Annotated in this window: 44 protein-coding genes; 24 read left to right on the plus strand and 20 right to left on the minus strand. The window is 59.5% G+C overall.

Translation table 11 applies throughout. The features are described from left to right. Positions 1-207: 207 nt before the first annotated feature. The 3 genes from E0486_RS13200 to E0486_RS13210 all read left to right on the plus strand — a co-directional run bounded on the left by E0486_RS13200 (position 208) and on the right by E0486_RS13210 (position 6,868). On the plus strand, positions 208-3,051 hold the full coding sequence (locus E0486_RS13200) for a M16 family metallopeptidase (protein WP_131852690.1): 2,844 nt from the start codon (positions 208-210) through the stop codon (positions 3,049-3,051). A gap of 551 nt (positions 3,052-3,602) precedes the next feature. Further along, entirely contained in the window at positions 3,603-6,461 is a 2,859-nt protein-coding gene (locus E0486_RS13205; protein ID WP_131852650.1) for a M16 family metallopeptidase, read from the plus strand. Positions 6,462-6,607: 146 nt separating this feature from the next. Then, positions 6,608-6,868 carry a hypothetical protein gene (locus E0486_RS13210; RefSeq protein WP_131852651.1) on the plus strand — a complete coding sequence of 87 codons (261 nt, stop codon included), beginning with the start codon at positions 6,608-6,610 and terminating at the stop codon, positions 6,866-6,868. A 376-nt stretch (positions 6,869-7,244) separates the two neighbouring features. Here E0486_RS13210 and E0486_RS13215 read toward each other — a convergent pair whose 3' ends face one another. From E0486_RS13215 to E0486_RS13240, 6 genes are all read right to left on the minus strand, one after another. Further along, entirely contained in the window at positions 7,245-8,108 is an 864-nt protein-coding gene (locus E0486_RS13215) for a ferritin-like domain-containing protein (RefSeq protein WP_131852652.1), read from the minus strand. Between the two features lie 11 nt (positions 8,109-8,119). Next, on the minus strand, positions 8,120-8,818 hold the full coding sequence (locus E0486_RS13220; RefSeq protein ID WP_131852653.1) for a ferritin-like domain-containing protein: 699 nt from the start codon (positions 8,816-8,818) through the stop codon (positions 8,120-8,122). 258 nt (positions 8,819-9,076) lie between these two features. Further along, positions 9,077-12,658, minus strand: coding sequence for an efflux RND transporter permease subunit (locus tag E0486_RS13225; RefSeq protein ID WP_131852654.1), 3,582 nt, complete (start codon positions 12,656-12,658; stop codon positions 9,077-9,079). A gap of 85 nt (positions 12,659-12,743) precedes the next feature. Then, positions 12,744-13,895, minus strand: coding sequence for an efflux RND transporter periplasmic adaptor subunit (locus tag E0486_RS13230; protein WP_131852655.1), 1,152 nt, complete (start codon positions 13,893-13,895; stop codon positions 12,744-12,746). Between the two features lie 24 nt (positions 13,896-13,919). Next, complete coding sequence (locus E0486_RS13235) at positions 13,920-15,311, minus strand: TolC family protein (protein WP_131852656.1); 1,392 nt, start codon at positions 15,309-15,311, stop codon at positions 13,920-13,922. Between the two features lie 5 nt (positions 15,312-15,316). Further along, positions 15,317-15,931, minus strand: coding sequence for a TetR/AcrR family transcriptional regulator (locus E0486_RS13240; RefSeq protein ID WP_165917328.1), 615 nt, complete (start codon positions 15,929-15,931; stop codon positions 15,317-15,319). A 107-nt stretch (positions 15,932-16,038) separates the two neighbouring features. Between E0486_RS13240 and E0486_RS13245 the strand changes: the two genes are divergently transcribed. The 7 genes from E0486_RS13245 (at position 16,039) to E0486_RS13275 (ending at position 23,982) form a co-directional block, all read left to right on the plus strand. Beyond that, positions 16,039-16,719 (plus strand): DUF502 domain-containing protein, encoded by a 681-nt coding sequence (locus E0486_RS13245; RefSeq protein WP_131852658.1) that lies wholly within the window; start codon positions 16,039-16,041, stop codon positions 16,717-16,719. Next, complete coding sequence (locus E0486_RS13250) at positions 16,682-17,653, plus strand: zinc dependent phospholipase C family protein (protein ID WP_131852659.1); 972 nt, start codon at positions 16,682-16,684, stop codon at positions 17,651-17,653. Before E0486_RS13245 ends, E0486_RS13250 begins: the two co-directional genes overlap by 38 nt. 318 nt (positions 17,654-17,971) lie before the next feature. Further along, entirely contained in the window at positions 17,972-18,316 is a 345-nt protein-coding gene (locus E0486_RS13255) for a hypothetical protein (RefSeq protein WP_131852660.1), read from the plus strand. Positions 18,317-18,423: 107 nt separating this feature from the next. Beyond that, positions 18,424-19,515 (plus strand): 3-phosphoserine/phosphohydroxythreonine transaminase, encoded by a 1,092-nt coding sequence (serC, locus tag E0486_RS13260; RefSeq protein ID WP_243697440.1) that lies wholly within the window; start codon positions 18,424-18,426, stop codon positions 19,513-19,515. Between the two features lie 87 nt (positions 19,516-19,602). Beyond that, positions 19,603-20,820, plus strand: coding sequence for a DUF1015 domain-containing protein (locus tag E0486_RS13265; protein WP_131852661.1), 1,218 nt, complete (start codon positions 19,603-19,605; stop codon positions 20,818-20,820). 141 nt (positions 20,821-20,961) lie between these two features. Further along, positions 20,962-21,957, plus strand: a complete 996-nt coding sequence (locus E0486_RS13270; protein ID WP_131852662.1) for a tetratricopeptide repeat protein — start codon at positions 20,962-20,964, stop codon at positions 21,955-21,957. 243 nt (positions 21,958-22,200) lie between these two features. Beyond that, entirely contained in the window at positions 22,201-23,982 is a 1,782-nt protein-coding gene (locus E0486_RS13275; protein ID WP_131852663.1) for an AMP-dependent synthetase/ligase, read from the plus strand. Here the strand turns inward: E0486_RS13275 and E0486_RS13280 are convergent. The 5 genes from E0486_RS13280 to E0486_RS13300 form a co-directional block, all read right to left on the minus strand. Further along, the gene (locus E0486_RS13280) at positions 23,973-24,893 is read right to left on the minus strand and encodes an NmrA family NAD(P)-binding protein (protein WP_131852664.1); all 921 of its coding nucleotides are present in this window, start codon (positions 24,891-24,893) and stop codon (positions 23,973-23,975) included. The genes E0486_RS13275 and E0486_RS13280 overlap by 10 nt on opposite strands. Further along, positions 24,890-25,090, minus strand: a complete 201-nt coding sequence (locus tag E0486_RS13285) for a hypothetical protein (protein WP_131852665.1) — start codon at positions 25,088-25,090, stop codon at positions 24,890-24,892. Before E0486_RS13285 ends, E0486_RS13280 begins: the two co-directional genes overlap by 4 nt. 84 nt (positions 25,091-25,174) lie before the next feature. Next, positions 25,175-25,585 (minus strand): hypothetical protein, encoded by a 411-nt coding sequence (locus tag E0486_RS13290; RefSeq protein WP_131852666.1) that lies wholly within the window; start codon positions 25,583-25,585, stop codon positions 25,175-25,177. A gap of 162 nt (positions 25,586-25,747) precedes the next feature. Then, positions 25,748-25,996, minus strand: coding sequence for a hypothetical protein (locus tag E0486_RS13295; protein WP_131852667.1), 249 nt, complete (start codon positions 25,994-25,996; stop codon positions 25,748-25,750). A gap of 173 nt (positions 25,997-26,169) precedes the next feature. Further along, a complete protein-coding gene (locus tag E0486_RS13300) occupies positions 26,170-26,385 on the minus strand; it encodes a hypothetical protein (RefSeq protein ID WP_131852668.1) in 216 nt (71 codons plus the stop codon). 194 nt (positions 26,386-26,579) lie between these two features. On the opposite strand from E0486_RS13300, the gene E0486_RS13305 reads away from it, so the two are divergent. Beyond that, positions 26,580-27,749, plus strand: a complete 1,170-nt coding sequence (locus E0486_RS13305) for a hypothetical protein (RefSeq protein WP_131852669.1) — start codon at positions 26,580-26,582, stop codon at positions 27,747-27,749. A gap of 163 nt (positions 27,750-27,912) precedes the next feature. On the opposite strand, the gene E0486_RS13310 is transcribed toward E0486_RS13305, so the two are convergent. Further along, positions 27,913-28,329 carry an OsmC family protein gene (locus E0486_RS13310; RefSeq protein ID WP_131852670.1) on the minus strand — a complete coding sequence of 139 codons (417 nt, stop codon included), beginning with the start codon at positions 28,327-28,329 and terminating at the stop codon, positions 27,913-27,915. A 143-nt stretch (positions 28,330-28,472) separates the two neighbouring features. On the opposite strand from E0486_RS13310, the gene E0486_RS13315 reads away from it, so the two are divergent. The 7 genes from E0486_RS13315 (at position 28,473) to E0486_RS13345 (ending at position 34,487) form a co-directional block, all read left to right on the plus strand. Beyond that, positions 28,473-28,916: a response regulator gene (locus E0486_RS13315; protein WP_131852671.1), complete on the plus strand. Its 444-nt coding sequence runs from the start codon at positions 28,473-28,475 to the stop codon at positions 28,914-28,916. Positions 28,917-29,386: 470 nt separating this feature from the next. After that, positions 29,387-31,231 (plus strand): 2-oxoacid:acceptor oxidoreductase subunit alpha, encoded by a 1,845-nt coding sequence (locus E0486_RS13320; protein ID WP_131852672.1) that lies wholly within the window; start codon positions 29,387-29,389, stop codon positions 31,229-31,231. 211 nt (positions 31,232-31,442) lie between these two features. After that, positions 31,443-31,826, plus strand: a complete 384-nt coding sequence (locus E0486_RS13325) for a hypothetical protein (protein WP_131852673.1) — start codon at positions 31,443-31,445, stop codon at positions 31,824-31,826. A 160-nt stretch (positions 31,827-31,986) separates the two neighbouring features. After that, positions 31,987-32,355 (plus strand): hypothetical protein, encoded by a 369-nt coding sequence (locus E0486_RS13330; protein WP_131852674.1) that lies wholly within the window; start codon positions 31,987-31,989, stop codon positions 32,353-32,355. A 13-nt stretch (positions 32,356-32,368) separates the two neighbouring features. Further along, positions 32,369-33,169 carry a class I SAM-dependent methyltransferase gene (locus E0486_RS13335; protein WP_131852675.1) on the plus strand — a complete coding sequence of 267 codons (801 nt, stop codon included), beginning with the start codon at positions 32,369-32,371 and terminating at the stop codon, positions 33,167-33,169. Positions 33,170-33,253: 84 nt separating this feature from the next. Continuing rightward, entirely contained in the window at positions 33,254-33,826 is a 573-nt protein-coding gene (locus E0486_RS13340) for an SRPBCC family protein (protein WP_131852676.1), read from the plus strand. A 19-nt stretch (positions 33,827-33,845) separates the two neighbouring features. Then, entirely contained in the window at positions 33,846-34,487 is a 642-nt protein-coding gene (locus tag E0486_RS13345; protein WP_131852677.1) for a hypothetical protein, read from the plus strand. Between the two features lie 70 nt (positions 34,488-34,557). Here the strand turns inward: E0486_RS13345 and E0486_RS18915 are convergent, their stop codons facing one another. After that, entirely contained in the window at positions 34,558-34,791 is a 234-nt protein-coding gene (locus tag E0486_RS18915) for a hypothetical protein (RefSeq protein WP_165917329.1), read from the minus strand. A gap of 277 nt (positions 34,792-35,068) precedes the next feature. On the opposite strand from E0486_RS18915, the gene E0486_RS13350 reads away from it, so the two are divergent. The 3 genes from E0486_RS13350 (at position 35,069) to E0486_RS13360 (ending at position 37,707) form a co-directional block, all read left to right on the plus strand. After that, positions 35,069-35,752, plus strand: coding sequence for a hypothetical protein (locus E0486_RS13350; protein ID WP_131852678.1), 684 nt, complete (start codon positions 35,069-35,071; stop codon positions 35,750-35,752). A gap of 169 nt (positions 35,753-35,921) precedes the next feature. Then, on the plus strand, positions 35,922-36,380 hold the full coding sequence (locus E0486_RS13355; RefSeq protein WP_131852679.1) for a WapI family immunity protein: 459 nt from the start codon (positions 35,922-35,924) through the stop codon (positions 36,378-36,380). 865 nt (positions 36,381-37,245) lie between these two features. After that, the gene (locus E0486_RS13360) at positions 37,246-37,707 is read left to right on the plus strand and encodes a transposase (RefSeq protein ID WP_131852680.1); all 462 of its coding nucleotides are present in this window, start codon (positions 37,246-37,248) and stop codon (positions 37,705-37,707) included. 277 nt (positions 37,708-37,984) lie between these two features. Here E0486_RS13360 and E0486_RS18920 read toward each other — a convergent pair whose 3' ends face one another. After that, the gene (locus E0486_RS18920) at positions 37,985-38,152 is read right to left on the minus strand and encodes a hypothetical protein (RefSeq protein WP_165917330.1); all 168 of its coding nucleotides are present in this window, start codon (positions 38,150-38,152) and stop codon (positions 37,985-37,987) included. A gap of 177 nt (positions 38,153-38,329) precedes the next feature. Between E0486_RS18920 and E0486_RS13365 the strand changes: the two genes are divergently transcribed. Then, positions 38,330-38,767 (plus strand): nucleotidyltransferase, encoded by a 438-nt coding sequence (locus E0486_RS13365; RefSeq protein WP_131852681.1) that lies wholly within the window; start codon positions 38,330-38,332, stop codon positions 38,765-38,767. Positions 38,768-38,780: 13 nt separating this feature from the next. Here E0486_RS13365 and E0486_RS13370 read toward each other — a convergent pair whose 3' ends face one another. Further along, positions 38,781-40,019, minus strand: coding sequence for a Pycsar system effector family protein (locus E0486_RS13370; protein WP_131852682.1), 1,239 nt, complete (start codon positions 40,017-40,019; stop codon positions 38,781-38,783). A gap of 222 nt (positions 40,020-40,241) precedes the next feature. Between E0486_RS13370 and E0486_RS13375 the strand changes: the two genes are divergently transcribed. Further along, positions 40,242-41,108 (plus strand): hypothetical protein, encoded by an 867-nt coding sequence (locus E0486_RS13375; RefSeq protein ID WP_131852683.1) that lies wholly within the window; start codon positions 40,242-40,244, stop codon positions 41,106-41,108. Between the two features lie 27 nt (positions 41,109-41,135). Continuing rightward, a complete protein-coding gene (locus E0486_RS13380) occupies positions 41,136-44,783 on the plus strand; it encodes a BamA/TamA family outer membrane protein (protein WP_131852684.1) in 3,648 nt (1,215 codons plus the stop codon). 122 nt (positions 44,784-44,905) lie between these two features. Here the strand turns inward: E0486_RS13380 and nth are convergent, their stop codons facing one another. The 5 genes from nth to eno form a co-directional block, all read right to left on the minus strand. Beyond that, positions 44,906-45,568, minus strand: a complete 663-nt coding sequence (nth, locus tag E0486_RS13385) for an endonuclease III (protein ID WP_131852685.1) — start codon at positions 45,566-45,568, stop codon at positions 44,906-44,908. 33 nt (positions 45,569-45,601) lie between these two features. Continuing rightward, on the minus strand, positions 45,602-45,841 hold the full coding sequence (locus tag E0486_RS13390) for a hypothetical protein (RefSeq protein ID WP_243697441.1): 240 nt from the start codon (positions 45,839-45,841) through the stop codon (positions 45,602-45,604). A 70-nt stretch (positions 45,842-45,911) separates the two neighbouring features. Continuing rightward, a complete protein-coding gene (locus E0486_RS13395; protein ID WP_131852687.1) occupies positions 45,912-46,232 on the minus strand; it encodes an FtsB family cell division protein in 321 nt (106 codons plus the stop codon). Positions 46,233-46,307: 75 nt separating this feature from the next. Then, a complete protein-coding gene (locus tag E0486_RS13400; protein WP_131852688.1) occupies positions 46,308-46,898 on the minus strand; it encodes a GNAT family N-acetyltransferase in 591 nt (196 codons plus the stop codon). A 185-nt stretch (positions 46,899-47,083) separates the two neighbouring features. After that, the gene (eno, locus tag E0486_RS13405; RefSeq protein ID WP_131852689.1) at positions 47,084-48,367 is read right to left on the minus strand and encodes a phosphopyruvate hydratase; all 1,284 of its coding nucleotides are present in this window, start codon (positions 48,365-48,367) and stop codon (positions 47,084-47,086) included. Between the last annotated feature and the right edge of the window lie 147 nt (positions 48,368-48,514).

The raw sequence follows: 48,514 nt of genomic DNA on the forward strand, positions 1-48,514 counted from the left end.
TCACGCCTCACGCCTCACGCTTCACGCTTCACGCCTCACGCCTCACGCCTCACGCCTCACGCCTCACGCCTCACGCCTCACGCCTCACGCCTCACGCCAAGGGTGAAATTACAGGAAGATTCCCAGCAGCGGCCCTTTCTGGATGAGCGGCGTGCGGGAGCCGCCCGAAAAACCTACATTAGTGGCCAACCCGCTAAATCGTTCTGCATGAAATACAACCATTGGCTGCTGGCCGGCACCCTGCTGCTCGCCGGCGGCGGCGCCTGGAGCCAGGCCCGCCTCGTTGAAAAAGTAACCCGTAAAGGATCGGAGCTCGTCATCCCCTACGAAAAGTACGTGCTGCCCAACGGCCTCACCGTCATCGTGCACGAAGACCACAGCGATCCCGTGGTGCACGTAGACATGACCTACCACGTGGGCTCCTCGCGCGAGGAGATCGGCAAGAGCGGCTTCGCCCACTTCTTCGAGCACATGATGTTCGAAGGCTCCGAGCACGCGCCCAAGGGCACCTTCGACAAGCTGCTGCCCGACAACAACGGCTCCACCAACACCGACCGCACCAACTACTACGAAACGGTGCCGCCCAATAAGCTGGAGCAGGCGATGTGGCTGGAGGCCGACCGCATGGGCTTCCTGCTCGATGCCGTGACGCAGAAGCGCTTCGAGGTGCAGCGCGCCACGGTGAAGAACGAGCGCGGCCAGCGCTACGACAACGCGCCCTACGGCCTCGCCAACGAGGTAGTGTCCAAGAACCTCTATCCCTACGGCCACCCCTACAGCTGGATGACCATCGGCTACCTCGAAGACCTCGACCGCTCCAACGCCGAAGACCTCAAGAACTTCTTCCTGCGCTGGTACGGTCCCAACAACGCCACGCTCACCATCGGCGGCGACGTGAATCCGGCCGAGGTGCTGAAGCTCGTAGACAAATACTTCGGCAACATCCCCCGCGGCCCCGAGGTGAGCCCGGTAAAGGTGCCGGCCGTGTCCGTGCCCACCGACCGCTACGCCACCCACGTGGACAACTACGCCCGCCTACCGCGCCTCTATATGACGCAGCCCACCGTGCCGCTGTACCACCCCGACATGGTGGCGCTCGACTGCCTGGCCGAGATCCTCGGCCAGGGCAAGAACTCGGTGCTCTATCAAACGATGGTGAAGAAGCAGCTGGCGCTCCAGGCGGCCGCCTTCCACAGCAACTCCGAGCTCGCGGGCTTCTTCCGCTTCGACGTGGTGCCCGCCGCCGGCAAGACCCTCGCCGACATGGAAGCCCTCGTGCGCGCCGCCCTCGATTCCTTCGAGCTGCGCGGCGTGACCGACGCCGACATCGCCAAGTTCAAGGGCGCGCAGGAATCGCAGATGATCAACGGCCTGCAGAGCGTGCAGGGCAAGGTGACGCAGCTCGCGTCGTACCAGACCTTCACGGGCAATCCCAACAAGATCGCCGAGGAACTCGCCGAGATCCGCAAGCTGACAAAGGAAGACGTGCTGCGCGTGTACCGCCAGTACATCAAGGGCAAAGGCGCCGTGATCCTGAGCGTCGTTCCGAAAGGACAGGAAAGTATGCTGGCGCACGAGCCCAATTTCACCATCGATTCGAGCCGCTACGACAAGCCCGACTACGGCTATGCGGGTCTCAAATATGTAAAGGCGAAAGACGCGTTTAACCGCGCCACGATGCCCGCCGCCGGCACTGTGCCGCCGGTGAAGGCGCCGCCGTTCTGGAAAAAGGATTGGGCCGGCGGTCTCCGCACGATCGGCACCTTCAACGACGAGACGCCCACGGTGGCCATCTCGCTCTACCTCCCCGGCGGGCACCTTGCGTCGGCCGCCGATAAGTCGAAAGCCGGCCTCGCCTCGCTGTTTGCGGCGATGATGAACGAAGACACGAAAGACCACAGTGCCGAGCAGATCAGCCAGGAGCTGGCCAGGCTGGGCGCCTCGCTGTTCGTGTCGAGCGGTACCGATGGCGTGACCATCACGGTGCAAAGCCTGAAGAAGAACCTCGACCCCGTGCTGGCGATCCTGCAGGAGCGCTTGTTCCGTCCCAACTTTACCGAAGCCGCTTTCAACCGCATCAAGAACCAGCGGATCCAGGGCTTCAAGCAGATGAAGTCGCAGCCCGCGGCCATCGCCGACGTGGTGTTTGCCAAAGTGAACTACGGCCCCGACCACATCTTCGGCATCAGCCAGCAGGGCACCGAAGAGACCGTGAAGAATATCGAGCTGAAAGACATCGAGGCGTATTACAACAACTACATCACTTCGCAGGGCGCGCGCCTCGTGGTGGTGGGCGACATCAAGCAGCCGGAAGTGGAGGCGAAGCTGGCCTTCCTCAAGCAATTGCCCAACAGGAAAGTGACCCTACCGGTGCCGCCGCCCGCGCAGCCGGTAGCCAAAACGCAGGTGTACCTCGTGGACGTGCCAAAGGGTGCGCAGACCGAGTTCCGCGTGGGCTACGCCACCGGCCGCCCCTGGGACGCTACGGGCGACTACTACCGCTCGGTGCTGGCCAACTACACGCTCGGTGGCAACTTCAGCAGCCGCCTCAACCAGAACCTGCGGGAAGACAAGGGCTGGACCTACGGCGCCTCCTCGCGCTTCAGCGGCAACCGCTACGGCGGCGACTTCCGCTTCGCCTCGGGCATCCGCGCCGACGTGACCGACAGCGCGCTGCTGGAGCTGATGAAAGACGTGAACGGCTACGTGACCAACGGTCCTACCGACGCCGACGTGGCCTTCCTCCGCGATGCCCTCGGCCAGGCCGAAGCGCAGCGCTACGAAACGCCGGGGCAGAAGCTCGAGTTCATCAGCCGCATCCTCGAATACAACCTGCCGGCCAACTACACCGAGCAACAAAGCCGGATCCTCAATACCATCAGCAAAGACGAACTGAAGCGCGTGGCGCAGCAGCGCATCCAGCCGAACCAGTTCAACATCCTCCTCGTGGGCGACAAAGCCCGCGTGCTGGAGAACGTGAAGAAGCTGGGGTACGAGGTGGTGGAGCTGGATGTGGATGGGAAGAAGGTGGGGGAGAAGAAGGAGTTCTAGCCTCCCCAAACCCCTCAGAGGGAGGAGGTTACAAATTCTTCGCAAAAGGCCGCGCCATGAATGGCGCGGCCTTTTTTAGGGGAGCGAGGTGTGCCTTACGTCCGTCCTTGCGGGGAGCTGGGCGCAGGCTCGGTCCGTTTGCGGGACGAGGTTCCGTTCGCAGGACGGGGTCCCGTTCGCAGGCAGGGGTCGTTTGCGGGACGAGGTCCCGTTCGCAGGCGAACGGGATGACGGTGCGCGCACCGTCATCCCGTAAACCCCATAGGAGCATTTCCCACGGGGAGCGGCGGCAGGCGGATGGGGCCCCGCCAACCTTTCCCGCCCCGAAGCAACGTCATCCCGGCGCTTGCCGCCGGGATCTCATCTCGAACTATCCGTCGCTGCCGCCAGCCAACCTCCTAAACCTTCCTAAACCTTCCGGAACCTTCATGAACCCCCCTAAACCCTCCCCCTTTCCAACAAATGCCGTTTTTTCTTGATAAGTGGTAGGCTCAGCCGGGGGGAATGCTGTATTTTACGCCCCTTATATCAAAACTAAAATCCCTTTGATAATGATCAAACGTAATGTACTGGTGCTTGCCGGTTCGATGCTGCTCTTCGCCGGGGCGGTGCGCGCACAGGCAAAGCTGGTAGAGAAGGTCACGAAGACGGGCTCGGAGCTCGTGATCCCTTATGAGAAGTATGTGCTGCCCAACGGCCTCACGGTGCTGGTGCACGAAGACCACAGCGATCCCGTGGTGCACGTGGACGTAACCTACCACGTGGGTTCTGCCCGTGAAGAGATCGGCAAGAGCGGCTTCGCCCACTTCTTCGAGCACATGATGTTCCAGGGCTCCGACCACGTGGCCGACGAACAGCACTTCAAGCTCGTGCAGGCTGCCGGCGGTACCCTCAACGGTACCACCAACCAGGACCGCACCAACTACTTCGAAACCGTTCCCTCCAACCAGCTCGAAAAAATGCTGTGGCTGGAGTCGGACCGCATGGGCTTCCTGCTCGATGCCGTGACGCAGAAGAAGTTCGAAGTACAGCGCTCCACCGTTAAGAACGAGCGCGGCCAGAACTACGACAACCGTCCCTATGGCCTCGCCAACGAGACCATCTCCCGCAACCTCTATCCCTATGGCCACCCCTACAGCTGGATGACCATCGGTTACCTCGAAGACCTGAACCGCTCCAACGCGGACGACCTGAAGAACTTCTTCCTCCGCTGGTACGGTCCCAACAACGCGACCGTTTCGGTTGGTGGCGACGTGAAGCCCGCCGAAGTGGTGAAGCTGGTCGAGAAATATTTCGGTAGCATCCCCCGCGGACCCGAAGTGACGCCGGTGAAGGTGCCCGCCGTAGTGGTGGACAAAGACCGCTACGTGTCGATGGTGGACAACTACGCCCGCCTGCCCCGCTTCTATTACAGCCTGCCCACGGTACCCAACTACCACCCCGACATGGTCGCCCTTGACTGCCTCGCCGAGATCCTCGGCCAGGGCAAGAACTCGGTGCTGTACCAGACCGCGGTGAAGAAGCAGCTGGCGCTCCAGGCGACTGCCTTCCACAGCAACTCCGAGCTCGCCGGCGAATTCGAATTCGACCTCGTGCCCGCCCCCGGCAAGTCGCTTGCCGACATGGAGAAGCTCGTACGCGCCGCCTTCGACTCGTTTGAAGTGCGTGGCGTGACCGACGAAGACATCACCAAGTTCAAAGGCGCGCAGGAGTCGCAGATGATCAACGGCCTCCAGAGCGTTTCGGGTAAAGTAAGCCGCCTGGCTTCCTACCAGACCTTCACCGGCAATCCCAACAAGATCGGCGAGGAACTGTCCGAGATCCGCAAGCTGACGAAGGAAGACGTGCTGCGCGTATACCGCCAGTACATCAAAGGCAAAGGCGCCGTGATCCTGAGCGTGGTGCCCAAAGGCCAGGAGCAGCTGGTTGCCGCCGAGCCGAACTACAAGATCGACTCGAGCAACTACAGCAAGCCCGACTATGGCTATGCCGGCCTGAAGTACAACAAGGCCAAGGATAATTTCGACCGCGCCAAGATCCCCGCCGCCGGCCCCGCGCCCGTGGTGAAGGTTCCGGCTTTCTGGAAGAAAGACGCGCCCAACGGCCTGCGCATCATCGGCACCGAGAACAGCGAAGTGCCCACGGTGGTGGTATCGCTGTTCATCCCCGGCGGTCACCTGACGGCAGCCAACGACCTGTCGAAAGCAGGTACGGCTTCGCTCTTCGCCGCCATGATGAATGAAGACACGAAAGACCACAGCGCCGAGCAGATCAGCCAGGAGCTGTCCAAGCTGGGTGCTTCCCTCAACGTGTCGAGCGGTCTCAACGGCATCACCTTTACCGTGCAGACGCTGAAGAAGAACCTCGACCCCGTGCTGACCCTCCTGCAGGAGCGCCTCTTCCGTCCCAACTTTACCGAAGCCGCCTTCAACCGCATCAAGAACCAGCGCCTGCAGGCCTTCAAGCAAATGAAGTCGCAGCCCGCCGCCATCGCCGATGCCGTATTCGCGAAAGTGAACTACGGTCCCAACCACGTGCTCGGCATCAGCCAGAACGGCACGGAAGAGACGGTGAAGAACATCGAGCTGAAAGACGTAGAGAACTACTACAACAACTACATCACCTCGCAGGGCGCCCGCCTGGTGGTGGTCGGCGACATCAAGCAGGCCGAAGCCGAAGCCAAGATGGGCTTCCTGAAGAACCTGCCCAACAAGAAAGTAACGCTCGCGCCCGTGCCCCCGGCACAGCCCGTGGCTAAAACACAGGTGTACCTCGTAGACGTGCCGAAGGGTGCGCAGACCGAGTTCCGCGTGGGCTACGCTACCGGCATGAAGTGGGACGCTACCGGCGACTACTACCGCTCGGTGCTGGCCAACTACGCCCTCGGCGGCAACTTCAACAGCCGTCTCAACCTGAACCTCCGTGAAGACAAGGGCTGGACCTATGGTGCCAACTCCTCCTTCACCGGCAGCCAGGTAGGTGGTGAGTTCCGCTTCGCCGCCGGCATCCGTGCCGACGCTACCGACAGCGCCCTGTTCGAGATCATGAAGGACGTGAACAAGTACGTGGCCGAAGGCCCGAACGCCGAAGAAGTGGCCTTTATGAAGGACGCCATCGGCCAGTTCGACGCCCTGCGCTACGAAACGCCGGCCCAGAAGGCCCAGTTCATCAGCCGCGTGCTCGAATACAACCTGCCCGGCAACTACACCGAGCAGCAGAACAAGATCCTCAAGACCATCAGCCGCGAAGACCTCAGCAAGGTGGCCAAAAAAATGATCCAGCCGGAGAAGCTCAACGTGCTTCTCGTTGGTGACAAGGCCAAGGTGCTGGAGAAAGTGAAGAAGCTCGGCTACGAAGTAGTGGAGCTCGACGCCGACGGTAAGCGCGTAGGGGAGAAGAAAGAGTTCTAGGCCCCACCCCTAACCCCTCCCTGAAAGGGTGGGGAATAGAAAAAGGCTATAAAAAGCCGTCCCGCATGGGGCGGCTTTTTAATTGCTCACGGCTCACGGTTCACGGCTCACGATCCGGAGGCATTCTTTTTGTCTGCATTTCTGTGATGAAGCATAGGAAACTCGGTGAGCGCCTGCTAAAGGAGCTCAATAAGAAATTCGCACCCTCGGAAACACGGCAGCTGAAAGCGGCGGGCTACGACATCCTCGTCAACACCGACGAGCTGGGCAACGCGATCCAGGCGTTTATCGGCAGGGCCGACCCGCACGGCAGCATCCGCGGCGACCGCTTTGCCCGCACGCTTAAATACGACCGCGAAGGCCAGCTGATCAAGGATCACTGGGAGCGAAAGGGCAAGGCAACCTGAGATTTCAGATCTCAGATGTCGGATTTAGGATTTGAGCTCAGGGCTAGCTCCATGTATTGAATCTGAAATCTGAAATCCGAAATCAGACATCTTCTTTTGGTGTGGTTTGTGTCGCCCTTCCCCAAATCTTTTACCATGATACCATTTGCCATAGGGCTCATCGTTGTCGCGATAGTGGTGATGTGGCTGCTTTCGAACTCGAAAAAGCAGGGAACGGGCGATCACCCTCCGGAAGGAAATATGCGTTGAGGACGTGAAGCGTGAGCCGTCAGCCGTGAGCCCGGCACACCGGGAAGTTACACTGGAATAAAAGGCTGCCATTGGCAGCCTTTTTATCTGGCGTCAGCGCTCACGGCTGACGGCTGACGCTTCACGATCACGGTGCGAAGAACGGCGTCACGATCGTGACTACCTGCTGCATCGTCAGCGGCTCGTCGAAAGCCTCGGAGGCGCGGTCGGCGCTGATGGCCGAGGTAACGATGTTGACCGTGGCCTGCGTGGTCAGCTCCTCGCCGTTGTACGACTGCTGGATGGCGTTGTTGAGCGACGCGTTGCCGGTGTCGATATTGCTTTGGTTGAGCGTGATCCAGGGTTTGGGCGTGCCGGTAACGAGCATGCCGTTGGCGCGGCGCATCTGGCGGATGTGCGACGCATGGCGGGCCTCCACCGAGTGGATGTTGAGCGCCGCGGTGAGCACGTCGTTGTTGCTGATCAGGTTGGGCGCCTGTCCTTTGTAGGCACGCACACCGGTGTCTTCAAAGGTTTGGGCAACGGCCAGGAACACGGCGTAGTTGGTAAACGTGTTGTTGCCCAGCGGTCCCGTGCCCGAGCCGCCGCCGGCCGAAAAGTCGAAGTTGGGGCGGTTGATGGCCGTGCCGCCCAGCTGCTGTATGGCAGTCTTTAAGAAGTTGACGTGTGCATTTTCGTGATCGCGGATCGTGGTTATGGCCCCGGTGGCCGCGCCGGCGGGAATGAGTCCCGAAGCGGCCACGCCGCGGGTATAGAATTCGGCTTCGAGGTACTCGAGCTTGAGGGCGAAGTTGAGCACGTCTACGATCGCGCTGTTGTTTTGTCCGTAAGCCTTATTGAGCAGGCTGCCGAGGGCCGTGGGGATGGCGGCGAGCGCAAGCGTCTTGCCGAGGGTGGCAAAGCGCTGCATGGCCCCGCGGCGCGTGTCCACGCGCTCGTACACCTCGGGATCCGTTTTTTCGATCTCGTTGAAGATATTCTGCAGGTTCATGACTGTCTGTTTTAATTCGTGGGGAGATTGTTGGCGTTGAGCGGCGTGCGCACATACGCGCCGGCGATGGCAAGCACTTCGGCGGGCGTGCGGGCCTTGTCGAGGCCGTTGGCGTCGATCACTTCACTGTTGGCGAAGGAGCCGTTGGCGATGAGGTCGCGGATGAGCGCGGCGTGTCGGGCTTCCACCGAAACGATCTTGCCCGCGAGGGTAAGGAAGTCGGCGCTGGTGAGCAGCTTGCCGGCGCCGTTGTAGGCCGATACGCCCAGGTCTTCAAACGCTTTGGCGGTGCTGAGCACCGAGTCGCGGCTGCTGAAGTTGATCGCGCTGAAGTTGACTTCCAGGTTCTGGATCGCATTGGAGCCGAGGGCCGCCTTGAAGAAGTCGCGGTGCGCGATCTCGTGGTCGCGGATGTCGCGGAGGTATTCCGACTCCAGGGCGGTCATACCGGAGAAAGGCGTGGCCATGACCTGCGTGTAGAAGGCCGCTTCGAGTTGCTCGAGGGCATAGGCGTAGTTGAGCACACCCGTGTCGCCGGAGCCCAGGTTAACGGCGTTTTCCATGACCACCGGGTCGTCGTCTTTCTTACAGGCCTGGCCGAAGATCATCGCGGCAGCCGCGGCGCCGGAGTAGAGGAGGAAGTTGCGTCGCTGCATGGGGGCATGCAAAGGGGTAGCGATCGGCCCGGGGGCCGTGTTTTGCGGATCCATACTGTATGGTTTATGGGTTGATAATCGGGGTTACAACGGGAGTTACGGGAAAAGGAAGCCCTTGGTTTTGTGCGGGGTAAGTCTTTTTTACCACAATTACTATGCACCGCTCCGCCGTACGTCTTTCGTTTAACGATGCCGGCAAGAGCCCGCTGCGGCCCTCGACGCATGGGACGCCGCGGGGATTTCGTTACGCACAAAAAAGCGGTCCCGGCTATTACACCGGGACCGCTGCCATACTAAGAGAAATGTCCTTCCTTAAACTTCAGTCGCCAATTCTTTTACCGGGGCTGTGTAGCGTTGGCGGCCCATCCACACCCTGCGGCCCTGGAGGCGGCGCACGGCGAACATAAAGCCGACCAGCACGAAGAACAGCGGTCCGAGGAAGCCCAGCAGGGCTACGAACTTTGTTCCGTAAAAACGCTCCATCGGGCGGCGCAGGCGCTCCGACATGAGGTACATGCTCGGCACCATCACCAGCGTCAGGAAGAACGCGAAGATAAGGCCGAAGATAATTGTCCAGGAAAGCGGTCCCCAGAACACCACGGAGTCGCCGCCGAAGAAGATGTTCGGGTTCAGCTCGGTGAACATCCGTACGAAGTCGATGTTGAAGCCCACAGCCAGCGGCAGGAGGCCCAGCATGGTGGCCAGCGCCGTCAGCAGCACCGGGATGATGCGGATCTTTCCGGCCTGGATCGCGGCTTCGCGCGTGCGCATCCCGCGGCCGCGCAGCTCGTCGGTGAATTCGATGAGCAGGATGCCGTTCTTCACCACGATCCCCGCAAGGCCTACGATGCCCACGCCGAGCATGATCATCGCCATCGTCATGCCCGTCAGCGCGTAGCCGATGAACACCCCGATGATGGAGAAGAAGATCTCCGTGAGTACGATGAAGGGCTTCGACATCGAGTTGAACTGCAGCACCAGGATGAGGAAGATGATGAGCAGCGCGTAGATGAGCGCGTTGCGGAGGAACACCAGCGTTTCGGCCTGCTGCTCGCTCACGCCGCTCTGGCGCACGGTCACCGTGGAGGGCACCTTGTACTTGCGCTTGAACTCGTCGAGCTTGAGGGCGAGGGCGTCGTTGATCTTCTGCGTTTCACTTTCCACCAGCACGTTGGACTGCAGCTGGATCGTGCGCTTCAGGTTCTTACGCCGGATGCCGCCGGTGGTGTTGGTGTTGTCGGTATGCGCCACGGCGCTGAGCGGGATCTGCTTGATGGCGCCCGTGGTGAAGTCGCGGAAGGTGAGGCGCATGCTCATCAGGTCGGTGATGTTGCTGCGTACCATGTCGCTGGTGCGGAGCTGGATCTTGTATTCATCCTCGCCCTGTTTCAGCTTGCTCACTTCGCGGCCGAACACCGCCGTGCGCAGTTCCATACCGATCTGTGCGGTGCTGATGCCTTCCGCCATGGCCCGCTCGCGGTCGATCACCACGGAGATCTCCGGGTTGTTCAGGTCTACGTCGGTGCGGAGGTGCTCGATGCCGGGCACGCGGTTCGTGTCGATAAAATTGCGGATGTCGGTGGCCACGCGGGCGATCTCGTTGAAGTTGTCGCCGATCACTTCCACGTTCACCGGCGGGTCGGTCGGGGGGCCGCCGTTTTCCTGGCTTACGGTCACCTCGGCACCGGGGATGCCCTGCACCGCCGCGCGGATATCGTCCAGGATGGGTTTTGTGCGCTTGCCGTGGCGTTTTTCAAATTCCACGAACGATACCTGCACGCGGCCCAGGTTGGACTGCACCGAGCGGTTGATGTCGTTGGGGTCGCCGGCGCTCACGGCCACGTTGGCGATGACGCTCTCCACGATGGAGCCTTCGGTGCCGGGCTTTTCTTTTTCCAGCACTTTATAAATGCGCCGCTCGAGCACCTGGGTGATGGAGTCGGTGTATTTGACGTCGGTGCCCACGGGCAGCTTCACATACGTGTATACGAAGTTGGGGTCGCCGCTGGGGAAGAAGGTAGAACCGTTGCCGCGCGCGATGAGCATCATCAGCGAGATCGGGAACAGCAGGAACATGCCCACCAGCAGCCACACCGGGCGGCGGCCCACCAGCACCCAGCGGAGCAGCTTTTCGTAGCGGTTCATCAGGCGCGGCAGGGCTGTTTCCTGGAAATAGTGAATGATGTCGCGCAGTACGAACACGTTGAGGATCGACAGGGCCGCCATAAACAGGAGGAAGTTGCCGAAGCCGTGCCAGCCGGCGAGGTTGAACAGGACGCCGAAGGCGATCGCGCACCAGAATACAGGGCGGCGGAACAGCATCTTTTTCGGCGACTCGTATTCGCGTCCTTCGGGCTTCATGAACGAAACGGCAAATACCGGGTTGAACACGAAGGCAACGATGAGCGAAGCAGCCAGTGTCAGGATCAGCATCGTGGGCAGGTAGATCATGAACTTGCCGATCAGTCCCTTCCAGAACAGCAGCGGGAAGAAGGGCGCCAGCGTCGTGGCCGTACCGGCCAGCACGGGGATCCACACTTCGCCCGCGGCTTCCTTGGCGGAGCGCACGATCGGCACTTTGCCATTGGCATAGATGCGGTGCGTGTTCTCGATCACCACGATGGCGTCGTCTACGATGATCCCGAGTCCGAAGAGCAGCGCAAAGAGCACGATGAAGTTGAGCGTCACGCTGCTGCCGATAATACCGTCGGCGATCGGTAAAAAGAGAAAGGCCACGAACACCGACAGGGGCACCGAGAGCGCTACGAAGAAGGCGTTGGTAACGCCCATGAAGAACATCAGCACCAGCAGCACGAGGATGAAGCCGATGATGATGGTGTTCACGAGCTCGTTGAAGGAGGTCTTCGTCTGCTTCGACATGTCGCCGGTGAATACCGCGCGGAGGTCGGGGGGCAGCTCGCCGGTCTTTTGCATTTCGGCGATGACGCCTTTCACCTTGTCGGCGGCGTCGATGAGGTTTTCGCCGGAGCGCTTTACGATGTTGATGGTAATCACGGGCTTGCCGTCGAGGCGGGCGTAGGATTCTTTTTCCTTTACCGTATCGCGGATCTCGGCGATGTCGCGGAGGTAGATGGGCGCGCCTGCGGTGTTCTTCACCACCACGTCGCGCAGGTCGAGGGCGGCGTCGAACTGGCCCTTCACGCGCAGCGTGCGGCGCATGGTGCCTACTTCGATCTGTCCGCCGGAGATGTTGTTGTTCTCGTACTTGATGGCGTTGTCGATGTCGTTGAAGGTGATGCGGGCGGCCTGCATCTTATAGGGGTCCACGTTCACCTGGATCTCGCGCTCGGGCGCACCCACGATGTCAGCGCGGGTGATCTCCTTCAATTCTTCCACGCGGTCCTGGATGTCGTCGGCATACTGCTTCAGCTTCACGGCGTCGTAGTTGCCCGAGATGTTGAGGTACATGATGGGCATCTCCGAAAAGGAGAATTCCTGTACGTCGGGTTCCTGCGTAAGGTCGGTGGGCAGGTCGCTGCGGGCCTTGTCCACGGCGTCCTTCACCTTTTGCTTCGCGATGTCGGTCTTCACGTCGGTGTCGAACTCCACGGTGATGAGCGAGTAGTCCTGCTGCGAGATCGAATTGACCTTGTTCACCTTGGCGCCCGAGATCGACTTGATCTGCTTTTCGATGGGGCGCGTCACGAGGTTCTCGATGTCGTTGGGCGAGTTGCCCACGTGCACCGTGATCACCGAGATGGTGGGTACCACGATGTCGGGAAACTGCTCCTTCGGCATGGTCATGAATTTCATGAGGCCATATGCCGAGATGAGAATGGCGAGAATATAGACGACGGTCCGGTTGTCCACCGCCCAGCTCGTAACCGGGAACTGCTTGAACTTCTTGCCGACGCCTTCGATAATTTTCTTCATTTGAATAGTCTTTTGGTTGTCGTGAGCCGTGAGCCGTCAGGCGTTAGGCGTGAGCAGAAAGCACTCACGGTTCACGCCTCACGTTTTACTTCGCGATCGCTACCACCTGTCCTTCGTACAGTTCCTGGTAGCCTTCGGTGATGAGCTGGTCGCCGGAGGCGAGGCCGCTCTTCACTTCGACGCGCTCGCCGTAAGATTCACCTACGATGACGGCGCGCTTGCGGGCCACGGATTTGGCGCCTTCCTTGGCCAGTACGTACACGTACTTGCCCTTCTCGTCGCTCTGCACCACGTTGAGCGGCACGGTCACCACATTGGGGTTGTTGTAGTCCTGGATCTTTACCTGCACCACCTGGTTGGGCTTCAGCGCGGGGTCGGCGGGGATGCGGGCTTCCACCACGAAGCCGCGCGTGTCGGCGTTGATGGACTGGCTGATCACCGAGATGCTGCTGTTGAGGGTACGCTTCAGGTCGGGGAGGTAGATCTGCACCGGCGTTCCCTGCTTCACGCGGGGGAGGTAGTTTTCGGGGATGTTGGCCGTCACCTTGAGGGCGCTGTTGTTGACGATCTTGATGTGCGGGCCCATCGGGTTGGCGGCGAACATTTCGCCGGCGTGCACGGTCACTTCATCGGCGATGCCGCTCGTTTCTGCATACACGTTGCTCATGCTCATTCCCTCACGGGCGGTGGCCAGCTGCTTTTCGAGGCCGGTAACGGCGCTGCGCGCCTGCACCAGCTGCACTTCGGTACCGATCTCTTCTTTCCAGAGGCGCTGCTGGCGGTTATAAAGGTCGCGGGCGGTGGCGAGCTGCGCTTCCACGGCGGCTACCTGCGTGCGCTGAACGGCGTCATCAAGCTTCAGCAGCAGCTGGCCCTTGCGCACCGGCTGGCCCTGCGTTACATAGACGGCCTTCACCAGGCCGCCGCCGTTGCGGGGTGCGGCGTAGGAAATGTTGCTGCTCTCCACGCGGCCCTGTAGCTCGATGAAGTGCGTGAAGTGGTCGGTGCTGAGGGGCTGCACCGCTACCAGTTTCGCGGTGGCGGCCGAAGCGGCGGGGTCGGCCTTGGCGATCTCGGCTTCGAGTGCGGTGATCTTGTCGCTCAGCTTTTTCTGTTCGCCGCGGAGCTTTTCCAGTTCGGCTTTCTTATCGTTGAGGGAAGCGTTGCTGTCTTTGCTGGAGTTGCCGCAGGAGGCGAGCAGCAGCAGCAGTACCAATGCGGAAAGTATTCTTTTCATTGTAGCTCTTTTTGAGGTGGTGGTTTATTGCAGTTTGCCAGTAGCGCGCATCAGCTCGATGCGGGCGTTGATGGCGTCGTATAGGGCGTTGTAGTAATTCGACTGTGCGGTGCGCAGGTCGGCATCGGCCGCCGTGATCTCGGTTTGCGAGCCCGAGCCGATCTCGTATTTCTTGCGGGTCTGGTTGTATACTTTATCGGCCAGCTCCATGTTGCGCTTCTGGTTGTCGAGGGTGGAGAGGGCGCTGGCGAAGTTGTTCTGCGCCGTCAGCACCTGCTGGTCGATGGAGAGCCGGAGTCCTTCCACATCGTTCTCCGACCGCTGCAGCTCGAGGCGCGCGCGCTGGATGCGGGCCGCTTTGGCGAATCCGTCGAAGATCGGCACCTGGATGTTGAGGCCTACGGCAGCACCCTTGCTCCAGGAGCCTCCGAAACCAAACTTGTCGCTCTGGCGCAGCAGGCTGTAGTTGGAGGCCAGGGCCACCGTGGGAAAGTAGGTATACTGGTAGCGCTTGATGTTGTAGCGGCGCAGCTCGAGTCCCTTCTGGGCATACTGGTATTCCTTGCGGTCCTCGTATTTATACTGGCCGGCTTCGAGCACGCCCTGGCGCACCTGCTCGAGGCTCACCGTGTCTTTGAGCACGAGCGTGTCGCGGAGGGGCATGCCCATGAGCAGCTTGAGGCCGAGGTACCCATTGTCGACCATGTTGACCACCTTCGTGCGTTCGGTTTGCAGGTTGGTCAGCTGCACGTTCACCTTGTCGATGTCGAGCTTTTCGGCAAAGCCGGCCTCGTAAATCTTGCGGGTGTCGGAGGAAAACTTCTGCAGGCGCACGATATTGGCGTCGATGATGGCGAGCTGGTAGCGCGAGGCGGCCAGCTGGTAGTAGATCTTGTATACGTTGGCGCGGATGTTCTCCTCGGTGACTTCAACGGCCTTCCGGGCAAACTCCATGGAAGCGCGGCGTGCTTGCAGGCCCACGAACACCTGTCCGTCGAAGAGCAGCTGCTGCAGCGACACGCCGGCGTTGTTTTGCCACTTGGCACCGAAGGCGAAGTCGAGGTAGCCGATCTCCGGCATCACGATGGGGCGGCCCTGCCCGTCCTTCACGCCTTCCTTCACCAGGGCACCGTAGGCGCTTTGGGTAAATACGTCGGGCACGCGCTGGCCCAGGATGAGCGGGTTGTAGGTGATGCCGGCATTGGCATTTACCTGGGGGTAGGCATTGGCGGTGATCTCCCGGTTGGTCTGTTGCTGGATCTGGACGTCGAGCAGCGCGTTCTTCACCTGCACGCTGTTCTTGCGGGCAAAGTCGGCGGCTTCGGCAGCCGTCAGCTCGTAGCGCTGCTGGGCGCGGAGCCCGGAGGCGCACCCGATCAGCGACAGCAGCAGCCATAAAGCGAATTTTGGTGTCATCTTCTCTATTTTTTGATTCGTTGTTTCTTATACTTTTCGATCAGCTTTTCCCCGCGTGCGGTAGCGATGCCGTAGAGGAACACTTCCATCAGCTGCCACTCTACCTGCCAGAGGCTGGTGCGGCTCATCGGGAAGACGTCCAGGTTGAAGGCCATCATCATACTGGCGATGCGGTAGCGCGTCAGGATGTCGGCATCCAGCTCCTCCCGGTACAACCCTTCCCCGATGCCCCGTTCGAAGTTGCTCCGGATCATGCCGTAGAGAAACTCGTTCTGGTAGGCCTTGAACTTGCTGAACGTGGGGGCATGGTATTTCTCCATGTCGAACAGCACGGCGGGGTTCATGGTGTTGAACATTTCCTGCACCCGGTCGAAGGCGAGGAAGATCTCGTGGATGGCATTGTCGGCAACAGCCTGCGACTGGCAGCAGCCTGCCTTGTTGTCTTCCATGATGCGGCTGAACACCGCGTTGACGAGTTCTTCCTTGTCGGCGAAATAGAGGTACAGGGTTTTCTTGGACATACCGGTCTGGGCGGCGATATCGTCCATGGATACGGAGCGGATCCCGTAGCGGTTAAACAGCTCGTGCGCTTTGACGAGAATGCGTTCTTTGGGTTCCATAACGGGCGCAAAACTATGGAAACTATTTACGTAACCAAAGTTTCCAACCATTATTTTTTGATGAAATCCTCATATTCCGGGATGAACTGCGCCCCTACCTTTGCCCCATGGACGATCGTCTGCACCCGCCCAAAGAGCGTTTTCGCGTCGGCAGCCTGTTTCAGTATTTCCTGCAGGGGCTGCTCGTCATCGCGCCGGTGGTCATCACGGCCTGGGCGGTGTATTGGGTGGTCGATTCCATCGACAACCTCATCCCCATCTTCGTGGTGCGCCAGCCCGGCGGCCAGGTGGTGATCCGCAACTACGGGCTTGGTTTTGTGCTGGTGCTCGTGGTGGTGTGCCTCATCGGTTACCTGTCAACCTTCTTTATCCGAAACCGTGTGTTCGCGCTCTTCGATTCGCTCCTGAGCAAAACGCCCGGCATCCGTTTTATTTACAGCACCGTCAAGGATTTCACCGAAGCGCTCGGCGGCGAGAAGAAGAAGTTCAACCGTCCCGTGCTCGCCAACATCGACGATACCGATGTGTGGCGCATCGGCTTCATCACGCAGGACCATGCCCGCGACTTCGGGTTTGAAGACTACGTGGCGGTGTACATCCCGATGTCGTACTCGATCGCGGGTAACGTCTACCTGCTTCCAGAGGCGCGCGTACGGCCCATTTCGAACATCAATGCAACGGATGCCATGAAGTTTGCCATCAGCGGTGGCGTGACGCACGTGGAGGAGGGAAAACACCACCCCGACGACCATGCGCAACACCAAAACGGCCCTGCTGCTATGGGCTAGCCTGCTTACCGCCCTGCCTGCGCACTGCTGGGGCTTCTGGGCGCATAAGACCATTAACTACTACGCCGTGTTCGGGCTGCCGCCCGGGCTGCTGGCCTTTTACAAGCCGCACATCCGCTACCTCTCCGAGCATGCCGTGGACCCCGACATGCGGCGCTACCTCGTAGCTGGCGAGGGCGCCCATCATTATATCGACATAGACCGCTACGGCGCGCCGCCCTACGAGGCGCTGCCGCGCCGCTGGGATAGTGCCCGGGCACGTTACGGCGCCGATACATTGCAGGCCTATGGCGTGGTGCCCTGGTGGGTGCCGCTGCTGCACAAGCGGCTCACTGAAGCTTTCAAGGCCGGCGACGCCGCGCGCATCCTGAAGCTGTCGGCCGAGCTGGGCCACTATATTGCCGATGCCCACGTGCCGCTGCATGCCAGCCGCAACCACAACGGCCAGCTGTCGGGGCAGGAGGGAATCCACGGACTTTGGGAGAGCCGCGTGCCGGAGCTGCTGGCCCCGGGTCGCTGGAACTTCGTCACCGGCCCCGCGCAATACCTCGAGCGCCCTGACCATTTTATCTGGGACCGCGTGGTCGAAAGCGGCCGGGCCGCCGACACCGTGCTGGCGCTGGAGCGGGCCCTGGGCGCCGAATTCAAGGGGCAAAAGTGGAGCTGGGAAGAGCGCAAGGGCAAGCTCGTGCGGCAATATGCCTCCGCCTATGCCCGCGCCTACAACGACCGCCTCAATGGCATGGTGGAACGCCGGATGCGGCAGTCCATTTACGCCGTGTCCTGCTTCTGGCTGACCGCCTGGATCGATGCCGGCCAGCCCGACCTGGGCAAACTGGCCGGGAAGGCGCTTTCCGCGGAGGATGAAAAGGAATTCGAGCAGCTGCAGGCGGCGTGGAAATCGGGAGTCATGAAGGGGCGGAGCGAGGACTAGGTTCTTAGGGTTTTTCAGGTTCTTATGGTTTTGAAAGGTTTTGAAGGGTTGGTAACGGGATGGCGCGCTGCACCTGGGGCTCCATCAGCCACGTCATCCCGGCGGCTTGCCGCCGGGATCTGGTCCCGCTTGCCGCCGGGAACTCACCTGAAGCCCACCTGAATCACGCAATCGGGCAGGGCGGGCTTAACGGAGTTTATCCCGCGCGAAGCGAAGGAACCACAAGGCCCCGACGGTACCGTCCGGTTCGCGAAAGCAACGCAATTTTTTTCTGCCTGACCGGCTCAAAAAGGCGTTTTCTGTTATGGCTGGATGAAAATGAGTGCTTTAGATAGTACACTATTCATTTATACGGCGCAGTTTTTTGACATTACGGCACTGCGTTTTGACATTACGGCAGTGTGGCTGGTCGTTACGGAGCTGCGTTTCCGGATTACGAAGCTGCGTCCCGTCATTACGGTGCTGCGTCCGGTCATTACGGAGCTGTCTTTGGACAGTACGGCGCTTCGTCCCGTCATTACGGCGTTGTCCATGGCCGTTACAGGGCTGCTTCTCGTCGTTACGGAGCCGCGCCTGTTTAGTACGACGCAGCAGGTGAACGATGCGGCGCGGCATTTCGCCGTTACGGTGCTGCAGCTGGCGGGTACGTGTAAGGAGGAATAAAAAACGAAGGGTTCCGCCCTTCTTGCTCTTGTTCTGCCTTCTTTTACCGAAACTGTTCCCTTCCTTCCACCCCGCAAAGCCGGATATTTGCCCTCAAACTACCGACCGTGACCACTCCCAAGACCTTGCACAACTTCAACGCCGGCCCTTCGATCCTGCCGAAGAGTGTTTTCGAGGAAGCGGCCCGCAGCCTGCTCGACTTCAACGGTACCGGCCTTTCCATCCTGGAGATCGGCCACCGCACGCCGCTCTTCCAGGCGGTGATCGACGAGGCCGTGGCGCTGCTGCGCGCGCATATGGAGCTGCTGCCGGAGCAGGAAGTGCTCTTTTTGCACGGCGGCGCCTCCACGCAGTTCATGCAGGTGCCGATGAACCTCCTCGACGAAAAAGCGCGCGCGGCCTACACCGACACTGGCGTATGGGCGTCGAAGGCGATCAAGGAAGCAAAGCTGTTCGGCGGGGTGGATGTGGTGTGCAGCTCGAAGGAGGCCAACTATACCTTCCTCCCGAAAGAGTGGACCGTAGACCCATCGGCGGCCTACCTGCACCTTACCACCAACAACACCATCTACGGCACACAGTGGCAAGACCTTTCTCTTTTTTATGAGAAGGGTGTTCCGCTTGTGGCCGATATGAGCTCGGACATTCTCAGCCGCCGCGTGGACTTTTCCAAATACGGCCTCATCTACGCCGGCGCGCAGAAGAACATCGGCGCCGCGGGCGTCAACATCGTAGTGGTGAATAAGAACATGCTGGGCAAGGTGTCGCGGCCGCTGCCGACGATGATGGACTACCGGGCCCACATTGAGGCGGGCTCGCTGCTCAACACGCCACCGGTATTTTCCATCTACGTGTGCCTGCTCACGCTGCGCTGGCTCAAAGAAGTGGGCGGCATCACGCACATTGAAAAGGAAAACGAGCGCAAAGCAAAACTCCTCTACGATACCATCGACAGCATCCCGCTCTTCCGCCCCACCGTTGCCAAAGAAGACCGCAGCCGGATGAACGTTTGCTTCGTGATGGAAGACCCGGCGCTGGAGGCGGCCTTCCTCGCGCTTTGCAAGGAAGAAGGCATGGTGGGCGTGAAAGGCCACCGCTCCGTGGGCGGCTTCCGTGCTTCGCTGTACAATGCGCTGCCGTATGAAAGCGTGGTGGCATTTACCGAACTGATGAAGCAGTTTGCGGAGCGAAAGGGTTAGAAGAGAGATAAGGTTGTTCACGCAGCTTTTCCCGCCTCAGGCGGGAGTGAAGAACCTTTTTTACCTTTGCCCCCTTAAATTGCTCCAATGGCTCAAATCCGTCCGTTCCGCGCCCTGCGCCCGCATAATGAATTCGCCGCACAGGTAGCGTCCAGGCCTTACGACGTGCTCAACTCCGAGGAGGCCCGCCAGGAGGCCGAAGGCAACCTGCTTTCCTTCCTGCATGTAACGAAGTCGGAGATCGACCTGCCCACCGGCATCGATACGCACAGCGCCGAAGTCTACCAGAAGGCCGACGCCAACCTGAAAGCGCTGCAGGAGCGCAAGGTGCTGTTCCAGGACGAGAAGCCCTGCTACTATATCTACGAACTGGCCTGGCGCGGCCGCGCGCAGACGGGCCTCGTATGCGTGTCGTCGGTGAAGGACTACTTCAGCGACGTCATCCGCAAGCACGAGTTCACCCGCCCCGAAAAGGAAAAGGACCGCATCGACCACATGACGGCCATCCGCGCGCAGACCGGCAACGTGTTCCTGGCCTGTAAAGACAACAAGGAACTCGATGATATTTTCGAGCATTGGAAAAAGCAGCACGATGCCGAGTATGTGTTCACCGCGCCCGACGGCGTTACGCACGCCATCTGGGTCGTGGACGGCGCCGCCACCATCGACGCGATCACGCACCTCTTTGAACAGAAAATTCCCTTCACCTATATCGCCGACGGTCACCACCGCTGCGCCTCCGCGGCTAAGGTGAGCGAGCGGTTCCCCGACAGCGAAGCCGCACAGTGGTTCCTCACCACCATCTTCCCGGCCAACCAGCTCGCCATCCTCGACTATAACCGCATCGTGAAGGATCTCAATGGACTGACGCCCGAGGCCTTCCTGGAAAAGGTGAAGGAAAGCTTCGACGTACAGACTGCCGACAAAGCCGTGCAGCCCGCGTCGCTCCACCAGTTCGGGATGTACCTCGGCAACCAGTGGTATACGCTGACCGCGAAGCAAGGCACCTACCAGAACGATCCTATCGGCGTGCTCGACGTAACGATCCTTCAGGAAAACGTGCTCGACCGCATCCTCGGCATCCAGGACCCGCGCACCGACAACCGCGTCGACTTCGTGGGCGGCATCCGCGGCCTGGGCGAGCTCGAAAAGCGTGTGCAGGGCGGCGAGGCCGCGGCCTTCAGCCTCTACCCCGTCAGCATCCAGCAACTCTTCGACATCGCCGACTCCGGCGAGGTGATGCCGCCCAAGAGCACCTGGTTCGAGCCGAAGCTCCGCGACGGGTTGCTCACACACCTGATTTGATGCCTGGTCTCCGATGTCGGATGTCTGATAGGGAACGGATCGCGTTGCGGTCCTTTCTTTTTTCGTGCGCCAGCCAAATCAGACATCAGACATCAGAGATTTTAACGGCCCCGAAAGGGCCGTTCACCGTATTTTGTGCCCATGAAACGACTCTTTTCCGCTCTGCTGGCCCTGTCGCTGTCGCTGGCCGCTGCGGCCCAGGATAGTCCGCTGGAAACCGGCCGCGCCTTCCTGCGCTCGGGTGATTACGACAACGCCGTCCTGGTGCTTACCCGTGGGCTGCAGGCCGACCGCAACAGCCTCGACCTGCAAAAAGAGCTCGCGATGGCCCTCTACCTGAAGCGCGATTACAACAAGGCGCTCGACATCGCCAAAGAGATGATCGATCATCCCGACGTGGACGTTCCGGCCTACCAGATCGCCGGCAACGTATACAAGGCCCTAGAGCGCGTGAAAGACGCCGAAAAGCTGTACCGCTCGGGCCTGAAAAAGTTCCCGAAAAGCGGTCCCCTCTACAGCGAGTATGGTGAGCTGCTCTGGGCGAAAAAAGATTTCACGGCCATCGATCAATGGGAAAAGGGCATCAAGGAAGACCCCGCCTTCAGCGGCAACTACTACAATGCGGCCCTGTATTACTTCTATACCAAGGACAAGACCTGGACGCTCGTATACGGAGAGATCTTCGTGAACATGGAAAGCCTCAGCGAGCGCGGTACCGCCATGCGCGGACTGCTGCTGTCGGCCTACAAGGAGAAGCTGTTTACCGACGCCGACATGCTGCAGGAGCAGAAGAAGCCTTCCGACTTTTCGCGGGCCTTCCTCGAAACGATGGGCAAGCAATCGTCACTCGCCAACCGCGGCCTCAACCCCGAGGTGCTGACGATGATCCGTGCGCGCTTCATCCTCGACTGGAGCAAAACCTACCAGGGACGATTCCCCTTCAAGCTGTTCGACTACCAGCAGCAACTGCTGCGCGAAGGCCTCTTCGATGCGTATAACCAGTGGCTCTTCGGCACGGCCGAAAACCTGCCCGCCTTCGAAACCTGGGCCCGGAATCATTCAGCCGAATACGAGAAGTTCAGCACCTTCCAGAAGGGACGGGTGTTCCGGATGCCGGCGGGGCAATACTACCAATAACCGTGTGTCGTTTATAGTTTGTGGTTCGTAGTTGCGCGATGCACGCGAAGCGTCATTACGAGCGCAGCGAGGCAAACTCCTCCGTTACGCGGAGTGCCTGCGCCATTCAAGCATTTTAAATTGAAAGGGCTGCCCGGCAGGAATTGCTCTCCGGTTCGGTGAGTTGGCTTCGCTACCTCAGAACCTGAGCCCGCTGCGTTTTCGTTTTTCCAGTAACTTGACCGGGTACTTTATTTTTGCTTTATGAATCATCCGCGCCGCCTGTACGATTGCCTGGACCAATTGCTGCAATCCGCTCCCGATAACCCGCTGTTGGCGGGCAAGGAGGGCGGCAGCTGGCGAACCTGGAACGTGCGCGAGGTAGCCGATCATGTGAACCGCCTCGCCACGGGCCTGCTGGCGCTGGGCATCGGACCGCGCGACATGTCCATCGAAGGACGCGACAAGATCGCCATTCTTGCCAAGAACCGCCCCGAGTGGGTGCTGGTAGACCTCGCCGTGCAGAAAGCCGGCGCCGTGCTGGTGCCCGTATATCCCACGGTGCATGTTAACGACCTCGCCTTTGTGCTCAACGACGCCCAGGTGAAGATCGTGATCGTGAACGACGCCGACCTGCTGCAGAAGGTGGAGTCGGTGCGCGGCGAATGTCCCTCGGTGCAGGCCATTTACAGCTTCGAGCGCATCGCCGGCCTTCCGCATTGGACGGAGTTGCTGGAAGGCGGCACGCAAGAACAGCAGCAGCAACTCGCCGCCATCGACGAGCGCATCAATACCGAAGACCTCTTCACCATCATTTATACTTCCGGCACTACCGGCATTCCCAAAGGCGTGATGCTGTCGCACCACAACGTGCTTAGCAACGTGCTGGCCACGCAGGCGCTGCTGCCGGTGCGGCGGGGCAGCAAGGTGCTTTCATTCCTGCCCCTCAACCACATTTTCGAACGCACGGTCACCTTTATCTACCTTTTTGCCGGCGTCACCATCTACTATGCCGAGAACCTCGATACCCTCGGCGACAACCTCAAGGAGGTAAAACCGGAAATGTTCACTACGGTGCCGCGCCTGTTGGAGAAAGTGTATGAAAAGATCATGGCGAAGGCGGGCGAGCTGACCGGCATCAAAAAGAAGCTGTTCTTCTGGGCGCTCCGGCTCGGCGAGCGTTACGATGTGGCCAAACCCGGCTCGCTGGGCTACCGGCTGCAGCTGAAGCTGGCAAACAAACTCATTTTCAGCAAGTGGCGCGAAGGCCTTGGCAACAACATCCGCGGCATCGTTACCGGCGCGGCGGCCTGCCCCGAGCGCCTCATCCGCGTATTCACCGCCGGCGGCATTCCCATCATGGAAGGCTATGGGCAAACCGAATCGTCGCCCGTCATTTCGGTCAATCATATCGAGCCGGAAAACCGCCGCTTTGGCACCGTGGGCCCGGCGATCGATGGGGTAGAGGTGAAGATCGCCGAAGACGGCGAGGTGTTGTGCAAGGGTCCCAACGTGATGATGGGCTACTACAAGCGCCCCGACCTCACCGAAGAAGTGGTGAAGGATGGGTGGCTCTATACCGGTGATATCGGCACAATGCAGGAAGGCAAATTCCTCAAGATCACCGACCGTAAGAAGGAGATTTTCAAGACCTCCGGCGGCAAGTTCGTGGCGCCGCTGCCGATCGAAACGCGCATGGTGGAGTCGCCCTTTATCGAGCAGATCATGGTGGTGGGTGATGGCCAGAAGTTCGCCGGTGCACTGGTGGTGCCCAACTTCGCGCGCCTGCAGCAATGGTGCGGCACGCAGGGCATCGATATCAACAACCGCGAGGCGCTTTGTAAAAACAGCCGCGTGCACGAATTCCTGCAGCAGCAGGTGGATACCTACAATGTTTATTTCAACAAGGTGGAACAGGTGAAGAAGATCGCACTGCTGCCGAAAGAGTGGAGCGTGGAAGGCGGAGAGCTGACGCCGAAACTGAGCCTCAAACGCAAAGCCATCATGGAGAAATACAAGGAGGCCGTCCGCACGATTTACGAATAAGCATTCCCTGCATTACCGGCCCGCAACACCTCCGCAACAGGCATCCACGTGAGGTCGGAGTACCGGTCATTATCGAGCGTTTCCAATTTCGCTTGCCCGCTCAGCATATCGTGCAGGTATTGCATGCCCTGCCAGGGCGGGAAGACCTCCTTGCGTGCGGGCGCCAGGAAGCGCGTCACCCGGATGAGGGTGCGCAGCATGCCCAGCCCACCTGGGCGAAGCAGCCGGAATTCTTCACCAAAGACCGATGCAGCAACTGCTTGCAGCTGGCGGATCGTGCGCACATCGCCAGCGATGCGCAGGTAACGCGGCGCGCTTTCATCGAGGGCGGCGGCGGCGGTGTAGGCCGCCGTATCTTCCATCGTGGTAAAGTCAAGCGGCACGTCGGCGCTTCCCCAATAAAGAATACGGCGTTGCTTACGCAGCACCACGGGCGCCTGCCCGGTGAGCAGGTCGGCAAACATCCCGTTGAGGATGCCGGTAGCCCGCAGCGGGGCGGCATCGAGGCGCGCGGCAAAACGGCGGCGCAGGTCGAGGTTGCGGTTGCCGCCCGGCAGCAGGCGCGTATAGTCGATACAGTAATCGGAAGGAATAAAGCGGGGCACGCCCGCTTTTACGGCGGCGTCCAGCAGGCGGCTCTGCGTGTCCACGATCACGTCTTCGAGCCCGGACAGGGCCGACACAATGCAGCCGCCGCTGCTGCAAGCCTGCAACAGGCTGCCGCGATCTTCATAGTTCACCGGCACGAGCGTTGCGCCGCGCAGTTCAGGAACACCCGTACGGCTTCCCGGCCGCACGAGTGCGCGCACGGCGGCGCCCCGAAGGAGTAAGTGATGAGCGATGCGGCGGCCCAGCGCGCCGGTGGCGCCGCAAAGGATCACCGGTGCCGTCGATGGTTGCGGAACGATCAAGGAATGCCCTCCGTTGTATTCTGGTTATTGGCATCGCGCATCTGCTCCACGTCCTGGCGGGTGTCGCTGCCCTCCGATTGCTCGGTAAGGCGACTGCTCTGGCGCTGCAGGTACTCGCCCTGCTCCTTGTGCTGGCTGTCGGTTTGCGTGGGCTTCGGGTAAGCCTGGGCCCGTTCGTTCTGATCTTTTTCGTCCATGACTATTCGTTTTAGGAAAAAGAACGCCCCGTAGAAATACAGGGCGTTCTTTCATTAGTTAACTAACAAGCAAATCGTGGTGACTTACATGCCACCTTCACGGCCCGTAGAGCCGCCCGACTGGCTGGAGCCGCCACGGCCACTGTCGCCGCTGTTGAGGTTCGAACCACCGGAAGAAGAACCGTAATCCGAGCCGGAGCTACGGCCACTTTGGCCCTGGCCGCTCTGGCTGCCCGAGCTGGTGCCCTGGCTTTGATTGCCGAGGCCTTCGGAACTGCGCTGAGAGCCGCCCTGGGAGCCGCTGCGGTTTTGATCGCCGCTTTGGGAGCCACTACGGTTCTGATCGCCGCTCTGGCTGCCGCTGTTACCCATGCCGCCGCCCTGCTGAGAGCCGCCGCTGGTGTTTTGGGATTGACCACCGAGGCCCTGCTGAGAGCCGCCAATGTTGCCGGAACGACCCTGTTCCTGGCCCTGGTTTCTTTGATTGTTCTCCATGACTGTTGATTTTGAATGAAGAAAAAATATGCGGTAGGAATGGTAATAAATCCCATGCCGTACCGGCTTACGTTTACCATCATGCGAGCCGGTGGGCGCCGAAAGCCACGCCCGGCAAGCTTTGTAGAAGCTTTGACCCAAGTGCCCTCTGGCACAAGCTCGTCAGGAGCCCGACACTTGTCCGTCGTAATCGGAGCCCGTCACACTGCGCTTCGTACTGATACCCGAATCGCCGCGGCGCGTGGCGTTGCCCGTGTTACCCAGGTCGGCTACACCGCCGCTGTTGGTGCGGCTGTCGCTGCTTTGGCCACCCGAATGACTCACGTTCTGTTGTTGTTCTTGTTGTTGCCGGCGGTCGTTGTTCGACAGCCGGTCGCGTTGCGGGTCGAGATTCTGATTGTTCTCTTTCATGTTTCCTGATTTAATGATGAGAGGGAGTCCATGCGTGCCCCGGAGGAGCCCGGTGCACTCTAAGACGGGCATGGTACGTCTGTAAGGAAGAGCATTGATGCCTAGGAATGAGCCGGCGGCCGGGTTAAGAATTCCGTCTTTGCGCTCACGGCCGCCGGCTCCTGCCAGCGGGTTTACCGGCCACTCCGGCTGGAACCGCCGCTGCCACCCTGGCGGTCATTGCCGCTCGTACCGCGGCTGCGCTCCGAGGTGTTACCAGGCTGATCGGACACTTGCTGCTCATTGCCACGGGCCAGGCCGGGGGTTTGCTGGCTGTTGCCGCTGCCGCCTTTCTGGTTGTTATTGCCCTGGCTTTGCGCGCGCTCGCGCTTGTCTCTGCGATGACTCATGATTGTTGTTTTTGATGAACAAATGGTTCCGGCGCCGCTCCTTTCGGAACAGGCGCAGATCATTCATTGTCGGGCAGGTCGGCTTATTGTGGAACGGTTACGGAGCGGTTGTTATAAATTAAAAAATTATGCCATGTTTGCCGGGGCTATCCGAAATAAGCCCTACCTTACGCCCCTCTTAAAACTAACGATTGATGAGAAAAGCCTTGCTGGCCCTGCTGGCCGCAGGGGCCATCGGCTCCGCTTCCGCCCAGACCGACTACCCGATCTTTCGCGATACGGCCGCGCTGCGCCCCGAAAACGCAGGTCGGCTGAGCCTGCAGGTGGACAACATCAACTACCTCCGCAACTACGAATGGTTCGGGAATATCCCCAACAGTTACACGCTTTTGGGTACGCTGGTAATTCCCCAGCTTCAGTACCAGCTCAACGAGCACATTGCTTTCAAAGGCGGCCTGCTGCTGCGCCGTGAGTTCGGCCGCCCCGGCCTCGTTACCGTGGAGCCGCAGTTCCAGGCGAAATACCAGAAGAAAGGCCTCACGTTCATCATGGGCACCCTCGAGGGGGGGCTCAACCACCGCTTCGTGGAGCCGCTCTACAATATCGAGCGGTACATCGTGGGCCGCATGGAGCGCACCGGTATGAACGACGTGGAGCGCGCCGCCACCACCCGCAACGAGCAGGGACTGCAGTTGAAGTATGAAAAAGGCGCCTTTTGGGGCGATTGGTTCATCGACTGGCGCGAGTCGATCGTCATCGACGACGTCTTCCGCGAACAACTCAACTCGGGCATTTCCACGCGCACCCGACTCATCAACCGTCCCGGCTTTACGCTGACCGTGCCCCTGCAAGTGCTGGTCAGCCACTACGGCGGGCAGATCTCCACCTCGCCCAATGCTATCGAATCGTTGTTCAACGGCGCCGCGGGCTTGTCGCTGGCCTTCCCCTTGCGTGAGGGCGGCGCACTGCGCTCGGTGCAGACCGATCATTATTATGTGGGGTATAAAAACATTTCGGGCAACAAGCTTCGCCTCTACAACGAAGGTTATGGCTGGCTGTCGACCCTGCTGCTGAAATCAAAGTGGAACCTCGACCTGGAGCTCCGCTACTGGAAAGGTGCCACCTTTTACGGGCCGCTGGGACTGCCCCTCTACAATTCGATCTCCGAAAAGCTGCCCAACTTCGGCGAGCCCGACCGCCAGCTGCTCTTTGCCACCTTTATCTACGACAAGACGCTGTTCCCCAACGTCAACATCGACCTTCGCCTGGAGCCCTACTACGACCTCAACAACAAAAAGCTCGAGTACGGCTATTCCGCGTTTTTGCGGCTCAACAAGGAATTCTTCCTGAAGAAGTTGCGGTAGGGGAGGTTTCGGGTTGCTGGTTGCCGGTTTCCGGTTTCCGGTTTCCGGTGTGGGACAGTACGGCATCGCAACAAGAAAGCCCCACCAATGGCGGGGCTTTATTAGGGCTCGTATGTCGTCGCTTGCGCAACTACAAACTACAAACTTCAAACTATAAACTGCCTCAGGCAAGCTTTCCTTCGGAGCTGATCTTCGTGCCTTGCGTCAGCAGCTTCGAAATAGGGCATTCCTGCTCGGCCTTCTTGACGGCGGCCTGCCACTGCTCTTCGGAGATGCCGGGCACCTTGCCGCTCACCGTGAGGTGCGAGCTGGTGATGGTGCCGTTCTCGAAGTTGATATCGCACTTCGTCTCGAGCGAGTCGGGCGTAAAGCCGCCTTCGCCGAGCACGAAGCTGAGTTTCATGGTAAAGCAGCCCGCGTGGGCCGCGGCGACCAGTTCTTCGGGGTTGGTGCCGGTGCCATCGGCAAAGCGGCTATTGAACGAGTATTGCGTTTGCTGCAGCACCCCGCTCTGCGAGCTAAGGGTACCCTTGCCTTCCTTGCCGGAGCCGTTCCAAACGGCAGATGCATGACGGATCATAAGCTGGAAATTTATTTGGCGCTAAGATAAGCGCGGGCCATGCGCCCCGCCCACCCGCAAATGCACTACCTTTGCCCTTCACGGCAGCCTCCTCTCCGCCGCAGTTCCCCCTTTCCCTGCCTACCCGCAAAAAACATCGTTTTATGCAAACCGCTATTGAAAGGATCCTGCTGGTCGACGACGACCCCGACGACGCCTTCCTGCTGGGAAGCGCGCTCTCCGAACTCCCCGTTCCGATCGTGCTGCACAGCGTCGACGGCTGTGATGAACTCGTGGCCGCCGTCCGGCGTTTTGGCCCCGACCTCATTTTCATGGACATGAACATGCCGAAGAAGAACGGCATTGAGTGCCTCGCCCTGTTACAGGCCAACGCCCTGTCGGGGGTGCCGGTGGTCATGTACAGCTCCGCCGACGCCCCGGAACTGGTGCACGAAGCCTACGCTGCCGGGGTAAGCCTGTTTTTCCGCAAGCCGGCCTCCTTCGATATGCTGGTGAACGTGCTGAACGACGTAGTCGCCCTCGATTGGTCCGATCCTGCCGCCATCCGGACCCGTTTCGCCGAAAGGGTGGTGCCTTCGGGGCTCTAAGGGAATTCTAAGATCAACGGCAGGAATCAGGCAGGAGCCCTTAGGTACAACCTTTAGCGGCGCTTCGCGTTATCCCCCAATTTGCGCAGAAAAGCCACGCCGAAAAACGTTACGGCCGAGGTGGAGCGTAGCTTTGTGGAACCATCCAATGAAAAGCCAAAACAATCCAATCCTTCGAAAAGAACCAATCCGCTGTCCTGAAAAACCCCAATGATCCGTCATCCTATGAAAGATCGGCAGGCCTCTCCCGATTCCGACCTTAACAGAATTTGAAAATCCGTCCACTATGACGGCCTGCACCGAACCTGAAATCCCCGCTTTGTGCGGGGATTTTTGGTTCCTGATGGCGAACGGGGAGCGAGGAATAGCAAATAAGGAAGCAGAGGGGGCGTTTTGCCCTCCTTCGATAATCTTAAATCCTTGTTCCGGGTTCGCTATTCGCCGCGGAGCGGCGTACCTTTGCGGCCACTATGGAACGTAAGCAAGAGCTGGTACAAGATGTGGTCATCAAGTTCGCCGGGGACTCCGGCGACGGCATGCAGCTCACCGGTACCCAGTTTACCAATAATACCGCGCTGCTGGGCGTGGACCTCTCCACCTTCCCCGACTTCCCCGCCGAGATCCGTGCCCCCATCGGCACCCTCCCCGGTGTTTCGGGCTTCCAGCTGCACTTCTCCTCCAACTCCATCCACACGCCCGGCGACGCCTACGACGTGCTCGTGGCCATGAACGCCGCGGCGCTCAAGGTGAACCTGAAGCACCTCAAAAAGGGCGGCAAGATCATCGTGAACGTGGACGGCTTCGACGCCAAGAACCTGCGTCTGGCCAACTACCCCGATGGGGTCAACCCGATCGAGGACAACTCGCTCGAGGGCTACGAGGTCATCCGCATGGACGTGACCAAGATGACCCGCGAGGCCCTCAAGGAAGACAAGCTGGGAACCAAGGAGAAGGACCGCGCCAAGAACATGTTCGTGCTCGGCTTCCTCTACTGGATGTACGGCCGCAACATCGACAGCACCGAGCAGTTTCTCCAGGAGAAATTCGCCAAAAAGCCCGACATCCTCGAGTCCAACCTGCGCGTGCTCCGCGCCGGCTACCACTACGGCGACACCACCGAGACCTTTACCACGCAATATGTAGTGGAAAAGGCGAAAATGGCGGTGGGCTCCTACCGCTCCATCATGGGCAACCAGGCGCTGGCCTACGGCCTCATCGCCGCCTCGGTGAAGAGCGGCCTGCCGCTCTTCCTGGGCACCTATCCCATCACGCCGGCTTCCGACATCCTCCACGAGCTGTCGAAGCACAAGAATTTCGGCGTGCGCACCTTCCAGGCCGAAGACGAGATCGCCGGCATTTCAGCGGCCATCGGCGCGGCCTATGGCGGCCAGCTGGGCGTCACCACCACCTCGGGGCCGGGCATGGCGCTCAAGACCGAAGCGATGGGCCTCGCCCTCATGCTGGAGCTGCCCCTCGTGATCGTGGATGTGCAGCGCGGCGGCCCCTCCACCGGCCTGCCCACCAAGACCGAGCAGAGCGACCTCCTGCAAGCCGTGTACGGCCGCAACGGCGAAAGCCCGATGCCCGTGCTGGCGGCCAGCACGCCCTCCGATTGCTTTGAAGGCGTGTACGAAGCCTGCCGCATCGCCGTGGAGCATATGACCCCCGTGATCTTTCTTTCCGACGGCTACATCGCCAACGGGGCCGAGCCCTGGCAGTTTCCCAACACCGAGATGCTGCCGGCCATTCATACCGAATTCAAGACCGAACTCGGGCACAGCGAGCCGAAGTTTCAGCCCTACCTCCGCAACGAGAAAGGCGTGCGTCCCTGGGCCATCCCCGGCACGCCGGGCCTCGAGCACCGCATCGGCGGCCTCGAAAAAGAGAACGTGACCGGCAACGTGAGCTACGACCCCGAGAACCACCAGACGATGGTGCGCCTGCGCCAGGAAAAAGTGGACAAGATCGCCGACTACATTCCCGGGCAGGAGCTCGATAACGGTCCCGACACAGGCAAAGTGCTCGTGCTGGGCTGGGGCTCCACGTATGGGGTGATCAAGACCGTCGTAAAAGAGCTCGTAGACGCCGGCCACGCCGTGGCGCATGCGCACCTGCGTTACATCCGCCCCTTCCCGCGCAACCTGGGCGAGCTGCTGAAGCAATACGATACCGTATTAATACCGGAGATCAACAACGGCCAGCTGATCAAACTGGTGCGCGACCAGTTTCTCATCGACGCCAAGGGCTTCCACAAGACCAAGGGCGAGCCGATCATGCGGGCGGAACTGCTGGAAGAGATCAAGAAATACCTCTGAGCCTATCGAACAAGGAATCATGAAGTGCCGGGGCGATGCCCCGGCATTTTTGTGGGTGGAAGATGGAGGGAACCCGCCCAGGCCGGGACGTCGCTCTTTCGGTGGATCGACAGGCGGACGCCCGCAATGACGCTGCGCGTCTGCCTCCACACAAACCTCCGTATCTTAGCCCCGGGCGCGGCTGCGCGCCGTCTTCTAAAACCCTTTGACTATGCGTTACCCCATCCTCTTAGGCCTCGCGCTCCTCGCCGCCGCCTGCGGCGACAAAACCAAAACCGGCACCGCAGCGAAGCCCAAAAGCACCTTCGCCGGCACCTGGACCTCCGTGCTCGATAAAGACTCGCTGCCCGAGCCCGGCTACCACGACACGCTGCAGTTCAGCACCGACAGCGCCTTTTCGATCCGGGTATACAACGCCAACGGCCTCGTGCAGGAAACAAAAGGCACCTACCGCTACGATACCGTCCGCAAGGCCCTGCTCACCTTCGCCCCCACGGGCAACGGCGCCTTCTTTGTGCCCCAGCAGGCGCACGACACGCTGCGCCTCCTGGATGGCGAAGGCGGACAGATGACCATTCGCCGGATTGGCGATTAAGAAGAGTTAAAGAGTGACGGAGGGGGAGTACTTGAATAATAGAATAGATGATTACTAGAATATTTGAGGGAGGTACTCCCTTTACAATCATGTACTCATGTAATCATGTTCTCAAGTATTCTCCTATCTTCCCTGTTCCGGTCTCACCTCATTTCTTTCCATGACACGAATTGCCTTCTTTCTCCTCCTGCTTTGCGCCGCTTGCAATACCACCCCGGGTGCGGACCCGGTGAGCGGCGCCTGGACCTCGTACTTCGAGAACAACAGCGCCCTGCCACCCGACTACCGCGACACGCTCCGCTTCTTTGGGAAGGACTCCTTCTCCATCCGTATTTATACGGGAGGGAAGTTGCAGCAGGATACCCGGGGCACGTATCGCTACGATGCCAAGAAGCGGACGCTGAGCACCGTTTCGCCCCGCGGCCCCATCAACTTCAGCGTGCTGGTGCTGCAGGCCGACACCCTCCGGATGCGCGACGCCACCGGCACCGAGGCCGTCTTCCTGCGTGCCGACAAGCCCCGCAAATAAGTACCTTGCCGCCATGGCAACCACTCCCGACTACGTTGCGGTAAACCGCGACTCCTGGAATAACCGCACCGAGGCGCACCTGCGCTCGGACTTCTACGACGTGCCCGGCTTCCTCCGCGGCGCGTCTTCGCTCAACGCCATCGAGCTCGAACTGCTGGGCAACGTCGCCGGCCAGTCGCTGCTGCACCTGCAGTGCCACTTCGGGCAGGACACGATCTCGCTGGCGCGTATGGGCGCCGCGGCCACGGGTGTGGACCTCTCCGACAAAGCCATCGACGCGGCCCGCGGCCTCGCCCGCGATGCCGGCACAGACGCCCGCTTCGTGTGCTGCAACCTGTACGACCTGCCGCAGCACCTCGACGAAACCTTCGACATCGTCTTCTCCTCTTACGGCACCATCGGCTGGCTCCCCGACATTGATCGCTGGGCGGCCCTCATCGCCCGCTACCTGAAGCCCGGTGGCCGCTTCGTGTTTGCCGAATTCCATCCCTTCGTGTGGACCTTCGACGACGACTTTCAAAAGGTGGCCTACCGCTACTTCAACAGCGGTCCCATCGTGGAAACCGAAAGCGGCACCTACGCCGACCGCGACGCCCCTATCTCGCAGAAGTACGTGTGCTGGAACCACGGCCTCGCCGAAGTGATCGGTGCCCTGCTCCGCAACGGGCTGGCGCTGGAAGTGTTCAACGAATACGACTACTCGCCCTACAACTGCTTCCGTCATACGGTGGAAGTGGCGCCGAAACAGTTCCGCATCGAACACCTGGGCGACAAGATCCCGATGCTGTACGCGCTGGTGGCGCGGAAGGGATAGCCCGAAGCATTATTTGCGCATTCCGTTCCTTCTTCTTTTCTTGCCGCCTGCGCCGCATCCACCGGCGCGCTCCAAACACCGCTTATGAACCTCCTTGTGACCATCCTCCTCGTTGTAGCCGGCCTCGTCGCCCTGCTGTTGCTCCTCGCGCTGTTCCTGAAGCGGAGCTACCACGTAGCCCGCGAAGTGGTCATCGGGGCCCCGCGGCGGCAGGTATTCGATTTCCTGAAGCTGCTCGAAAACCAGGAGCGCTTCAACAAGTGGGCAAAGACCGACGCGGACCGCAGGAAGGAGTTCCGCGGCACCGACGGCACCGTCGGCTTCGTGTATGCCTGGAGCGGCAACAAGAGCGCCGGCGAAGGCGAAAAGGAGATCACGGCCATCGTGGAAGGGGAACGGATCGAAACGGAGCTCCGCTTCGTAAAGCCGATGCGCGTGACCGCCTATGCCCACATGGCCCTGGAGTCACTGGCGGAGGAGCAAACCAAAGTGGTGCTGAGTAACGGCGGGAAGCTGCCCTTCCCGCTGAACGGGCTCCTGCCCCTGTTCGAGCGCAACTTTGCCCGCGACATGGACGAGAGCCTGGCGACGCTGAAAAGCCTGCTCGAAGAGCAGTATCGCCAGCAACGCCCCGCCACTTGCCTCGTTTCGGAATAACACGGTTCCCTTCTTCCCTATGAATAAGACAAGCGTACAGGACAAACTGGCTTCATCGCTCGACCGCCGCGACGAAGCGCCCAACGTGGAACTGGCGAAGGTCATTGCTGGTGCGAAAGATACGGGTGCCGTTAAAGAGCTCGTTGACCTGCTCTCCGGTAAAAAGAAAGACCTCCAGGCCGACAGCATCAAGGTGCTGTACGAGATCGGCGCGATCGATCCCGCGCTGATCGCTCCGTACGCGCAAACCTTCATCGGCTTGTTGACGCATCCAAACAACCGCCTGCAATGGGGCGCCATGACGGCGTTGAGCAGCATCGTGGGCGAAGTGCCCGATGCGATCCACGCGGCCCTCGGCACTATTGTAGCGGCCGCCGATGCGGGCTCCGTCATCACGAAAGATCATTGCGTCAACATCCTCGTGGCACTCGGCTCGATGGAGCGCTATGCGGCCGACGCCTTTGCGCTGCTCAACGAGCAACTGCTCCGGGCGCCGGTGAACCAGCTGCCCACGTACGCGGAAAAAACGCTGCCGTTGGTGAACGATGAAAATTGGCCCACCTTCCTGCAAACGCTGACCCTGCGGCTGCCCGATGTGGAAACCGAGAGCAAGCGCAAGCGGTTGGAGAAGGTGATCCGGAAGGGGACGGGGAAAAAGTAGCGGGGGCTCAGAAAGGCCCCGCCTGGCCGCGGACGGGCCCGTTCCGCGTATTGGCTGCGCCTGGTAGTTTTTATAACTCATTGATCCGGAGCAGAGTAGGGGGCGTTTCGGGCTTGGAAAGGCCCGTTCGGGTTAAAACTGCGCCCGTTTCAACAAAATAAGGCCCCGTTCCGGTGTAATAAGCCCGCGTTTCACCAAAATATGGCCCCGTTCCGTTGAAATATGCGCCCGTTTCAGCTACAAATGCCCGCGTTTCAGCCATTTCGGCACCCGTTTCAGTCATTTTTGCGCCTGTTTCACCCAAAATCGTCCGCGTTTCAGTTCCGGAGTGCTCCGTTCGTGTGCCCATCCTGTGGACACGAATAAATGCGGTTTGGGGTATTCAGCGCCGCGAAGCGGTGCCATCCGGGTAGCCGGCGGGCGAAGTCCGCCGGAATGGATGGCGCGCAACGAAGCAGCCCCGCGAAGCGGGGCTATCCCGATTACGTCCGGCGCAGCCGGGCGGCCGGACGGCGCAGGAGGAAAAAGATATTTTCGGTTCTGCGTAGTCGTTTGTACCTTTTATATTCAAACTAAAATTTATGAGAAAAGTATTCTGGCGCCGTCATGGCGCAGCCAAAGCGGTGCTCACCTGCCTGGAAGATTACAGAACTCACTGGGAACGCAACGCCCACATCACCGAATCGGCGGACAGCATCGAGGACCTTACTGGGGCCATCAGCGCGGCCGCCCAGCGGCAGGGCGACAACCAGACGCCGGGCCACACCAACGACAAGAACGACAGCCAGGACGCCATGCTCGAGGCCGGATTCGGGATGTGTATGAAGCTGAAAGTGTTTGGCCGGAAAACGAAGAACGCCGTGTTGCTGGCCGACTGCGATTTTTCGGAAACTTCCTTTTCGGGCGGCACCGACGAAGAGCAGATCGAGCGCTGCGAGCGCATGACGCGCCTCGCCACACAACACCTCGACGCCCTGGCCACGTACGACATAACGGCCGGCGACGTAGCTGCCCTCAACAGCCTCATTGAAGCCGTGAAGCCCAAGGAAGGCAAGCGCGACGCCGTGGGCGCCCAGCGCACGCAGGCCACCGCTTCCATCCCCGACCTGATGAAGGCCCTCTCCGCCAAGCTCCGCGAGCTCGACGAAGAGATCGAAGCCTTCATGACGAAGCCCGAGCAAAAGGAGTTTCGCGAGACGTATTTCATCGCACGGAGGGTAAAGGATTATAAAGGGAAGGGAAAGAAGGTGGAGGCTGCGGGCTGATACCGTAGAAATACAAAGCCACCGGGAGGTGGCTTTTTTGTGCGCTAGACGCAACGCGCTATAAAAATTGCGCGGTCGTTTGTGATTGGCGGGCAAGGAGTTAGGAATGGGGTATATTCGTTTGATAGCGTAAATGCTAATGTTAGGCGCTATACAGTAACAGTCTTCTATGCAAAGAGATACTAGAGAAGGGTTCGAGTTTCGGGGAAACGACAATTACCTTGCTCTGACCGTGCAGCGTGTTTTCGATTTAATGCATCAAACTCCGGCATTAGACGAATTCCACATCCTGACGAAGATTGATATTAAGTGCAGCGGCTTTTCTGCATCGAATACAGCATTGATTTCGAGCGCATCGTATCGCGCTTTTTTCAAAAACCTTCAAGTTAACTATGCAAAGTTGGATGGCACTGCGTCTCTAACATCCTACGGCAATGATTTTCACCTCCGTCTATCGGTAAATTCATCTGGTCAAGTACTGGTAGACGGGATGACATCAGTGGGCGCCGGAACATTTAATGGTCAAAATGTTGACTGTAAACTCAAATTTGGCCTATTAGGTAATCAATCGAGTATCAAAGGAGTTTTAGAAGGACTTCATGACATCAATCGTCTTTTTGAGAGGTAGTTGGTGCGAGCGTCCTCCAGATGTACAGCGCCTAACATGATTATTGCGCTATGGCCTGCGAACACTTTGAAAGGTTGTACAGTCATTGTCGGCCACAGCGCAAAGCCCTGGTCGTTGTGCGCCATCGGGCGACCTCACTATATTCGACGTGCATGACACTAGTACGTAACTATGCGACCATTGGGTTAATCTTCACACCAATTACAATAGTTCTAATTGCTCTAGCGATTATGTTTTTCGCGTTTCCCTATAATTATTTTGATGGAAATAAAATGGTAAACTGGGCGGGCGCAATGTTTCCAATCGCGCTAATTGTCTTACTACCAACAGACATGTTTTTTCGTGCGTTCTTGAGTAAGGCGATAATACGGCTATGGATATTGGAACTTTCTGGTTTAGCCATATTGACAATCTTTGCTATTGTCGCTGTCTGACAGACGACGGCGCCCAACAGAGGCTCCTATGTAAAGGCAAATGTTGAATGAGCCAATTATTTTTTGGTGCTTCATATATGATGATTGCAAGCGGCGTGGTGCCGCTTTTTTTGTGGCGGCAATCATCGTTGAAGAAGCGTAAGCCGGGCAGGCGCTGCTTCGTGCAACGCGGAGGCGGGACAGCACCGGATGCGGCGAACCTGCAATCTTTTTGCCCGTGCGTTGGTACCGCGCTGGAAGGGCGCCTGTCGGTAATGCCGGGCGAAATGAAATCCATCCTTTTGCCGTGGCGCGTAGCGCCGCTACGTGCCCCGTCGCATCCACCACGATGAGAAAAACAACAGCCCGCCTTCCGGGAAATCCCTTCCGAAGCTGTTGTTTCTCACAGGGCCGCGCAGGGCCTTGCAGCTAGCTTCGGGAAAAGCTTTTCAATGGCAAACACCTTCAGGCAATCGGCCGTACACACCGTCTTTGCCCCCAGGTACCGGCAAGCGCTGATCCTTCCGGCGTTCCGCGAGCCGGTTCAGCGCTATATGACCGGAATGATAAAAGGTAAGGAGCACCTGCCCATGGCGATCTACGCCATGCCCGACCACGTGCACCTGCTGATGGCCATTTCGATGAATAGGGAGCCGCGTAAGATCCTGCAGGTGCTGAAGGCGGAATCCTCCAAATGGATCAACGAGCAGGGGTTTCTGCAGCACAAATTTGAGTGGCAACGGGGCTATGGTTGGTTTCATGTCCACGCAGGCGGCATCGACGCCGTGGCTGGTTACATCCGCCAGCAGCCGGAGCAGCACCGCAAGATCTCTTTCCTGGAGGAATACACCGGGTTGCTGGACGAAAACGGGATCGACTACGATCCGCGCTACCTGTTTACCGAACCCGAATAGCCGGAGCCGGGCACGTAGTGGCGCTACGCGCCACCACGGGGCGTCGCTGCACTGCACGCCGGTGATGAGAAAAACAGGAGCCGCCATCGGGCACATCCCGGTCGACCGGACCTGCGTTATCGGTGCATCGGGCCTCAATCAGCGATCCCGGGTACCTGGTGGCGCTACGCGCCACGAAAATCAATCGTTTTTAGGAGGCTGTCCGGAGCTTCTTTCCGCCACGACTTCACAGCGTTGATCGCAATGCTGGTCGCGCACAGGGCTGAGTGCCTGATTTTTACCCGCCCCACACATAACCCGCAATGAATGCCAGCGCCGCCGCGATGAGGCCGGATAGGAAGATCGTGTAGGAGATCCGGAGGTAGCGGTACTTTTCGGTATGATTGACCCGGGGAAGAGTAGTCCTGAAACAGGTGAGTGCGGCCATTCCGGATGCGACTTCCATGGACTGATTCTTTTATCGTCGGGGGGCATTTCGTATCTTTGAGTATGCAACGGGTAATCACAATCACATCACTAAAAGACCGTTCGAGCGACTTTGCTTATTGGTCCGCGCAGCCCGTTTCCAAACGTCTCGAGGCCGTGGAGATTCTTCGTCAACAGTATATTAATTTCCGGAAAGATGTTCAGCCCAGACTTCAGAGAATTTGTCGCATTGTTAATCGCGCACAAGGCTGAGTACCTGATTGTCGGAGGTTACGCAGTCGGTATTCATGGCCATCCGCGTTATACCGGTGACCTCGACATTTGGTTGAATGCTACTCCAGAAAATGCGGAACGTATCATTGCCTGCCTGAACGAGTTCGGATTTGGCTCTTTCGGATTAAAAGAGGCCGACTTTACAAAATCAGGCAATGTCATTCAGCTCGGCTATCCTCCACTGCGGATCGATTTGTTGACATCTATTGACGGGGTGTCTTTTCCTGAAGCCTATCAAAACAGGAAAATGGTTGCTATTGACGGACTGCAGGTCGCTTTCATCAGCTACCAGGACTTACTTCGAAATAAAGCGGCATCCGGCCGTCCGAGAGATATGGACGACATCGACCAACTCAGTTGATGTTACCTAACGCTTACCCACCCCACACATAACTCGCGATGAACGCAAGCACCGCCGCGATCAACCCGAACATGAAGATCGTGTAGGAGATGCGCAGGTAGCGGTACTTCTTGGCCAGCACGAGACCTAAGTAATACGTGTCCTTGATCAGCGAGCTGTAGATGTACTCGCGGTCTTTCAGCAGCTCATTCATCGCCCACTGGTATTTGTCCAGCTCCATGCGGTGGAAGTTGCCGAAGAAGAGGAGGTTGGTGCGGCGGCTGCGGATGTCGTCTTCGGTAAACGATCCTTTGTTGATGGAGGGGCGCGTAGCCAGCACGGAGAAAATGATGGTGAGCACGCACACGATGGCCAGCAGCAGCGTGGGCAGGGCCAGGTGCGGGTAGTATTCGAGGCGGCCCAGCAGCACCGAGAACATGATGGAGATGATGATCGAGTTGACCGAGATCATGATGTGGGCCTTGCTGTCGGCCTGCGAGGAGAGGTGAATGTGGTTCTCCGAGGTGAGCTTGAACATCGTTTGCACCGAGCGCTCGCGTTCCTTGTCGGCCTTCTGCGCCATCGTTTGCTTCTTCGGGTCGTTGAGCTCGGCGGCCGGCTCGAAGGTGTAGGGCGAGACTTCGAGCTCGGGGGTCATCTTCACGCCTTTGTCGCCCTGCTTTTTGCGCAGTTGCCGCAGCCACTCCTGCTTTTGCGGCTCGCGGTGCTGCTGCGCGTAGTCGGTAAAGTATTGGTGCGTTTCGAGAAATTCGATGTTGCGCTGGCGCCATTCCTTCTTGGAAAGTTCCTTGCCCAGGTAGGCTTCCTGCTCGGTGCGCAGCTGGCGGCTCATCTTCCCGAAGTCGGGGCCACCGAGGTGGTACAGGTCGGCGTCGCACATGATCTTCTCCACCGTCGACAGGGGCGACTGTGGCATACGCGTTGCTTGTATGCACGACGATACCCGCTGGATCGTTTCGTCGTCTACACCCTGCTCCTGCAGAAAATGGGTGATGTGCCGGATGCTTTCCTTTTCATGCTCCTCGGCTTTGCCGCTGCTGAAGCCGGTATCATGAAACCATGCCGCCAGCAACAACACAAAACGGTCGTCCTCACTCAGCGGGTATTGCATCGAGAGCTCCTGCGCCGCTGCCACTACCTGCTCCGTGTGCTCGAGGCTGTGAAAAACGAAATCCGGTTTCACCTCCTCGCGGAAGATGTGCGTTACCCGTTCCTGCGCCGCCTGTAATATGTTCAATTGTTGCTCCGTCATAGCCGTACTGTTTCCTAATAAATCTCAAGAATGCCTGACACACTATATAAAATATCGTTCCCTCCTACGCGCTGCGCGCTACGGCGGGCGGAGCCTCGCTCCAACCGCTTTCTGCTGAACGGCCTCCGGATGCTCGTTTCATTAGTTCTACAGATGGGCTCCGGATTTCTACAATTCTGCAGTATGCGGTGCCTTGTCCGCCGAAGCCTTGGCGCAGGCGGATTGATATTTCTGCTCAGCAGTTGCCAGCTCTTCACCAATCCCCATTCGCCGGCGGGCTACGTGCTGCCGCGCCCCGAGATCCACTTCCTGGGCAAGAAGCTCAGCGAGGTCTCCGGGCTCTTCTATTTAAAAGGAACATCGTCGATGCTGGCCATCGCCGACGACAAGAAGCACGTGTTCCGTGTATACACGGACGGGACCGTCGACGACTTTTATACCGAGGAGTTCGCGCCCAGCGCCGACTACGAGGACGTGCTGCAGCTCGACAGCACCGTGTACGTGCTCGCTTCCGACGGCACCCTCTTTGCTTCCCACCGCGCTGATAGCGGCCTGGTAACCGAAACCTACCACCTCGAGGTGCCCCTGCCGGAAACTGTGGAGCGGGACGCCGAAGGCAAGCCCAAAGAAGGCTCGGTGGATTTTGAAACGATGTATTACGATTCCTCGGCCCGCGGGGTGATCCTGCTGTCGAAGAACATCAAGGGCGAGAACAATACGGGTGTCCGTACGGCCTGGCGCTTCGACCCCGCAACCCGCCGCTTTGACCCGAAGCCTTTTTATACGATCCGCCAAAAGGACGTGGCCGACGTGCTGAAAGACGGCAAGGCGCAGTTCAAGCCCTCGGCGGCGGCCTTCAACCCGCTGAGCGGCCAGCTGTTCATCCTCTCCTCCGCCGGTCACCTGCTGGTGATCACCAACGGGCGCGACAGTGTAGAAGCGGCGTACCGGCTCAACCCCAGCTTTTACCCGCAGGCCGAGGGAATAGCTTTTGCAGAGAACGGGGATATGTATATCTCCAACGAGGCCAAGTTGGGCAAAGCCACCCTGCTCCGTATCCCCTACGGCCGCAAAGGCAAGCGCCACTAGGCCGTTGGAGCGGAAAAACAAGCACCGATGAAAAGGATTTTTTTGAGCTGGGCCCTGCTGCTGCTGACCGGCGTCCTCTGGGCGCAAACCGATTCCGTACGCCACCGCATCTTCCTGCTCGGCGACGCCGGCGACCTGGCGCCCGACGGCCGCCAGCCCACCGGCGACTGGCTGCGGCGCAACGTGGACTGGAACGACGAGCGCAACATGGCCATCTGGCTCGGCGACAACATCTACCCCCTGGGCCTGCCCACGGAAGGCGAAGCCGACTTCAAGGAATCCAAGAAGATCCTCGACTACGAGATCGACCTCACGCGGGGCAAAAAGGCCCGCGCCTACTTCATCCCCGGCAACCACGACTGGATGAACGGGAAGATCGGCGGCTGGCTGCGCGTGCAGAACCAGGTAGACTATATCAACTCACTCCAACTCAACAATGTGGAAGCATGGCCCCGCGGCGGCTGCCCCGGCCCGGAAACCATCGAGGTGGACAGCCAGCTGGTGGTGGTGCTGATGGACAGCCAGTGGTTCCTCTACATCCACGACAAGCCCGGCCCCGGCTCCAACTGCGCTTCGAAGAGCATCGAAGACTTCACCACCGAGCTCGAGGAGGTCATCCAGACCCATCCCAACCAGCTGGTGGTGCTGGCGATGCACCACCCCATCTACTCGCAGGGCGTGCACGGCGGCGCCTATACCCTGAAGCAGCACATCTTCCCGCTGGCCGAGGCGATCCACGGCCTCTACATCCCGCTGCCCGTGCTCGGCTCAATCTATCCCATTGCCCGCGGCGTGTTCGGCAACGTGCAGGACTTCAATCACCCCGTATACCGCGCCATGGCCAAGGCCATCGAGGACGTGCTGAAAAAATATCCCAACACCATCACCGTGGCCGGCCACGACCACAGCCAGCAGCTGCTGCGCAAGCCCAAAGACAGCCTCTACTATATCGTGAGCGGCGCCGTGGCGGAACTGACGCGGATCAAAAAAGCCAACGACAACCTGCTTTATGGCAGCGTGCAGAATGGCTTCGCCGTGCTCGAAGTACTCAAGAGCGGCAAGGTGAACGTGCGCTATTACAACGCGGACAGTCCGGGCATGGAAGCTCCGAACTTTTCCAGGGAACTCTTTGCCATCCGGAAGCAGCCCCTGCCGCCGGTAGATACCATTTATGGCCCGCTGCCCACCTCCATCACGCTGGCTGCCAACGCGCGGCTTGAACGGAAGGGCCTCCGCACGCTGCTCACCGGCCAGAACTACCGCGCCGAATGGACGACGCCCGTGACGGTGCCGGTGCTCAACATCAGCACCGAGCAGGGCGGCCTCAAACCGGTGCGCCTGGGTGGTGGCAAGCAAACCCGCTCCCTGCGCCTCGAAGAAAAGGACGGTCACGAGTGGGCCCTGCGCTCCATCGAGAAGTTCCCCGACGCCGCCATCCCCGCCGACCTGCGCCAGACCTTCGCCAAGGACATCGTGGAGCAGGGCATCTCGGCGTCTTATCCCTACGCTTCGCTGTCGTACGACCCGCTGGCCCGCGCAGTGGGCATTCCCGTCATCCGCCGCAAGCTCGTGTATATTCCCAACGACAAGCGGCTCGGCCGCTTCAACGCCCAGTTCTCCAACGTGCTGGCGATCCTCGAAGAGCGCGAGCCGGTGGGGGTGAAGAAATCGTACAATACCGAAGACCTGCTGTTCCGCCTGTTCAAGGACAACGACGACCACGTGCTCCAGCACCGCGTGCTGCAGGCGCGCCTCCTCGACATGTTCATCATGGACTTCGACCGCCACGAGGACCAGTGGCGCTGGGCCACACAGGATACGGGCAAGGGCAAGCTCTATTACCCCATCCCCCGCGACCACGACCAGGCCTTTTTCGTCAATCAGGGCCTCGTGCCCTGGTTTGCCCGCAAGCCCTGGTTCCTGCCCGAAGTGCAGGGTTTCCGGGCGCATGCCGACAACATCAAGACCTTCAACCGCGTAGCCCGCAATTTCGACCGCTTCTTCCTCAACGAGCTCGACGAGGCCCAGTGGATGCGGATGACCGACGAGTTTCTCCAGCAGATGACCGACACCGTCATCAACGAGGCCCTGCGCCAGCAACCCGTAGAAGTACAGGACAAGAACATGGAGAAGATCATCAGCACGCTCAAGGAGCGCCGGAAGTATTTCCGCGAGGAGATGCTGGCCTATTACCGTTTTATTTCAAAGGAAGTGAACGTGTTGGGCTCCAACGATCGCGAGGAGTTTCGCGTACGCCGCCTCGAAGATGGAAAGGTGCACGTGCTGGTGCAAAGCCTCAGCAAGGAAGGCGTCGTCAAGGGCCGCATGTATGAGCGTACCTTCGACCCGAAGGTGACCAAGGAGGTCATTCTCTACGGCCTCAGCGACGACGACCATTTCTTTTTTGAAGGCGATGGCAACAGCGGCATCAAGGTGCGCGCCATCGGCGGCGCCGGCTCGGATTCGTTTGTCAACAATACGCTGCACGGCTCGCTCCGCGTATACGACGCCACCTTCGAGAACAACAAGCTGGTGGGTGTCAGCAGTGCACAAAGCAAGCTGAGCAAGGATCCGCAGGTAAACCGCTACAACCGCCTCGGCTACAAATACAATTTGTTCCGGCCCGGCCTCACCGCGGCCTACAACGTCGACGACGGCCTTTACCTCGGCATGTTCCTCGAAAGCGTGCGCCAGGGCTTCCGCAAGGAGCCGTATAAGAGCCGCCACTACGTGAACATCAGCCACGCGTTGGCCACCAACTCGTCCCGTTTTCGCTACGAGGGCGACTTCACCCAGGTGATCGGCCATGAGGACCTCACCATCCGCGCCGACATTCGTGCCCCGATCAATGTCACGAACTTCTTCGGCTTTGGAAACAATACCGCATTTCTACGGACGATGCCCGAAGGCGAGCGCTTCTACCGCGTGCGCTACGACATCTCCGACGTATATGTGCTGCTTCGCCGCCAGCTACAATCGTGGATGCGGATCAACTACGGCCTCAGCTTCCAGTATTTCCGGGTGCACGAGCAGCAGAACAAGGATCATTTCATAGATAGGTCGGGCATCCCGGGCATCGACTATGGAACCCTGTATAAAGAGAAGTTCTTTGCCGGCCCGCATTTCAAGCTCGACATCAACACGCAGAACAACAAGATCATCCCTACGCGCGGCCTGCTGATGGACCTCAACGTGCGCCCGCTGATCGGGCTCAACGACCAGAGCCATACGGTCACCCGCGCCGACGTGGACATGCGGATCTATTCGAGCCTGTTCAGCTACCCGCGCTTCGTGCTCGCCGAGCGCTTCGGCTACGGTCGCGTGTTTGGCAAGACGGTGGAGATCCCGCAGGCCTATTACCTCTCGGGTATCAACAACCTGCGGGGCTATCGCCGCGACCGCTTTGCGGGCAAGAGCGTACTGTACCTGCAAAGCGAGATGCGCTTCCGCATCGCCGACTTCAGTACCTACCTGTTTCCCGGCTCCATCGGCCTCCTGGGCTTCTTCGACGTGGGCCAGGTAAAGTACCCCGACGATCCGCCAAAGGGCTGGTTTGCCGGCTACGGCGGCGGCATCTGGGTCGCCCCGGTGAAGCGCTTCGTGGTAACGGGCATGCTGGCCTGGAGCGCCGAGGAAAAAGCGCTGCCGCTGATTACGTTCGGCTTTCCATTCTAGGAAAGATTTTAGGTCGGAGGACAGCAGTGGTATGTCGCGGCCGCCCGGTCCGTCGTTGCGAGCGCAGCGAAGCAACGACGATCGCGAAAGGGGCACGTGCAATCAGGATAAAGGGGCAGGTGTCACTTGCGCTTTACCACTTCCGCTTTCATCACTTTCTGAAAGTATGGGCACAAGGGCTTGAGGCCGCATTCCTCGCACTTGGGCCTCCGCGCGACGCACACGTAGCGGCCGTGGAGGATCAGCCAGTGGTGGAACTTGTATACGAGCCCGGTCGGTACGTACTTAATGAGTTGCTTTTCGGTTTCGAGCGGCGTTTTGGCGCGGACCGTCAGGCCGAGGCGGGCCGATACGCGGAACACGTGGGTATCCACGGCCATGTTGGGCTGGTTGTCGACCACGGAGGTGATCACGTTGGCGGTTTTGCGCCCGACGCCCGGGAGCTGCACCAGCTCGTCTACGGTCATGGGGATCTCGCCGGCGAATTTTTCTTCCACCATTTTAGCCATTCCCATCAGGTGGCGGGTTTTGTTGCCGGGAAAGGAGATCGACTTGATATAGGAAAACAGCTCGTCGTATTCGGCGGTTGCGAGGGACGGGATGTCGGGGTAGCGCTCGAAGAGGGCGGGGGTGTGCATGTTCACCCGCTTGTCGGTGCATTGCGCCGACAGGATGACGGCCACCAGGAGCTGGTAGGGATTGTCGTAAAGCAGCTCGGTTTCCGGGTCGGGCATGGCCTCTTCAAAGTAGGCGATGACGTGCTCAAAGCGTTGCTTGCGGGTCATTGCCGCAAGATAGCAAGGGGCCGGGTTGTGTGGTTAGTTGCGGGTAGAGGCGGCCGGGGAACTGGCGTACGCATACTTGAGCACATTGAGGATGACCTCGGTGCGGGGCGATTCGGTGATTGCGTTGAGGCGTTCGTGGGCGGTTTTGAGCACCGCGAGCTTTTCGCGGAGCGCCCAGCTGCGGGCCAATTCGGTATCAAGAGCAGCAGACTCTTCCTGGCTCATTTCATGGTAGAGATAACGCAGGAGGTCCTCCGGTGTGTACTGGTGCATAATCCTTATTTAGGTCGTGTGGGACGGTGCTTGGTGGGTGGTATGCAACACTAACGGCGTTACGGGGTGCTTATTGTGCGGGGGCGTCGCTGTTTTTCGGCTCCGCTACGAGGAAGAGGTCTTCATTGTCGCGTTTCATGCCGTAGCGTTCCCGGGCAAAGCGCTCGATGGTGGCAGGGTCGTGGCGAAGGTTCTCAGCAAACTGCCGCTCTTTCCCGATCTGGTCCTGGTACTGCTTTTTGGAGGTCTGCAGCTCCCGCAGCTCACGGCGGCGCTCCCGCTGGGCGAAGAAATCGTTGCGGTCGAAAAAGAGCAGCCAGAGCACGAAGGCCAGCCCGGCGATGAAGAATTTATTACGAAGAAAGGATGGGATACGGCGCAGCAGGCTCATGTTCGCGAATTCAGTAATACGAAGATAGAGAATCTGGAATCAATTAGCCGGTTAATGGATTAACCGGTTGATGGGTTATAATAGGCGCTCAAGCTTTGCTTTCACCTCCGGCCACTCATCGTCGATAATGCTGAAGACCACGGTGTGGCGGATGCTGCCGTCGGCATGGAGTCCGTGCTTGCGCAGCACCGCTTCCTGCACGCCGCCGATCTTTTGAACGGCCTTCTGCGAGCGCTCATTCTGGTGGGCCACTTCGAACTCCACCCGCTGGTAGCCCAGGGTTTCAAAGGCATAGCGCAGCAGGAGGTACTTGCACTCCTTGTTGTGCACCTTGCCCCAGTATTCGGGCACGTACCAGGTATAGCCGATGGAGAGCCGCTTCATGGCCGGCTCGATGCGGTAATAGCGGGTCATGCCCATCACGGCGCCTGTGGCGGCATCCCGCATCACAAACGACACCTGCATCCCGGTGTTGCGTTCGTCGAAGGCAGCGGCGATGTACCTGTCGAATTGCGCGTCGTAGGTATCGTTGACGAGGAGCGTCTTCGTGTATTCCCAGATGCGCGGGTCGCGGGCTAGGGCGCGGAGTTCCGCCACATGACTGTCGGCCAGCAGCTCGAGGTATACGTATTTTCCTTGCAATTGCGAAAGGTCGATCGGGATCATGGGGCAAAGCTAGGCGTTGAAGAGAAAGAGCGCAGGTGCCGCAAGCGGTACACATAGATTTATTATGATTCGATACGATTTTGATGACGCCCGCAAAAGTCTATCTGCGCTGATCTGAATAATCCTATAGAATCTGCGTTCATTGTCAAAAAAAAGCCCCTCTTGTGGAGGGGCTTTAGGCTTTATCATTTTCCGAATTTCAAACTCTTGCCGGGGTAGATCGCCGAGGGGCCGAGCAGCTCTTCTATGCGGATCAGCTGGTTGTACTTGGCGATCCGGTCGGTGCGGGAGGCCGAACCGGTCTTGATCTGGCCGCAGTTGAGGGCCACGGCGAGGTCGGCGATGGTCGTGTCTTCGGTCTCACCCGAGCGGTGGCTCATGATGGTGTTGTAACCGGCGTGCTGCGCCATCGTGACGGCGTTGATCGTTTCGGTGAGGGTGCCGATCTGGTTCACCTTCACCAGCAGGCCGTTGGCGATGCTGCGCTCGATGCCCTGGCCGAGGCGCTTCACGTTGGTTACGAACAGGTCGTCGCCCACGAGCTGCACGCGTTTGCCTACGGTCTCGGTGAGGTTTTTCCAGCCGTCCCAGTCGTCTTCGGCCATGCCGTCTTCGATGGAGCAAATGGGATACTGGTTCACCCAGTTTTCCCAGTATTTCACGAGCTCGTCGGAAGAGAGGGTCTTGCCGTCGCTCTTGTGGAAGGTGTACTTGCCGTTCTTATAAAGTTCGCTATTGGCGGCGTCCATGGCGATCATGATCTGCGAGCCCGTTTTGTAGCCGGCGGCCTCGATGGCCGTCAGCACCGTTTCGATGGCTTCTTCGTTGGAGCCGATGTTGGGCGCAAAGCCGCCCTCGTCGCCTACGTTGGTGGAATAACCTTTTTTCTTCAGCACCGACTTCAGCGCGTGGAAGATCTCCACGCCCCAGCGCAGGCCTTCGGAGAAGCTCGTGGCGCCCACGGGCATCACCATGAATTCCTGGAAGTCGATCTTGTTGTCGGCGTGTGCGCCGCCGTTGAGGATGTTCATCATCGGCACGGGCAGCGTTTTGGCGTTGGTGCCGCCGATGTAGCGGTAGAGGGGAAGCTGCGCCTCGTCGGCAGCGGCCTTTGCCACGGCCATCGATACGGCCAGCAGCGCGTTGGCGCCCAACTTTCCTTTGTTCTCGGTGCCGTCGAGCTCGATCATAGCGGCGTCGATTCCGGTCTGGTCGCTCACGTCGTAGCCCAGCAGCTCGGGGGCGATGAGCTTGTTCACGTTCTCCACGGCCTTCAGCACGCCCTTGCCCACGTATACCTTTTTATCGTCATCGCGCAGCTCTACTGCCTCGTGAATACCGGTCGATGCGCCGCTCGGTACGGCCGCACGGCCCAGGGAGCCTTCATCGGTAATTACGTCTACTTCCACGGTAGGGTTACCGCGGCTGTCCAGGATCTGTCGTGCGTATACGCCGGCTATTGAACTCATGCTGTAAGGAATTTTTGTTGCCCGCGAAAATAACGCATTTCCAGCCCCCTGTCCCCCGAAGGGGGCACTTAGGTACCTGTTTCTTTACAAGAGCAACCCGGTTTTCAGACCGGCATTAAGCGGGAGGCCCGGATCACAAAGTGATCC

It is taken from the genome of Flaviaesturariibacter aridisoli (assembly GCF_004343705.1).
Taxonomy (GTDB): Bacteria; Bacteroidota; Bacteroidia; order Chitinophagales; family Chitinophagaceae; genus Flavisolibacter; species Flavisolibacter aridisoli.

Bases quoted from the DNA above. Each gene is read 5' to 3' on its own strand.
- E0486_RS13305 (WP_131852669.1), top strand. From the start codon at position 26,580: ATGAGAAAAGCCTTGCTGGCCCTGCTGGCCGCAGGGGCCATCGGCTCC.
- E0486_RS13355 (WP_131852679.1), top strand. From the start codon at position 35,922: ATGCAAAGAGATACTAGAGAAGGGTTCGAGTTTCGGGGAAACGACAAT.
- E0486_RS18920 (WP_165917330.1), bottom strand. From the start codon at position 38,152: ATGGAAGTCGCATCCGGAATGGCCGCACTCACCTGTTTCAGGACTACT.
- E0486_RS13245 (WP_131852658.1), top strand. From the start codon at position 16,039: ATGGACGATCGTCTGCACCCGCCCAAAGAGCGTTTTCGCGTCGGCAGC.
- E0486_RS13320 (WP_131852672.1), top strand. From the start codon at position 29,387: ATGGAACGTAAGCAAGAGCTGGTACAAGATGTGGTCATCAAGTTCGCC.
- E0486_RS13255 (WP_131852660.1), top strand. From the start codon at position 17,972: ATGAGTGCTTTAGATAGTACACTATTCATTTATACGGCGCAGTTTTTT.
- E0486_RS13345 (WP_131852677.1), top strand. From the start codon at position 33,846: ATGAATAAGACAAGCGTACAGGACAAACTGGCTTCATCGCTCGACCGC.
- E0486_RS13350 (WP_131852678.1), top strand. From the start codon at position 35,069: ATGAGAAAAGTATTCTGGCGCCGTCATGGCGCAGCCAAAGCGGTGCTC.
- E0486_RS13295 (WP_131852667.1), bottom strand. From the start codon at position 25,996: ATGAAAGAGAACAATCAGAATCTCGACCCGCAACGCGACCGGCTGTCG.
- E0486_RS13360 (WP_131852680.1), top strand. From the start codon at position 37,246: ATGGCAAACACCTTCAGGCAATCGGCCGTACACACCGTCTTTGCCCCC.
- E0486_RS13340 (WP_131852676.1), top strand. From the start codon at position 33,254: ATGAACCTCCTTGTGACCATCCTCCTCGTTGTAGCCGGCCTCGTCGCC.
- eno (WP_131852689.1), bottom strand. From the start codon at position 48,367: ATGAGTTCAATAGCCGGCGTATACGCACGACAGATCCTGGACAGCCGC.
- E0486_RS13395 (WP_131852687.1), bottom strand. From the start codon at position 46,232: ATGAGCCTGCTGCGCCGTATCCCATCCTTTCTTCGTAATAAATTCTTC.
- E0486_RS13275 (WP_131852663.1), top strand. From the start codon at position 22,201: ATGAATCATCCGCGCCGCCTGTACGATTGCCTGGACCAATTGCTGCAA.
- E0486_RS13265 (WP_131852661.1), top strand. From the start codon at position 19,603: ATGGCTCAAATCCGTCCGTTCCGCGCCCTGCGCCCGCATAATGAATTC.
- E0486_RS13370 (WP_131852682.1), bottom strand. From the start codon at position 40,019: ATGACGGAGCAACAATTGAACATATTACAGGCGGCGCAGGAACGGGTA.
- E0486_RS13210 (WP_131852651.1), top strand. From the start codon at position 6,608: ATGAAGCATAGGAAACTCGGTGAGCGCCTGCTAAAGGAGCTCAATAAG.
- E0486_RS13250 (WP_131852659.1), top strand. From the start codon at position 16,682: ATGCGCAACACCAAAACGGCCCTGCTGCTATGGGCTAGCCTGCTTACC.
- E0486_RS13270 (WP_131852662.1), top strand. From the start codon at position 20,962: ATGAAACGACTCTTTTCCGCTCTGCTGGCCCTGTCGCTGTCGCTGGCC.
- E0486_RS13335 (WP_131852675.1), top strand. From the start codon at position 32,369: ATGGCAACCACTCCCGACTACGTTGCGGTAAACCGCGACTCCTGGAAT.
- E0486_RS13315 (WP_131852671.1), top strand. From the start codon at position 28,473: ATGCAAACCGCTATTGAAAGGATCCTGCTGGTCGACGACGACCCCGAC.
- E0486_RS13300 (WP_131852668.1), bottom strand. From the start codon at position 26,385: ATGAGTCATCGCAGAGACAAGCGCGAGCGCGCGCAAAGCCAGGGCAAT.
- E0486_RS13235 (WP_131852656.1), bottom strand. From the start codon at position 15,311: ATGACACCAAAATTCGCTTTATGGCTGCTGCTGTCGCTGATCGGGTGC.
- E0486_RS13380 (WP_131852684.1), top strand. From the start codon at position 41,136: ATGAAAAGGATTTTTTTGAGCTGGGCCCTGCTGCTGCTGACCGGCGTC.
- E0486_RS13325 (WP_131852673.1), top strand. From the start codon at position 31,443: ATGCGTTACCCCATCCTCTTAGGCCTCGCGCTCCTCGCCGCCGCCTGC.
- E0486_RS13240 (WP_165917328.1), bottom strand. From the start codon at position 15,931: ATGGAACCCAAAGAACGCATTCTCGTCAAAGCGCACGAGCTGTTTAAC.
- E0486_RS13205 (WP_131852650.1), top strand. From the start codon at position 3,603: ATGATCAAACGTAATGTACTGGTGCTTGCCGGTTCGATGCTGCTCTTC.
- E0486_RS13225 (WP_131852654.1), bottom strand. From the start codon at position 12,658: ATGAAGAAAATTATCGAAGGCGTCGGCAAGAAGTTCAAGCAGTTCCCG.
- E0486_RS13200 (WP_131852690.1), top strand. From the start codon at position 208: ATGAAATACAACCATTGGCTGCTGGCCGGCACCCTGCTGCTCGCCGGC.
- E0486_RS13365 (WP_131852681.1), top strand. From the start codon at position 38,330: ATGTTCAGCCCAGACTTCAGAGAATTTGTCGCATTGTTAATCGCGCAC.
- E0486_RS13285 (WP_131852665.1), bottom strand. From the start codon at position 25,090: ATGGACGAAAAAGATCAGAACGAACGGGCCCAGGCTTACCCGAAGCCC.
- E0486_RS13220 (WP_131852653.1), bottom strand. From the start codon at position 8,818: ATGGATCCGCAAAACACGGCCCCCGGGCCGATCGCTACCCCTTTGCAT.
- E0486_RS13400 (WP_131852688.1), bottom strand. From the start codon at position 46,898: ATGATCCCGATCGACCTTTCGCAATTGCAAGGAAAATACGTATACCTC.
- E0486_RS13330 (WP_131852674.1), top strand. From the start codon at position 31,987: ATGACACGAATTGCCTTCTTTCTCCTCCTGCTTTGCGCCGCTTGCAAT.
- E0486_RS13215 (WP_131852652.1), bottom strand. From the start codon at position 8,108: ATGAACCTGCAGAATATCTTCAACGAGATCGAAAAAACGGATCCCGAG.
- E0486_RS13290 (WP_131852666.1), bottom strand. From the start codon at position 25,585: ATGGAGAACAATCAAAGAAACCAGGGCCAGGAACAGGGTCGTTCCGGC.
- E0486_RS13310 (WP_131852670.1), bottom strand. From the start codon at position 28,329: ATGATCCGTCATGCATCTGCCGTTTGGAACGGCTCCGGCAAGGAAGGC.
- E0486_RS13390 (WP_243697441.1), bottom strand. From the start codon at position 45,841: ATGCACCAGTACACACCGGAGGACCTCCTGCGTTATCTCTACCATGAA.
- nth (WP_131852685.1), bottom strand. From the start codon at position 45,568: ATGACCCGCAAGCAACGCTTTGAGCACGTCATCGCCTACTTTGAAGAG.
- E0486_RS13230 (WP_131852655.1), bottom strand. From the start codon at position 13,895: ATGAAAAGAATACTTTCCGCATTGGTACTGCTGCTGCTGCTCGCCTCC.